At 70.2% G+C, this 53,404-nt stretch carries 45 protein-coding genes (1 of these 45 only partly in view); 31 read left to right on the forward strand and 14 right to left on the reverse strand.

Annotated elements, in window-relative coordinates; genetic code table 11:
• The 4 genes from shc to G6O68_RS25180 form a co-directional block, all read right to left on the reverse strand.
• A protein-coding gene (shc, locus tag G6O68_RS25165) for a squalene--hopene cyclase (protein ID WP_165251420.1) crosses the window boundary here: on the reverse strand, positions 1-148 show its start. Its footprint begins 1,877 nt before the window's first position; 148 of the gene's 2,025 nt are visible here — the first part of the coding sequence; it begins with the start codon at positions 146-148; its stop codon lies beyond the left edge, outside the window.
• Positions 149-397: 249 nt separating this feature from the next.
• Positions 398-1,666, reverse strand: coding sequence for a BON domain-containing protein (locus tag G6O68_RS25170; RefSeq protein WP_165251421.1), 1,269 nt, complete (start codon positions 1,664-1,666; stop codon positions 398-400).
• Positions 1,667-1,874: 208 nt separating this feature from the next.
• On the reverse strand, positions 1,875-4,211 hold the full coding sequence (locus G6O68_RS25175; RefSeq protein ID WP_165251422.1) for a TolC family protein: 2,337 nt from the start codon (positions 4,209-4,211) through the stop codon (positions 1,875-1,877).
• Positions 4,212-4,680: 469 nt separating this feature from the next.
• On the reverse strand, positions 4,681-5,040 hold the full coding sequence (locus G6O68_RS25180) for an Mpo1-like protein (protein ID WP_165251423.1): 360 nt from the start codon (positions 5,038-5,040) through the stop codon (positions 4,681-4,683).
• A gap of 158 nt (positions 5,041-5,198) precedes the next feature.
• Between G6O68_RS25180 and lpxK the strand changes: the two genes are divergently transcribed.
• The 9 genes from lpxK (at position 5,199) to G6O68_RS25225 (ending at position 15,770) form a co-directional block, all read left to right on the forward strand.
• Positions 5,199-6,272, forward strand: coding sequence for a tetraacyldisaccharide 4'-kinase (lpxK, locus tag G6O68_RS25185; RefSeq protein WP_165251424.1), 1,074 nt, complete (start codon positions 5,199-5,201; stop codon positions 6,270-6,272).
• Positions 6,273-6,350: 78 nt separating this feature from the next.
• The gene (waaF, locus tag G6O68_RS25190) at positions 6,351-7,448 is read left to right on the forward strand and encodes a lipopolysaccharide heptosyltransferase II (protein ID WP_165251425.1); all 1,098 of its coding nucleotides are present in this window, start codon (positions 6,351-6,353) and stop codon (positions 7,446-7,448) included.
• Positions 7,433-8,377 carry an NAD-dependent epimerase/dehydratase family protein gene (locus tag G6O68_RS25195; RefSeq protein ID WP_165251426.1) on the forward strand — a complete coding sequence of 315 codons (945 nt, stop codon included), beginning with the start codon at positions 7,433-7,435 and terminating at the stop codon, positions 8,375-8,377. The genes waaF and G6O68_RS25195 overlap by 16 nt, the downstream gene beginning before the upstream one ends.
• A 71-nt stretch (positions 8,378-8,448) precedes the next feature.
• Positions 8,449-10,044 carry a glycosyltransferase family 39 protein gene (locus tag G6O68_RS25200; RefSeq protein ID WP_165251427.1) on the forward strand — a complete coding sequence of 532 codons (1,596 nt, stop codon included), beginning with the start codon at positions 8,449-8,451 and terminating at the stop codon, positions 10,042-10,044.
• The gene (locus G6O68_RS25205; protein ID WP_165251428.1) at positions 10,041-10,901 is read left to right on the forward strand and encodes a lipopolysaccharide kinase InaA family protein; all 861 of its coding nucleotides are present in this window, start codon (positions 10,041-10,043) and stop codon (positions 10,899-10,901) included. The genes G6O68_RS25200 and G6O68_RS25205 overlap by 4 nt, the downstream gene beginning before the upstream one ends.
• A gap of 113 nt (positions 10,902-11,014) precedes the next feature.
• Positions 11,015-12,265, forward strand: coding sequence for a glycosyltransferase family 4 protein (locus G6O68_RS25210; RefSeq protein WP_165251429.1), 1,251 nt, complete (start codon positions 11,015-11,017; stop codon positions 12,263-12,265).
• Between the two features lie 58 nt (positions 12,266-12,323).
• On the forward strand, positions 12,324-13,079 hold the full coding sequence (locus G6O68_RS25215) for a sugar phosphate nucleotidyltransferase (RefSeq protein WP_165251430.1): 756 nt from the start codon (positions 12,324-12,326) through the stop codon (positions 13,077-13,079).
• A 14-nt stretch (positions 13,080-13,093) separates the two neighbouring features.
• Positions 13,094-14,872 (forward strand): glycerol-3-phosphate 1-O-acyltransferase PlsY, encoded by a 1,779-nt coding sequence (plsY, locus tag G6O68_RS25220; protein WP_165251431.1) that lies wholly within the window; start codon positions 13,094-13,096, stop codon positions 14,870-14,872.
• Between the two features lie 277 nt (positions 14,873-15,149).
• The gene (locus G6O68_RS25225; protein WP_165251432.1) at positions 15,150-15,770 is read left to right on the forward strand and encodes a hypothetical protein; all 621 of its coding nucleotides are present in this window, start codon (positions 15,150-15,152) and stop codon (positions 15,768-15,770) included.
• Positions 15,771-15,774: 4 nt separating this feature from the next.
• Here G6O68_RS25225 and G6O68_RS25230 read toward each other — a convergent pair whose 3' ends face one another.
• The 6 genes from G6O68_RS25230 to G6O68_RS25255 form a co-directional block, all read right to left on the reverse strand.
• A complete protein-coding gene (locus G6O68_RS25230; protein WP_165251433.1) occupies positions 15,775-17,736 on the reverse strand; it encodes a hypothetical protein in 1,962 nt (653 codons plus the stop codon).
• A 97-nt stretch (positions 17,737-17,833) separates the two neighbouring features.
• A complete protein-coding gene (locus G6O68_RS25235) occupies positions 17,834-18,535 on the reverse strand; it encodes a class I SAM-dependent methyltransferase (protein WP_165251434.1) in 702 nt (233 codons plus the stop codon).
• Positions 18,532-19,326 carry a glycosyltransferase gene (locus G6O68_RS25240; protein ID WP_165251435.1) on the reverse strand — a complete coding sequence of 265 codons (795 nt, stop codon included), beginning with the start codon at positions 19,324-19,326 and terminating at the stop codon, positions 18,532-18,534. The genes G6O68_RS25235 and G6O68_RS25240 overlap by 4 nt, the downstream gene beginning before the upstream one ends.
• Complete coding sequence (locus G6O68_RS25245; RefSeq protein WP_165251436.1) at positions 19,326-20,348, reverse strand: NAD-dependent epimerase/dehydratase family protein; 1,023 nt, start codon at positions 20,346-20,348, stop codon at positions 19,326-19,328. Before G6O68_RS25245 ends, G6O68_RS25240 begins: the two co-directional genes overlap by 1 nt.
• A 152-nt stretch (positions 20,349-20,500) precedes the next feature.
• Positions 20,501-21,715: a nucleotide sugar dehydrogenase gene (locus G6O68_RS25250; RefSeq protein WP_165251437.1), complete on the reverse strand. Its 1,215-nt coding sequence runs from the start codon at positions 21,713-21,715 to the stop codon at positions 20,501-20,503.
• A gap of 359 nt (positions 21,716-22,074) precedes the next feature.
• Complete coding sequence (locus G6O68_RS25255; RefSeq protein ID WP_165251438.1) at positions 22,075-23,106, reverse strand: hypothetical protein; 1,032 nt, start codon at positions 23,104-23,106, stop codon at positions 22,075-22,077.
• Positions 23,107-23,290: 184 nt separating this feature from the next.
• Here G6O68_RS25255 and G6O68_RS25260 point away from each other — a divergent pair, with 184 nt between their 5' ends.
• The 18 genes from G6O68_RS25260 to G6O68_RS25345 all read left to right on the forward strand — a co-directional run bounded on the left by G6O68_RS25260 (position 23,291) and on the right by G6O68_RS25345 (position 40,565).
• Complete coding sequence (locus tag G6O68_RS25260; RefSeq protein WP_165251439.1) at positions 23,291-24,076, forward strand: ankyrin repeat domain-containing protein; 786 nt, start codon at positions 23,291-23,293, stop codon at positions 24,074-24,076.
• A gap of 102 nt (positions 24,077-24,178) precedes the next feature.
• Positions 24,179-24,661 carry a cupin domain-containing protein gene (locus tag G6O68_RS25265; protein WP_165251440.1) on the forward strand — a complete coding sequence of 161 codons (483 nt, stop codon included), beginning with the start codon at positions 24,179-24,181 and terminating at the stop codon, positions 24,659-24,661.
• Positions 24,658-25,458, forward strand: a complete 801-nt coding sequence (locus G6O68_RS25270; RefSeq protein ID WP_206108206.1) for an MBL fold metallo-hydrolase — start codon at positions 24,658-24,660, stop codon at positions 25,456-25,458. The genes G6O68_RS25265 and G6O68_RS25270 overlap by 4 nt, the downstream gene beginning before the upstream one ends.
• Before the next feature lie 147 nt (positions 25,459-25,605).
• Positions 25,606-26,811, forward strand: coding sequence for an SGNH/GDSL hydrolase family protein (locus G6O68_RS25275; RefSeq protein WP_165251441.1), 1,206 nt, complete (start codon positions 25,606-25,608; stop codon positions 26,809-26,811).
• A complete protein-coding gene (locus G6O68_RS25280) occupies positions 26,808-30,299 on the forward strand; it encodes a PVC-type heme-binding CxxCH protein (protein WP_165251442.1) in 3,492 nt (1,163 codons plus the stop codon). Before G6O68_RS25275 ends, G6O68_RS25280 begins: the two co-directional genes overlap by 4 nt.
• Positions 30,300-30,344: 45 nt before the next feature.
• On the forward strand, positions 30,345-30,518 hold the full coding sequence (locus tag G6O68_RS25285; RefSeq protein WP_165251375.1) for a hypothetical protein: 174 nt from the start codon (positions 30,345-30,347) through the stop codon (positions 30,516-30,518).
• Positions 30,519-30,524: 6 nt separating this feature from the next.
• The gene (locus G6O68_RS25290; RefSeq protein ID WP_165251443.1) at positions 30,525-31,742 is read left to right on the forward strand and encodes a GspE/PulE family protein; all 1,218 of its coding nucleotides are present in this window, start codon (positions 30,525-30,527) and stop codon (positions 31,740-31,742) included.
• Positions 31,743-31,936: 194 nt separating this feature from the next.
• Complete coding sequence (locus G6O68_RS25295) at positions 31,937-32,980, forward strand: type II secretion system F family protein (RefSeq protein ID WP_165251444.1); 1,044 nt, start codon at positions 31,937-31,939, stop codon at positions 32,978-32,980.
• Positions 32,981-33,047: 67 nt separating this feature from the next.
• The gene (locus G6O68_RS25300; protein WP_165251445.1) at positions 33,048-34,256 is read left to right on the forward strand and encodes a type II secretion system F family protein; all 1,209 of its coding nucleotides are present in this window, start codon (positions 33,048-33,050) and stop codon (positions 34,254-34,256) included.
• Positions 34,257-34,292: 36 nt separating this feature from the next.
• Complete coding sequence (locus tag G6O68_RS25305) at positions 34,293-34,538, forward strand: hypothetical protein (protein WP_165251446.1); 246 nt, start codon at positions 34,293-34,295, stop codon at positions 34,536-34,538.
• Position 34,539: 1 nt separating this feature from the next.
• Complete coding sequence (locus G6O68_RS25310) at positions 34,540-35,787, forward strand: type II secretion system F family protein (RefSeq protein WP_165251447.1); 1,248 nt, start codon at positions 34,540-34,542, stop codon at positions 35,785-35,787.
• On the forward strand, positions 35,784-36,206 hold the full coding sequence (locus tag G6O68_RS25315; protein ID WP_165251448.1) for a type IV pilus modification PilV family protein: 423 nt from the start codon (positions 35,784-35,786) through the stop codon (positions 36,204-36,206). The genes G6O68_RS25310 and G6O68_RS25315 overlap by 4 nt, the downstream gene beginning before the upstream one ends.
• Positions 36,207-36,247: 41 nt before the next feature.
• Entirely contained in the window at positions 36,248-36,745 is a 498-nt protein-coding gene (locus G6O68_RS25320) for a hypothetical protein (protein WP_165251449.1), read from the forward strand.
• Entirely contained in the window at positions 36,742-37,158 is a 417-nt protein-coding gene (locus tag G6O68_RS25325) for a type IV pilus modification PilV family protein (RefSeq protein WP_165251450.1), read from the forward strand. Before G6O68_RS25320 ends, G6O68_RS25325 begins: the two co-directional genes overlap by 4 nt.
• A 22-nt stretch (positions 37,159-37,180) precedes the next feature.
• Entirely contained in the window at positions 37,181-38,125 is a 945-nt protein-coding gene (locus G6O68_RS25330) for a DUF1559 domain-containing protein (protein ID WP_165251451.1), read from the forward strand.
• Positions 38,126-38,153: 28 nt separating this feature from the next.
• Positions 38,154-39,113, forward strand: a complete 960-nt coding sequence (locus tag G6O68_RS25335; RefSeq protein ID WP_165251468.1) for a DUF1559 domain-containing protein — start codon at positions 38,154-38,156, stop codon at positions 39,111-39,113.
• On the forward strand, positions 39,097-40,008 hold the full coding sequence (locus G6O68_RS25340; protein ID WP_165251452.1) for a DUF1559 domain-containing protein: 912 nt from the start codon (positions 39,097-39,099) through the stop codon (positions 40,006-40,008). The genes G6O68_RS25335 and G6O68_RS25340 overlap by 17 nt, the downstream gene beginning before the upstream one ends.
• Positions 40,009-40,178: 170 nt before the next feature.
• Positions 40,179-40,565, forward strand: coding sequence for a nuclear transport factor 2 family protein (locus G6O68_RS25345; protein ID WP_165251453.1), 387 nt, complete (start codon positions 40,179-40,181; stop codon positions 40,563-40,565).
• A 56-nt stretch (positions 40,566-40,621) separates the two neighbouring features.
• Here the strand turns inward: G6O68_RS25345 and G6O68_RS25350 are convergent, their stop codons facing one another.
• Together G6O68_RS25350 and G6O68_RS25355 are read right to left on the reverse strand one after the other, a co-directional pair.
• Positions 40,622-44,665, reverse strand: a complete 4,044-nt coding sequence (locus G6O68_RS25350; protein WP_165251454.1) for a DUF6797 domain-containing protein — start codon at positions 44,663-44,665, stop codon at positions 40,622-40,624.
• A 124-nt stretch (positions 44,666-44,789) separates the two neighbouring features.
• A complete protein-coding gene (locus tag G6O68_RS25355) occupies positions 44,790-46,067 on the reverse strand; it encodes a hypothetical protein (protein WP_165251455.1) in 1,278 nt (425 codons plus the stop codon).
• A 306-nt stretch (positions 46,068-46,373) separates the two neighbouring features.
• Between G6O68_RS25355 and G6O68_RS25360 the strand changes: the two genes are divergently transcribed.
• Positions 46,374-47,750: an SGNH/GDSL hydrolase family protein gene (locus G6O68_RS25360; RefSeq protein ID WP_165251456.1), complete on the forward strand. Its 1,377-nt coding sequence runs from the start codon at positions 46,374-46,376 to the stop codon at positions 47,748-47,750.
• Between the two features lie 7 nt (positions 47,751-47,757).
• On the opposite strand, the gene G6O68_RS25365 is transcribed toward G6O68_RS25360, so the two are convergent.
• A complete protein-coding gene (locus tag G6O68_RS25365; protein WP_165251457.1) occupies positions 47,758-48,255 on the reverse strand; it encodes a DinB family protein in 498 nt (165 codons plus the stop codon).
• A gap of 338 nt (positions 48,256-48,593) precedes the next feature.
• Here G6O68_RS25365 and G6O68_RS25370 point away from each other — a divergent pair, with 338 nt between their 5' ends.
• Together G6O68_RS25370 and G6O68_RS25375 are read left to right on the forward strand one after the other, a co-directional pair.
• Positions 48,594-48,965 (forward strand): DUF3024 domain-containing protein, encoded by a 372-nt coding sequence (locus G6O68_RS25370; RefSeq protein WP_165251376.1) that lies wholly within the window; start codon positions 48,594-48,596, stop codon positions 48,963-48,965.
• Positions 48,966-49,102: 137 nt separating this feature from the next.
• The gene (locus tag G6O68_RS25375; RefSeq protein WP_165251458.1) at positions 49,103-49,264 is read left to right on the forward strand and encodes a hypothetical protein; all 162 of its coding nucleotides are present in this window, start codon (positions 49,103-49,105) and stop codon (positions 49,262-49,264) included.
• A 28-nt stretch (positions 49,265-49,292) separates the two neighbouring features.
• Here G6O68_RS25375 and G6O68_RS25380 read toward each other — a convergent pair whose 3' ends face one another.
• The gene (locus G6O68_RS25380) at positions 49,293-50,873 is read right to left on the reverse strand and encodes a glycerol-3-phosphate dehydrogenase/oxidase (RefSeq protein ID WP_165251459.1); all 1,581 of its coding nucleotides are present in this window, start codon (positions 50,871-50,873) and stop codon (positions 49,293-49,295) included.
• Positions 50,874-51,148: 275 nt separating this feature from the next.
• Between G6O68_RS25380 and G6O68_RS25385 the strand changes: the two genes are divergently transcribed.
• A complete protein-coding gene (locus tag G6O68_RS25385) occupies positions 51,149-52,657 on the forward strand; it encodes a hypothetical protein (protein ID WP_165251460.1) in 1,509 nt (502 codons plus the stop codon).
• Positions 52,658-53,404 lie beyond the last annotated feature (747 nt).

A 53,404-nucleotide genomic window follows, 5' to 3' on the forward strand; every position in this document is an offset into this window, starting at 1 on the left:
CCTTCTGGCGGGCGAGCAGCCAGTTCCGCGTCCGGTCGAGGGCGGCTTCGTGACCGCTGGCTGCGGGAGCCTCGCGACGCAGCGACGACCGGACGAAGGTATGGGCCGCATCGCCCTGAGAAGCGCCTCCCTCCTTGTTGGCGATCATGCGTTCTCGATCCTCTGGTTCTCGGCGTGTTAGGGTCGCGGCCTCTCGGGCAATCGACGATGAGTCCCGGCGCGCGGGCAGGCTTCGGAGAGGCCCTCCCGTGAGTGGGAGGTCATCCTAAGCGGCTCGCCGAGATTCGATCAAGATCAAACCCCCTCAAGATTTGCGACCTAATGACCGACGGTCGCGTCGAGGGGGCCGAGAGTTTGCCTAGCTTCTTCAGAGTCGCGCGGTGTGGGGGGAGGGGCCTCAATCGGCCGTGAAGGTGGACTCGATCCGGAAGTCGCGCAGCAGGGGGATCGACCGCAGCAGGGCTTCGAGCCGGGCCGGATCCTCGCCGAGGGACAGCGTCCCTCGGACCTGCACGAGGTCTCCCTGAACCCGGACCCGGTCGACGTGCGCGGAGTCGCCGACGTGGCGGCGGACCTGCCCCAGGAAGTAAGGCTCCAGGTCGTCCGGTCGTCCCTTCGTCCGCAGCGGGTTGGGGCGGTTCTCGTCGGGGAGCGGGAACTCCAGCTTGTCGACGACCTCGCGAACGCCCGGCGTCTGCTGCGCGGCCCGGTACGCCAGCATCGCCTCGTAGGCCGACGGCACCTTGCCCGAGATCGTCGCGACGTCCTCTCGCGCGGACACCTCGACGGCCTGGTCCTTGAGGGCGGGGCGACGGCCGAAAGCCTGTTCGATCCGTGCCTTGAGCCCCCCGCCGCCTTCGCGGGCCGCCGGTGCCGGGCGGGGAGTTTCGGCCGGGTCGACGGCCGGGGGGGGCGGCGGCGGGACGGGCCGCTGGAGCTCGATCGGCCGGCCGTCGACGGGCTGAGGGGGCGGCGGGGGCGATTCCCGGCTCGCGACCCTCAGGTCGCTGGCGACGCGGGTTACGCCGGGCACGCTCATGGCTTCCTGTTCGATCAGTCGCTTGTCTTCCTCGCTGGCGACGACGCCGCTGAGCGACACCTGGCCGTACTCATCGACGGTGAGCTGGAGCTGACCTCGGGCCGGGGCGGAGGCCCGGCGCAGTCTCGCGTCCGCGGTCGGGGCGGCAGAGGTCGCGTCGGGGCGACTCGCGGATCGCATCGGGAAGCTCAGGATGGGTGGCTCGAGGCCGAAGAACGGGTCGTCGAGTCGGCCGAACAGGGGTTCGGGATAGACGAAGTATGGGGAGGGGCCGACGGGGGCCGCCGCGACGGCGGACGCCGCCGAGTAGGTTTGCTCGATTGCGACGCGATGGGCCTCGTTCGTGTCGATCACCAGGTCGTCGTGCGGGACGAGGCCCAGGTCGATGACCGTCCGGATCGCCAGGTCGTGCACGGCCTTGGTGCCGACCTTCCCGGACAGGATGATCTCGCCCTGCCGGCCGACGTCGACCCGGATCGCGTAGGGGAGGGTGAGCGGGTTCGCCCGGAGCGCGTCGACCACGGATTGCTCGGGGGCGACGCGCGGTTGTTCGAGGGCGAAGTTCGGCCGTGGGGCCGGCGCGGCGGCCAGGGCCGCGAGGACGAGGAGTCGAAGGCGTCGGGACATGGGATGCTCGCCCCTTCCTTGTCGACGTGCTGAGCGCGGTGCGGGGGAGGTAAGCCCCTCGATTGGAGTCTATCGGCGGCCGTCGAGGGGCGACAAGGCGATCTCGATCGTTCCGGTGGAGGAGTCGTAACGAACGACGAAAGGCCGACGCCCGGGTTGGGCGTCGGCCTTTCGTGGAGTCGCACGGCTTCGAGTCTTCGGCCCGCCGTCAGGGCAGGGGCGGGAGGTCGACGGCCTCGGGAAGCTCGGGGAGTTCCTCGGCGGCCGGGGCCGGGGCCGGGGCCGGCTCCGGCGTCGGGCTGGCTGGGGGAGGCCCGGAGGCCGGGACTGCGGCGGGATCGGTCCGGGGGGCGTCGGCCGGCTGGGCCTCGGGGGCCGCGGTCGGCGTCTGCGAGAGGATCGGGGCCTCGCCCGCCGGGCGGTAGGGGGGGATCGGGGTCGGCGGCGGTCCGAGCGGGCCGATCGGGGCCGGCATCGCGGGGAGCGGGTCGCCTTCCTCGAGGTTCGGCGGCGGCTGGGGCGTCACCGGATCGGGCGAGGAGGGGCCGACGATCCGCTCGGGATACATCGGGCCGTCCGGCGCGATCGGGATCTGCTTGTGGCCTTCCTGGATGTCGCGGGCCTGGACGTAGGCCTTGCGGGGGTTGGGGCCTTCGGCGACCGCGATGTTGTTGTAGGCCAGGAGCGTCCCCTTGGCTTCTTCCAGGGCGATGATCGAGATGTTGTAGGTGGTCTTGTACTGCGCCTCCAGGGCCACGGCCTGGGCGTACTGGCTGACGGCGTCGAGGAAGCGGTCGATGGTGATCCGGCCTTCTTCGTAATAGGCCCGCTGGGCGGCGAGCCGTTCGGCCGCGGCGGCCCGAAGCCGCGAGGCGGTCTTGAACTGCTTGTAGTTGGCGTCCACTTCCAGGAAGAACCGGCTGAGCGAGTGGACCGTCTGGTGGATGACCTGCTGGAGGTAGGCCCGCTGCCGGAGCAGGGTGTACTGGGCCTGCCGGGTGCTGGCCAGCGGGGCCCGCATGCCGAGCGGCATCTGGAACGACCAGCCGACCTGCCAGGTCCGGAAGTTGTTGTAGAAGCCGGGGTTCCCCGCGACGCCCGCGGCCCGCTGCTGTGCGGCGACCACCGGTTCCAGGGCCTTGATCGTCGCCCCCGTCATGACCGCCTCGGCCGAGTCGAGCGAGTCGCCGAAGCCGTTGAACTGGTAGAGGACGTTCAGGCTGAGCTGGGGGAGGAGCTGGTTGCGGGTGATGAGGAGCTGGAGCTCGGCGATCCGCACCAGGAGCTGCTGCTGGACGATGTCGGGCTGGAAGGTCACCATCTGGGCGAGGCTCGAATCCCAGTCGGGCTCCAGGCGGGCCTCGGTCGGCGGCGTGACCGGGATGATCCGGCGGTTGTCGGCCGGGGGGAGGCCCAGGATGTTGCGGAGCTGCCGCTCGGTGGTGATCACGTCGGCCGTCTTGGTGACCAGGTCGAGGTTGAACTGCTCCAGCCGCTGCTGGGCCTCGGCGACGTCGGCCACGGTCCCCTTGCCGACGACCAGCTCGGCCTGCTCGCGGTTGACGATCTCGCGGGCCAGCTCGACGGCCTTCTCGGCCGACCAGAGCTGGACGTGCTGCTGGGCCAGGGCCCAGTACTGCTGCTCGATCGACCGGACCTGGGCCATGACGGCGGCCTTGAAGCTCCAGACGGCGGCGTCGGCGTTGAGCCGGGCCACGACGATCGGGGCGCGGTTGGCCTCCAGGCCCACCGGCGGGCCGGCCGGCTGCCCGGGCATCGGGGCGCTGCCCATCAACGGCTGGGTCAGCGAGAGCTGCAGGTTCGTCGTATACGCCGACGGCGTGACGAGGAACGTGCTGTTCTGATACAGCCAGTTGACGTTGTGGACGATGCCGAGCTGGGCGCCGGTGGCGGTCCGCTTCTGCAGGCCGACCTGGAAGTTGGCCGACTCCTGCACCGAGATGACCGGCGTCCGGGTCCCGGCGAGCTGGAACGTACCGCCCTGGATCGCGTTGTTGAACGGCTGGGAGCTCTTGCCCCAGGTCATGTTCGTGATGAACGCGGTGTCGAACGTGCTGAGCGCCTGGGCGATCTGGGTCTCCTGGACGGCCGGGTCGTAGACCGACGCCAGCGAGCCCGAACCCAGGGCGCTGGCGATGCCCGCCCCGGCCCCGGTGTTCAACGGCTGCGGCTCGAAGCCGCCGACCGGGATGCCCTGGGCACCGAAGGCGATGACCCGGACGACCTCGGAGTTGTCCAGGCCGATCCGGATCGCCTCCTGGAGCGTCATCGGCCAGATCTCGTCGGCCTCGGGGTCGTTGGTGGTCCGGGGCTTGGCGATCTTGGGGATCGGCAGCGGGGCGCCGCTCGACAGGAAATCGGCCTGCTTGACCTCCTTGTCCTCCAGCGCCATCTTCCCCATGTTGTCGTGGGGGACGGACTTGGACTGGTCGATGTAGGGAAGTCTCTGGCAACCGGAGGAGCCCACCCAGGCCGCCAGCACGGCCATATGAGTCCATCGGTTCCTGCGTAAGGTCAATCGCATGGCCAGCCGTCCTTGACTAAGATCGCCATGTGACGCGTCATCCGAGGCGTGGGATCACGCCGCGCCATCCCTGGCTTGGCTCACGGAGTCTACCGCCCACGACTCGACCGCCGCCGTCGCATTCGGGCCGACTCGGTCGCGACCCTGCTCCAACACCCACGAGGGCGGCCGGGACGAGGTGCGAGCGCCGACCCTTCGTGCCGTAAACAAGTTGTCGTCTTCCGTTCATCCGATGGTGCGATCCCGAGACCCCCCGAGAAGTGGACGGGGAATCGGGCTGTCGAATGGTATCGGACGTCCGTGTTCTGAGACTTGAAGCGATGAGGCGGATCTTACGGATTGTTCCGATTCCGCTCCAGGCGAAAAAACGAAGGACGGCGCGGACTCCGAGGATTCCCCGGCTTCCGCCCCCCCCGCAACGACTTAAAGGGACGAGAACGCTCAAGTCGTTCCCGAGTCCCCTCCGGAATCACCGAGGGCGTCGATCGCCGACGGGGACGTTCGACGCAACGCCCTGGGCGAAGGGGCCCGCCCCGGGAGGGTATTCCACATAGGGGAGGCCGAACAACCGCTTGAAGTAGATGACCTCGCCCGGGTCGGTCCCCTCCAGGTAATGTCCCGCGAATTGCAACGCGAAGCCCCCCAGGAACAGACCCAGGGCCAGGACGAAGATGGAGAAGGAGACGAGGTAGACGTAGACCGGGAACAGCAGCACGCCCAGGATCGTCAGCGGGATGCCGACCAGATGGAGGACGAAGCTTACGGCGCTGAGGTGCCGGTCGAGCCAGTGGACGACCAGGGGATGCGGCGGTTCGGGCGGGGCGATCATGGAGCGGCCTGGGGGTCCGGGGTTGCGGTCGCGGTGCGGGTTGACGCTCGTCCTCGCTTGCGGTTAGCCTCCTCATCCATCTTAGCGGCGGACGCGACGATCCGGCAGTCGGACGCCGAACCGCCGCGCGGGTTCGATCGGGAGAGGACGTCGCACGCGTGGGCCGCATCGATCCCGAAGGTTTCCTCAAGCTGGTGCGGGGCGAGACGCGGGGGCCGCTGGCGACGATCGGCCGCCTGGGCCTCGGGCTCGGGGCCGTCGGTTACGGGCTCGGCGTCGCGGCCCGGAATGCGGCCTTCGACCGAGGCTTCAAGACGATCCACCGCGCCCGCGTGCCCGTGATCTCGGTGGGGAACCTCACCCTCGGCGGGACCGGCAAGACGCCGATGGTCGAGTGGCTGGCCCGCTGGTATCGTGAGCGGGGCGTCCGCGTCTGCCTGATCAGCCGTGGTTACGGCCGGGCCGACGCGGTCAACGACGAGGCCCTCGTGCTGGAGGAGAACCTCCCGGACGTCCCCCATCTCCAGGACCCCGACCGCGCGCGGCTCGCCGAGGTAGCCGTCGACGAGTTGGAGACCGAGCTGATCCTCCTCGACGACGGCTTCCAGCACCGACGATTGGCCCGCGACCTCGACGTGGTGCTGCTCGACGCGATCGACCCGTTCGGCCTGGGCCGGCTGTTCCCTCGCGGCCTGCTCCGGGAGCCGCCGCGATCGCTCCGGCGGGCGGATGCGGTGGTGATCACTCGCGCGGACCTGATCTCGGCCGACCGTCTCTCCGCGATCCGATCGGCGGCGAGTCGACTCAACGGCGCTGCGCCGATCCTGGAGGCCCGCCACGCCCCTCGCGACCTGGTGGACGGCGAGGGGGACGCCTCGCCGCTCGACGGACTCGCCGGCCGGTCGGTCGCCGCCTTCTGCGGGATCGGCAACCCCGAGGGGTTCCGCCGGACCCTCGACTCGCTCGGCTGCCGGATCGTCGACCTGCGGCCGTTCCCGGACCATCACCCCTACTCCGCGGCCGACGTCGCCGACCTCGCCCGCTGGGCCGAGGCCGCGGGCGCGGATCTCGTCTTGACCACGCAGAAGGATTCGGTGAAGCTCCGCCTCTCGAATCTCGGGCCCGCGCCTCTCCGCGCGCTCCGGATCGGGCTCGAAATCCTGGGAGACTCCGCGCCGCTGGAAGTCCGGCTGGCCTCGCTGCTCCCGGAGGACCCGCCGATCCGGGAGTGAGGGACGCGAGGTTTCCGGAGATCGAGCACCCCGGCACGGATCGCCGGACGCAACCGCCAGGGAAGGGCCCGGCCTCGAATGAACCTCGTCGTCTTCTGCCCCAGCCTCATCGGCGACACCGTCATGGCCACGCCCACCTTCCGCGCCCTGCGGAAGGAGTTCCCCCGGGGCCGCCTGACCGCCGTCGTCAAGCCGAACGTCGCCCCCGTCCTTGACGGGCTCGACTGGTTCGACGAGATCCTCCCTTTCCATCCGCGATCGAAATCGCGCGAGCATCAGACGCCCGCCTTGCTCCGGCGGCTTCGGGCCGATCGACCCGACGTGGCCGTCCTCCTTCCCAACTCCATCCGAACCGCGTGGATCTCCTGGCGGGCCGGGATCCGGCGGCGGGTCGGCTACGACCGCTACGCCCGGGGATGGCTGCTGACCGACCGGCTGGCTCCGCCCCGCGACGCGAACGGCAAGCTGCTGCCGTGCCCGATCGTCGAATACTACCTCGGCCTGGCCCACGTTCTGGGTTGCCCCGGCGACGGCGTCCGCCTGGAGCTGGCGACCACGCCCGCCGACGAGGCCGCGGCCGACGAGGCGTGCGAGGCTCTCGGGGTGGACACCTCCGCCGGGCTCGTCTGCCTGAACACCGGCGGGGCCTTCGGACCGGCCAAGGCGTGGCCCGTGGAGTCGTTCGGAGTCCTGGCCCGCCGGCTCGCCGAGGAGGCGGGCGTCGCCGTGGTCGTGCTCTGCGGCCCTTCCGAGCGCGAGGAGTCGCGGCGGATCGCCCAGCTGGCCGCCCATCCCGGGGTCGTCAGCCTGGCCGATCGTCCCCTCAGCCTGGGTCTCTCCAAGGCCCTGGTGCGGCGGGCCGAGCTGCTGGTCACCACGGATTCCGGCCCCCGACACTTCGCCGCCGCGTTCGGGACGCCTGTCGTCACGCTTTTCGGGCCCACTCGTATCGAATGGACACGCACGAATCATCCCCACGCCCTACATTTATATCATCCGGTCCCTTGCGGACCGTGCCAGCGTCCCGTGTGCCCGCTGGGCCACCACCGCTGCATGAAGCTGCTGACGCCCGACCGCGTTTACGACGCAGCGCGGCGGATGCTGTCGGGCCGTCGTAGTCCGCGATCCACAACTTTGCAACAAGGGACGAAGGAGTCCTCATGGCGACCTGGCTGATCACAGGAGCGGGCGGATGGCTCGGGGGCTGCGTCCTGGACGCCCTGGCGCGGGCGTCGGACGCGGAAGACCGGATCGTGGTCATTGGGAGGAAGCGACCGGACGCCTTGTGCGGCGCGCTCTTCGTCGCGGCCGACCTGACCGACCCGGACGGGTTGACCCGGACCGTGCGCGACGTCTCCCCCGACTACGTGGTCCACGCCGCGGGCAAAACTCCCCCGGCCGCGGACGAGGAGATGTACGAGACCAACTTCTGGGGCACCGATCGGCTGCTGAACGCACTTCGGTCCTTGAACCGGACCGTCCGCGTGGTGGTCGCGGGCTCGGCCGCCGAGGTCGGCACCGTCGCCGCCGCCGACCTGCCGGTCGTCGAGGACCATCCTTGCCGGCCGATGACCGCGTACGGCCGCAGCAAGATGATGGCGACGGCCTCGGCCCTGGCCGGTCGCGGGCCGCTGGAGGTCGTCGTCGGCCGGGTCTTTAACCCGATCGGTCCGGGTATGCCCGAATCCCAGGCTTTCGGGCGGTTCGCCGCCCAGCTCGCCGCGCCCGACGTCGACCCGATCACGGTCCGTGCGGGGCGGCTGGACGCCCGCCGCGACTTCGTCGACGTCCGCGACGCCGCGCAGGCCCTCGTCGACCTGGCGCTCCGGGGCACGCCCCGCCGCGTCTACAACATCGGCTCGGGCCGCTCGCGCACGATCCAGGAGGGGCTGGACCTGCTGATCCGCCTGAGCGGCCGCGCGACCCGCGTCGCCTTCGACCCGGAGGCCGCCCGCCGCGCGGGGCCGGACGACTCCCGCGCCTGCATCGACCGCATCGTCGGCGAGACCGGATGGCGTCCGTCGACCTCGTTCGATCGGTCGATGATGGACCTCTGGGCCGCCGCCTCGGGCCTGGGCCGCGCGGCCCTGCCATTGACGGGCTGAAGGGTGCACCTATAATCGCCGCTGCGGCCGAGGATCGGCCCGCGAACGGCCCAGGGTCAAGGAGGATCGGGGTGTCGCACCGTCGCTGGTTCATCGCCATCCTGATCTTCTCCGCCGTCTTCAACGCCGCGGCGATCCTGCGGACCCTGGTCCCGGCCCAGGACGGCCTGAAGTTCCTGGCCGCCGCCCGTCGCTTCCAGTCCGACCCCTGGGTCGACGTCGTCCGCGGCACCGACCAGCATCCGCTCTACCCGGCCCTCATCGCCGCCGTCGAGCCGCTGACGGCGGCTATCCTGGGCCCCGGCCCGGACGCCTGGCGGATCGCGGCGCAGGGCGTCTCGGCGACGGCCTCGCTTCTCCTCCTCCTACCGCTTTTCGCGCTCGCCCGCGCGGTCTTCGACGGGCGCGTCGCCCTGATCGCCGTGTTCGTCTACGTCCTCCTGCCGGTCCCCGGCGAGGTCGGTCGCGACACCCTGAGCAACGCCCTGGGCCTGTTGGGGATGACCACGACCCTCCAGCTCGGGGCGTCGGCGATCCGCCGCGACTCGTGGCGTCTCGCCCTGGCCGCCGGCCTGGCGGGCGGGGTCGCGTACCTGGCGAGGCCCGAGGCGATCCTCGCGCCCATGTCCGTCGGCCTGGCCTTCATCGCCCAACTCGCGAAGGGACGCGGCTTGCGGGCGGTCGCCACGGCCCCGGCGCTACCGGCCCTCGGGCTGGCCGTCCTGGTCTGCGTCGGCTCGTACGCGCTGGCGAAGGGACAGGTCTCCGAGAAGCTCGCCCTGCGGCATGCCGCGTCCCTCGGATCCCAGGCGATCGCGCACCGCTCCTCGCCGCAGCCGCTCCCCCCGGGCCTCGATCGGGCCGGGCTCGACCTCTCCCCCAAGGAGGAATCGGACGAACGGGCCATCGGTGGGCCGCTCGACGTCCTCAAGTGGGTCGTCCGGCGCTGGTGGGACGAGATGTGCTGGGGGTTCGCGATCATGACGATCTGGGGCCTGGCGCGGCGACGCGCGGTCCAGGACGTCTGCGGTCGCCAAACCGACGCCGGTGGTCCCGAACGGCTGGTTTTGAGCGTGTTCGTCGCCGCCTACGTGCTCGTGCTGATGCGACACGGGTCGAGTCTAGGCTACCTGTCCAGTCGCCACATCCTCCCGCTGGTGGTGGCGTCGACGATCTGGGCCGGGGCGGGGGCTTTCATCTGCGTCCGCGGACTCGGGATCAAACTCGCGGCGCCGCCTCGGGCCTATCGGGCGGCCGTGGCGGTCGCCTCGGCGTTCATCGCGGTGCTCCTGGTCGGCTACCAGCTGCGCACGGGCCACGAGAGCCGGCGAGGCCACTGGGAGGCCGGCCGCTGGCTGCTCGCGAACGCCGGCACCGGCGAGCAGGTGCTCGACACCCGCGGCTGGGCGCGGTTCGTGGCCGACCGCCCGAAAGGTTACGACTACTGGCACGTCCGCCAGGCTCTCTCCGATCGGAGCCTCGCCTACGTAGTCGTGGGTCGCGACGAGTTGGAAGCGAAGAGCCCCCGAGCCGAGAGCCTCAACGCGCTTTTGGCGTTCGCGGCGACGCCGGTGCGGGATTTCCCGGTGGTCGTCGAGGGCCGCGACGTCGGCGCGCGGATCTACCGCATGAATCAACCGATCTCCTGGGAAGGCTTCACGCCATGAGCTTGCGCGCGTTCTGGGGACGCCTGATCCGGGGCTCGCGCTGGTCGTGGGTCAACGACCGCTACCGCGACTCGCTGCCCGCCGACCTCGACTCCTCGGTCATGGCGATCGTGAGCCGCGACCGGCTCCACGCCAAGCAGGGGCGGTCGACGGCCCGCGTCGTCTTCCACGGGGCCGAAGGCGCTGGCGATCGCCGAGTCTCGGTCTACCTCAAGCGACATTTCCGCCTCCCCTGGGCGGCGCGGCTGGCCGCCACCGTCGACCCCTCCGGGCGGCATTCGCCCGGCGCGGCCGAGTGGTCGCACCTGGAGAGGGCCCGGGCGCTCGGCGTGCCGGTCCCGGAAGTCGTCGCGGTCGGCGAGCGGATCGGGCCCTGGGGCGGCCTGCAGAGCTACCTGGCGGTCGCCGAGCTTCCCGGCCGGGAGCTGAACGAGATCCTGCCCGAGCTGGAGAGCTCGCTCGAACCGGAAACGTTCGAGGCGATGAAGCGGCGGATTGTCCGGGAGATGGCCCGGATCGCCGCGACGCTGCACCGCGCCCGGACGTTCCACAAGGACCTCTACCTCTGCCACTTCTTCCTGAACCTGGGGAAGGTCGCGAAGGATCCGCTCGACGTCGAGTTGACCCTGATCGACCTGCATCGGCTCCGCGAGCATCGGCTGATGGCCGACCGCTGGCGCTGGAAGGACCTGGGCCAGCTGCTGTTCTCGATCGAGGGGGTCGCCGGCGTCTCGCCTCGCGACGTGCTCCGGTTCTGGATGCATTACCGGAAAGCCGCCGGGATGCGGGGGCCGGAGTGGCAGGCCCGGATGATCCGGCTGAAGGCCGCGCGGTACGCGTCGCACAACAAAGGCTGAGTTGGAAACCACGGGGATTCCCCGGAAAAGCTCCAGTCGGGTCCGACCGGGACGCGAATATCAGACGAGGAAGGCTCGCGGGATGCGGGCCGAACGGCGCGGAGACGGTTCCCATGCGGCTGGCCCTGAACTTCCCGAGAGTCGATCCCACGAAAGGCGGGGCCGAGACCTACATCGTCGACCTCTGCCGCAGCCTCACGCGCTCGGGGCACCAGGTCGACCTGTACACGTCGAGCTGGGCCGAGGGAGCCTTGCCGGCCGAGGTCCGCTGCGTCCGGGTCCAGTCCGAGGGCCGCTCCCGCCGCGAGCAGGTCGCCGGCTTCGCCGCCGCGTCCGCCCGGCTGCTCAAGGACGCCGATTACGACTGCACCGTCGGATTTATCAACACCTATGAACACGACGTCATCATCCCCCAGGGGGGCGTCCACGGTGGCAGCCTGCGGGCCAACTCGCTCCGGTTCGCCAATCCGATCGCCCGGCGGCTGTACGTCCTGGGCAAGGTGCTGAATCCCAAGTTCTGGACCTATCGCGGCATCGAGAGGCTCCAGTATGCCCCCGGGCGCGGGGCGCGCGTGGTCGCGGTCAGCCGGATGGTCGCGCGGCACGTCCAGGAGTTCGTGGGCGTCCCGAAGTCGCGGATCCACGTCGTCCCCAACGCGATCGACCCCGACCGCGTGCTGGTCCCCCAGCCGGGTGCCGTCCGTTGCGCCTTCCGGGACCGGATCGGGCTGTCGCCGGGCGATCTCGTCGGCCTCTTCGTCGGCCACAATTACGCGCTCAAGGGCCTCGAACCGCTGATCCGCGGCCTCGCCGCCCGGAACAAGCCGGGCGCGAGGCCGATCCACCTGCTCGTCTGCGGCGGCGGCCGGCCGGGCTGGTATCGCCGCCTCGCGAATCGCCTTGGGGTCGGGGATTTCGTCCATTTTCTCGGCTTTCACGACGACGTCCGCGAGTGTTACTGGTCGAGCGACTTCTTCGTCTCGCCCAGCTACTACGACCCCTGCTCGCTCGTCGTGCTCGAAGCCCTCGCCTGCGGGCTGCCGGCGATCACGACCGCGTGCAATGGGGCGAGCGAATTGATGACCGACGGCCGCCAGGGTTACGTCCTGTCGGCTCCCGACGCCCGCGGCGAACTGGTCGCCGCGCTCGACGGCCTGGCGGACGACGCCCGCCGCCGCGCGATGTCGGCCGAGGCCGCGAAGCTCGGCCGCGAGTGGACGTTCGACCGGCACGTCGAGGCCCTGGTGAAGGTCTTCCGCGAGGTCGCCTCGGAGAAGGCCAGGGTCGCGTCGCACGCTAGGAGGCCCGCATCGGGGCCGCACGCTGCGAGATCCAGCAAGCGCAAGTCGGCGGGACGAGGTTGATCCTCGTCTTCGCCGGTCGGGAATCGATGGGACGAGACCCAGGGAAGGGGGACCGACGATGAAGGCCGTGATCCTGGCGGGGGGTAAGGGGACGCGACTCCGGCCCTACACCCACGTCCTGCCGAAGCCGTTGATGCCGCTGGGCGAGGACGACCCGATGCCGATCATCGAGGTGGTTCTGCGCCAGCTCGCGCGTTTCGGCTTCCGCGACGTGACGATCATCACCGGCTACTTGACCGAGCTGATCGAGACCTTCTGCGGCGACGGCCGCAAGTTCGGCGCGAAGATCGGCTACCGTCGCGAGGTCGCCCCGCTGGGCACCGCCGGCGGCCTGACCCTGATCAAGCGCCCCGAGGAGCCGGTGCTCGTCATCAACGGCGACATCCTCACCACGCTCGACTATGGCGCGATGTACGACTTCCACCGCGAGCGCGGGGCCTCGGCGACGATCGCGTCGTACCCCCGCGAGGTGAAGATCGACTTCGGCGTTCTCCAGTTCGGCGACGACCCGCACGTCCTGACGGGGTATCAGGAGAAGCCCGAGTACTCTTTCCAGGTCAGCATGGGCGTCTACATCCTGGAGCCGCACGCGTGGGACTACCTGGTTCCGGGCCAGGCGGTCACCATGCCCGAGCTGCTGGAGGCTATGCGTCACAGCGGTCGCGCCGTCCACTGCTACAAACAGAACTGCTACTGGCTCGACATCGGCCGTCACGACGACTACGCGACGGCGAACGAGATCTTCGACAATCGTCGCGCCGCGTTCCTGGGCCAGCCCGACAAGTCGGTCCTGAAGATCGGCCGCGACCAGTGATCGGAGCCCTCGCCTTGGACTGGACCTACCCGGCCGCCGCCCTCGCCGCCTACCTGATCGGGGCGATCCCGTTCGGCTACCTGATCTACCGCGGCCTCACCGGCGAGGACGTGCGCAAGGTCGGCTCGGGCAACATCGGGGCGACGAACGTCGGCCGATTGCTGGGCTTTCGCTTCTTCCTGCTCGTCTTCTTTCTGGACCTGCTGAAGGGGCTCCTGCCGACGGTCGGAGTGCCGCGGCTCTTGACCGCGCTGGGCTGGCCCTCGCCCTCGGACCTTCCGGTGGCGGCGGCCCTCGGGGCCATCCTCGGGCACAACTTCCCCGTCTTCCTGGGGTTCAAGGGGGGCAAGGGGGTCGCGACGAGCCTGGGCGCGTTGCTGGCGCTGGAGCCCGCGGCCTGCGGCGTGGCGTCGGCCGCGTTCTTCACGGTCTTCCTGATCACGCGGTATGTCTCGCTCTCGTCCATGACGGGCGGCCTGGCGTTCGCCGTCGCCTATTTCGGATGGACCGCCGACACCTGGAGTCGTGAGCACCGCGCCATGAGCGTCCTCGTCCTGGCCGTCGTCGTCCTGCTGATCGCGAGGCATCGCAAGAACGTCGGACGCCTGCTGGCCGGGACCGAGAACCGGGTGAGCTTCCGACGCCGCAAGCCGGAAGGGCCTGCGCCGTCCCAGCCGTCGGGCCGGATCTCACCGGCCGTCGTCGCGACGCTGGCCGTCGCCGCGACCCTTCTCTGCGGGGCCGGGGTCTTGATCGTCCAGCATTCGAAGGAGCCCGTCGAGGCCGTCGCCGGGCCCTGGCTTTTGCGCGAGACCCACCGCGAGGCCACCGGCCAGCAGCGTGCGACCCGCGTGGCCTTCGAAGAGGCCGGCGAACGGCTCGCCGTCCTCTGCCCTCGCTACAACCGAATCCTGACGTATCGGGTGGACCACGAGGCCAGGCTGTCCGCCCCGACGGTGATCCCCGTCGAGGGTCGGCCCGTCGCCATCGCCGTCTTCGGAGGGAACGTCGCGGTGCTCCAGCGCCCGGTCAACGACGCCAAGCACCTCGGCCCGGGATGGCTCGACGTCTTCACGCTCGACGGCGGACGCGTCGGCGTCCGGGCCGAGGCCGGCTATTACCCGGACGACCTCGCGGCCAGTCCCGACGGCGAGTTTCTGCTCGTGTTGGCCTCCGGCCGTGGCGAGGGGGACGCGACGAAGCACGCGCCTGAGTTGACGATCCACGAGACCTCGGCCATCCTCTCGGCCGTCCCCTCGATTCCCGTCGGCCGTCTCGCCTTCCAGGAAGGCGACGATCCGGACCGGCTCACGCTGTCGCGGGCCGGCGGCCGCGCCCTCGTGTCGCTCGCCCTGACGAGGGAGGCGGTCGCGATCGACCTTTCCGACCCTCGGAATCCGCGGCCGGCGGGCCGGATGGACCTCCGTTCGGTCGACCAGCCCTACGTCTCGCGGTCGGACGACGGCGACTGGATCGTGATCCCCGCCCGCGACGATCACCAGGCCGTCGCGACGTCGGCCAGGCCGACGACCGGGCCGACTTCGGACGAAGGGGAGCCGGAGGCCGCCGCCTATCTCGTCGTCTCGCGTCCGGAGGATTCGATGCTCGACCTGGTGCAGGTCGATCCCACCGCCTTGCTGGGGCGTTTCCCCGTACTCGGCCCGCTGAACCTCGGCGGGGCCGAGCCCTCGTCGCTGGCTTTCTGCGAGGCTCGCCGCCTGCTCGCGGCGACCACCAAGCCCGGCGCCGTGCATCTGATCCGACTTGAGTCGCGGATCGACGGGACGTTGTAACTGCCGACGCCCCGGGTCGCGGCCTCCGACTGACTTCCTCGCCGCCATGGGCTGCCGGCCTCTCTCGGCTTACGCCCGGGCCGGCCCCTGTGCGATGATCGCCGGGAACCCGCGCGGGCTTGATCTCGGCCGATTCGGGCGAAGAATGTCCCCGATCGGGACGAAGATCCTTCCGAATGGACGAGACTCACCGAGGATGCACCGCGATGAAGACGCACTGCACGTCAGCCTGGCAGGGCGACGACAAGGTCGGTGGGCCGGTCGATCGGAGCCGTCGATGATGAGCGCTTCGAGCCGGGCTCCGTGGTTCTGCCCCGGCTGTCGGAGGTCGGGGGAAGAGCCGCCCCGGGCGAATCTCTGCACTCACTGCGGCGACCCGGTGGCTCCGCAGGGGTACTGCCCGGTCTGCGAGAACTTCCAGCCGCAAAGCCCCGGAGACCTCTGCCCGAAGCACGAGGTCCCGCTGGACGACGCCTCGCCGGGGCCGGTCGCGGCGGAGGTGAGCGGCCCCTGGGTCGTGGTGGCCCGTTACTCGGACGCCTTGGCGTGCCAGCCGCCGCGCATCCGACTGGAGGCCGAGGGTATCCCGACGACCCTCGACGGCGAGCGCATGGGGGGCAAGGCCATGTATCACGTCGCCACCGGCGGCGTGAAGTTGAGCGTCCCGGCCAGCCTGGAGACGGAGGCCCGCGTCATCCTCTCGCAGACCTGGTCCCAGGACGCGGCCGATTTGGGCATCGACGTGGAGGACTGGGACGAGCTGGACGTGGATCTCGGCTGTCATCCCTCGCAATCGGGGATCCAGCCCACGCCGCTCATCGTCCTGGGACTTCTGATGCTCGCCCTGTTTCTCGGGGCGGGGCTCCTCGCGATCGTCCGCCAACTCGTCGCCGAATGATCCTTCAGCGAGCCACGCTGGGCTGGCCCGCGGTCGCCACGGCCGCCGGCTCGGCCTTGGGGCGACCTGACCTCAGAGCCGTGATGCGGAACTCGGGCTTGAGCAGTCCGCTCGGGTCGTGGAACGAGACCGAGACGACCTCGTCGGCGGCCCCCTGCTGGAACAGCCGGACGACGCCATCCACGTCGCGCGGGAGGCTGCTCACCAGGAACCCACCGGCCGCGTTCCGCCAGACCAGCCGGTGATTGGCCGGCTCGCCTTTGCTGTAGTGCACTCGGATCAGGGGAGGGTCGACCTTGTAGAAGATGGCCTGCAGCTTGCCCAGGAGCGAGAGCTCGAATTTGGCCTTGAGGAACACGTGGCCCCCCTCCGCGGCCGGCGGCTCATACGACTTCACGAAGCCTAGTGACGTCGACTCCAGACGCTCGGCCCCCCGCCAGCGGGGCTGCACCCGGCGCTGGAGGAGCAGCATATCGCCGTCCCGGTCCACGCAGTCGTACCAGCGGAGCATCTCGATCCAGGTCCGCGAGTCCACGGCGCAGGGATGCTGGGAGTCGATGGCGTAATGGGTATACAGGATGAATTTCGGAGCCCGCTGGCCCCGATAATGGTCCGCCCCCATCTGGTCGAGTCGGGGGGTGTAAGCGCAGTAAGACTGGAAGACCGGTCGGGGGCTCCACTCCAAGTCGTTGGTCCAGATGTAGGAGGTTTCCCAGGGGTATACGTCGACCGATTCGTCGCCGATCCTCCGGCGCATCGAGGCCGGGAGAGCTTTCTCCCGCTTGAGTCGGGCGTCGAAGTCACGCATCGACGAGCGCGTCTCGTCGAGCTTGCAGAGGCCGATCCAGTTGGACGCCCCTCGCAGCGCGACCTTCTGGACCGAGGTCGGCGAGTACCAGAAGCCTGACGCCAGGACGGTCGCCACCACGAGCGTGGCGACCACGCGAGTCCGCAAGGTCCGGCTCGCGGCCGGCAACACCAGGGCCGTCAGGCTGACCATCACCGGCCAGACCAACTGGAAGTGGGAGAGCGCCTGCCGGACCACGGCACCTTTGTAGAGGATGAACATGGGGGCGACCATGATCACGAAGGCCGGTGTCAGGGTCGATCGCCGCGCCAGGCTGATGACGAGGCCGACGACCGTGAGGCCGAGCATGATCGCGGCCACGACGCCGCCAGGGTTGCCGGGCTCATCGGCGGTCATCTGGGTCGAGTAGGCGGAGGCCAGTTCCCCGGACGCCTGGAGGAACGGCCACAAGGTCGAAAGCGGGCCGCCGTAGGCCAGGAAGAAGCCGATCATCGACCCGAAGTAGACCGTCGCCAGCAGCATCAGCCGCGCGAACACCCGACGGCTCGGGTCGCGGGCGAGACGCATAAGAGACCACATCCCCAGTGCGGCCGTGCAGGCCACGCCGAGGTTGAACTTCGTCAAGATCGCCGCGCCCGCCAGGAAGGCCGCCGGGATCGCCCAGGTCGGCCTCCGGTCCAGCTCGGCCAGGAGGAGGAAGCCGACGACCGGCAGGATCACCGCGCCGTAGAGGCTGAGATTGAACTCGCCGTCGAGAGCGATGCCACTGATCGCCATCGTCGCTGCGAAGACCAGCGGGGTGGCGTAGCCCTTGACCCGGAACAGGAGGATCCCGACCGACGTCCACCAGAACAAGTTCAGGCCCAGGCGGATCGCCACGGAGTGCAGGTCGAGGTCGCCTAACTCCTTGGGGCACAGGGCGAAACCCAGCGGCCCGTAGGTGAAGATGAAGTCGCGACCGTGCGCCAGGCCTCGGTCGGCCGAGAGGTGCAGGCCGGTGATCCAGGAGGGGTCGAGGCCGACGCCCATCTGCGAGACCCACTGGGGGATCGTCAGCATCACGAAACCGACGAGGAGCAGCACCCGCCAGACGACCGCTCCGACCGCGAGCGACTCCGGGCGGACCGGCTCGGCCATCGAAACCTGCGCCGCGGTCATTCCAACCTCCGGGGTCTGAGGCCGGCGACTCCTCGCCGGCGACGGGGCGGCCGGCGTCCTGCCGCGCCGCCGGGCTGGGCTCGTCGTTCCGGCGCCGTCAGGCGGGCCGGCGGGCGACGAGGAAGAACTGGGCGCCGAAGAACCGCCAGGCCCAGGGCAGCTTCAGGTAGAGCCGGACCAGCCACGGGGCCGTCGGCAGCTTGCCGCGGAACGAGAAGGGGAGGGTGCGGGCGAGTTCGACCTCGACCTCGAAGCCCGACAGCTCCAGGGCCTCGGCGACTGCCTTCTCGGTCAGCGCCAGGTGGTGGTCGAAGTAGTCGTAATAGTCCGCCGCACAGGCGCGGAAGTTGGGGCCGAGGATCATCACCCGGCCGCCCGGCTTCAGGGCCCCGCGCACCGCGTCGAAGACCGCCAGGACCTGCTCGCGGGTCCGACAGTGCTCGAGGAAGTTGCTCATGAAGGCCGCGTCGAAGTGCGAGGCCGGGACGACCTCGCCGAGGCGCTCGGCCGCGATCTCGTGCACGGTCACGTTCGGGGCCGCGTGGTTGCGGGTCTCCGGGTTCAGGTCCACGGCCACGCGCTCGCCGGCCGCGACGTTGTTGATGAACTCGCAGTAACCCGCGGCGACTTCCAGCACGCTCCCGCCGGCGGGGATGTAGCGGTTGAACCACGACTCGCAGAGGACCCGCCAGACCGCCGTGCGCCGCCCCAGCACCTGCTTGCCGAACCGGTTGCGGTAGATCTGCTCGACCAGGTTCTCCAGCGGCGCTTCCGCCTCGATTCCGATCGTTCGCGTCATCGTGCTCCTCGCGGCGCCCGTCGGGGCGAAAGGGCGTATGCGTACCAGTAGAGATACCTGGGCAGCCACTTCATGAGCCGGAAGCGGGACTCGCCGGCGGTGCGATCCCGCCAGGTGGTCGGGGTCTGGGCGATGGGCTCGCCCCGGCGGAAGGCCTTGGCGGTCAGCTCCAGCGCCAGCTCGAAGCCGCCGGTGCTCTCGACGCCCATCTCGCGCACCAGCGCGGCGTCGTAGAGCCGGAAGTTGTTGGTGGCGTCGTGGGTGGGGAAGCGGGCGACGTAACGCAGCGAGAGGCCGGCGAGGCGGCTGAGGGTCCGCTTCAACCACGGCCCCCCCTCCTGGCTCCCGCCCTTCATATACCGGCTCGGGCAGACGATCCGATTCCCCTGGCGGTACAGCTCCAGCATCCTCGGCACGATCCGGAGGTCGTCCGAGAGGTCGGCCATGACCACGAGCGCGGGCCCCTCGCCGACCTCGTCGAACCCGGTCTTGATCGCGCCCACGACCCCGCGGCCGTGGCGGTTCTTCACCAGCCGCAGCCAGGGGCGGGACTCGGCGAAGGCGGCCGCCACGGGGACCGTCGTGTCCTCGTCGAAGTCGTAGACGACGTGGAGCGTGAACGGACCGGGGACGTCGCGCTCGATCTCGGCCATCAGCTTGGGGAAGTTCTCCCCCTCGTTGTAGACCGGCACGACCAGGGCCAGGGGCCTTTCGTCGCGGATCACGTCGCGGGCCCCGGCCGCGGCGACGCGGCGGGCGGTCCGTCGGGCTCCCGTCGTCTGCGTGCTCATCAGATGACTCCGGCGGCGAGCTGCTTGTCGACCCAGGGGATGACCTCGTCCAGGATCTCGTCGAGCGGCGTGTCGGCCGAGAAGCCGATCAGGTCGCGGGCCTTCTCGACGGCCGGGATCCGGCACTGCACGTCGTACTGGAAGGGCTTGTCCGAGACGACGTTGAAGGTCTTCCACTCGCCGTGGATCTTCTTCCAGATGAGCTCGGCCAGCTCCATGACGGTCGTCGAGGCCGCGGTGGAGAGGTTGAAGTCCTCGTTCATCGCGCCGGGGTGTTCGACGCAGAGGCGGATGCCGCGGGCCAGGTCGCCGCCGTAGGTGTAGTGGCGGACCTGGGTGCCGTCGCCAAGGATGTGCAGCGGGTCCTGGCCCTTGAGGACCTTCTGGACCAGGTCGGGGACGACGTGGCTCATCGCCAGCTTGACGTTGCCCGAGAGGATCTCGACGTCGCACTTCGCGCGACGCTCGCCGATTCCCACGCAGTTGAACGGACGGGCGATCGTGAACGGCAGGCCGTACTGCTCGTAGGCCCCCTGTGCGAAGTACTCGACGGCCAGCTTCTGGAAGCCGTAGGTCGAGGCCGGCGGCGGGCAGGTGCGGTGGTCGCCCTCGAGGCTGGGGAACCGCACCGCGTTCTCGAAGACCATCGACGACGAGATCACGGTGATCTTCTTGAGCTTGGCGTGCTGATACGCCCAGATGGCCGCGTCGAACGTGGAGGCGGTGATCCGCTCGTTCTCGGCCAGGAGGTCGTAGGCGAACGTGTGGAAGTAGCTGATCCCGCCGATCATGGCCGCGCCGGCGATGACGTGGTCGCAGTCGGCGAGCAGCTCCTTCATCAGCCCGACGTCCTTGGCGTCGCCGCGGACGAGCGTGTAGTTGGGGTTGTCCTGGCTCGTCTGCTCCAGGTCGCCGTACTTCGAGAAGTTGTCGACGCCGACGACCTGATGGCCGTTCGCGAGCAATTCCTCGACGAGATAGCCGCCGATGAAGCCGGCAGCCCCTGTCACCATGATCTTCATGCAACGGTCCCTCTCGGGCCTGGCGCCGGGCGCGAGGCCGAACTCGATACGGGGAATGACGGAGCCCGACCGGCGGGTCGGCTCGGTCCGGAGGCCGGGGCCCATGCGGGTCGCGGCTTGGGGGGCGGCTTCGCTCCCCCCTTGCGGATTCGTCAGGCGGCGGTCGCCGTCCGGGGCGAGACGTCCTGGGCCGACGTCCGGCTCAGGAAGTTGAACACGTCGATCACCGGCTTGCGGACGTTCAGCCCGCGGTACTCGTCGTGGCAGGCCCCCAGGAACAACACGTCGGCCTCGTCGAGGGCGACGTCGAGCGGGACGAACGAGGGGTCCTGGATGTAGGGGTCGGTGCAGAGTACCTTCCGGCTCTCGAACGTCAAGACCTTCCGGAGCTTGTAGGCGAGCGAGTCGCGGGGGTCGTCGTTGTTCCCCTTGAACGCCATCCCCAGGATCGCCACCGTCGCCGTCGACAGGTCGTACTGGGCCTTGGCGGACTCGACGAGGAAGTTGGGCAGCCCCTCGTTGATCATCATCGCCGCCTGGCCGAGCACGAAGTCGTTGTGGTTGAACGCGGCGAGCTGCATCGTGTCCTTGAGCAGGCAAGGCCCCCCCGCGAACCCGGCCCCGGGGAACCCGGACATGCGCGGGTAGTCGGTCGTCATCGCCATGCGGACGCGGTCGAAGTCGGCGCCGAACTTCTCGGCGATGACGTAGAACTGGTTCGCGATCGCGAAGTTGATGTAGCGGTAGCTGTTGCAGAAGAGCTTGCAGAGCTCGGCCTCGATCGGCGGGATCTCGATCTGCCGGGCGCCCAGCAGGGCGAACAGGGCCGAGGCCCGCCGCGTCGCCGACGGCGTAACGCCGCCGATGATCTGCGGGAGGCTGCCGGTCTCCTCCAGCGCGAAGCCCTGGGCGATCCGCTCGGGGCAGTGGGCCACGTCGATCCGCAGCCCGCGCTCGCGGATCCGGCGGTCGAGCCGGGCGGTGACGCCGGGGAAGACCGTGCTCCGCAGGATCAGGAGCTGGCCGTCGTGCATCCGATCGAGGATCGTCCCCATCGAGCGGTCGAACACCCGGATCTCCGGGCTCAGGAACTCGTCGACCGGGGTGCCGATCGTGACGATGACCGACTCGCTCTCGCCGACGGCGTCGGGGTCCATCGTCACGCTCAGGCGGCCGGCGGCCAGGACCTCCGCGAGCGATTCGTCCGCACCGCGCTCCAGGAACGGCATCCGCCCTTCGGCGACGCTCCGGACCCGGGACTCGGCGTTGTCGAGCAGGGTGACCCGCGCGCCGGCCGCCGACAGGGCGATCCCCAGCGGCAGGCCGATGTGACCGCAGCCCCCGACGATGCAGACGGAGTGTTTCATCTCGAAAATCCCTTCTCGGAGATCGGTTGCGACGCGTCGAGATCCGGCGGGCCCTCGCCGCGACGATCCCGACGCGGACCAGTCGCGTCGGACCGTCGGGCCCGCGTCTCGGAGGCGTCCTGGAGCTCGCGTCCTTGCCAGCTCGGCTTCGTTCGGCCCGGCGGAGCGTCGACCATCGATTTTCGACGGCCCGGTCGGCCCGGCCTCTCAGCGAATCGGCCCGGTTCGCAGGGACTCCCCATCGACCGTGCATCTACGCTCGGTCGCGGTTGGGGGTGTCATACCTTTATTCGATCGGTCCATCAAGCCCGAGGCTTGACCCTAATCGTTGCAATCCGCGGGACCGCGTGGATTCTGGATCAACGTCGCCGAGGTCCACGGAAGGCGGCCGGGTCCCAACTCGAAGGGGAAGCGACCCGTTGGAAGACCCGGAAGCCCGAACCGAAGACGACGAAGATCATGAACAGGAGGATCATCGGCATCAGCGCCGGCAGGACGGCGAGCGCCAGGCCCAGGACCCAGAGCGCCACCCAGCCCTTGACGACCAGCTTCAGGATGTCGAACACCCGGATCTTGGACCCGATCTCCTGCAGCCGCCCCGCCGCGACCACCAGGTCGTCGAGGATCGTCCGCGTCGGGGCCGAAGGGTCGTATCCGGGACGGGGGCGTCGGGGCGTGGCGGGCTCCTGGAGATCGGCCAGCGCGTCGCGCGAGCCCTCGATCATCTCCGCCGCGCCGATGGGGTCGGCGGTGAGCATCCTCTCCGCATCCTCCAACTCGCGATCGACCAGTCTAAGCTCCCGGGAGTAAAGGTCCGCCTCGCCTCCCGAGGGCCCGCCCCGGCCGACCCGCCTCGCGACCGCCGCCGCCTCGCGACGCGCGTCCTTGAGCGATTTGGCGGCGACCTCGTGGGCCAGGTTCAGCCGGTCGAGGCTCGATTTGCACGCGCTCGAATCGTGCAGCAGTTCCTCAAGCCTCTCCGCCGAGAGCAGCTCGCGCGCCTCCTCGCTCGGCCGGACGCTGAACGTCGAGGTCGACTTCAGCCGCGCCTCGGCGCGATTCCAGACCTCCATCACGGCCAGCCATCGCTCCCAGAGCCGGTCCAGGTCGGCGGCCACCCGGTCGTAGAGGTCCCGGGTCGCTCCGGCCATCGGCTCGACGAAGTCGGGGTCGGTGCTCGGCAGGGTCTTGTGGCGGGTGCGCAGCGCGTCGATCTGATCCATCAGGCCGACGGCCTGCTCGCGGAAGCTCTTGAACTGCTCCTCGGCTGTCGCCTGGATCTGGCGGTTCCGCCGATACAAGGCTATCAGCGCCGCCACGCCCAGCCCCCCGAACAGGAGGATCAGGATCACCGGCAGGCGGATCTCGGGCAGGACGGACATGGACCCCATCGACGGCTCCCCTTCGAATGACCTTCAACCCGCCCCGGCCCGGGGCGTCGGAATCACTTCGTCGCCTCGCGACTCGGCTTGAACGGAATCGCCCTCGACCCCGCGAGATTCACCCGACGTGCGAAAACCGTTCCAAATCGCTACGCTGGGATGCGATGGGCGACTTTCGACCCCCGGACTGAGGATGAGAATGAAGATCACCTGCCGGATCCGAGGAGCGGTCTGGGACCCGGAGACCGACCGCGCCGCGGCGATCCCGGCCGGGCTGGACCGCTGGACCTTCGACGGATTCCCTCTCGACGCCTACCTCGACGAGTCGCTCGCCGACCTCGGCCTCGTCGACGGCTCGATCCGGGCCGAGGCCCGCGAAGGGGCCGCGGCGATCGTTTTCGAGTTCCACGCGCCGGGGCCGCTCGACGACGACGCGATGACCGCCCTCGCCGAGTTCGCGGCGGAGCAGATGTCGGAAGGGATCGGCGAGGACGGCTTCGAGCTCGAGCTGGACGGTCGCGCCTGGCTGCTCGTCCCGGTCGAAGGCCCGGTCGAGGTCGAGCAAGAAGACGACGGCCGCCACGTCCCGCCCCCCTCGGCGGTCGCGATCGCCGCGCGCGACGGCGACCTGGACGGGCTGCGACTCGCCGTCTCCCGAGATGGAGCCGACCTCGACGCCACCCACCAGGGCTTCACGGGGCTGCACCTGGCGATCATCTACGGCCAGCCCGAAGCCGCCCTCCTGCTGCTGGCCGAGGGGGCGGACCCCGGCAAGCCCGACCCTTCGGGCGACGCGCCGCTGGACTCGTGCGCCCTGTCCGACTCGCTCGACGACGAGGACTCGGCGAGGGTGGCCGAGGCCCTGATCGCCGCCGGCGCCGACCCGAACCGCGTCGGCTCGACCGGGGGCTCGCCGAGGGTCATCGCCGAGCTTCGCGGCAAGCCGAAGCTCGCCGCAGTGCTAATCGACCACGCCTGACCGGCGGCCGGACCTCGCGATTCCCCCGCCGCCGCTCGCAGTTTACCATGGGGCGTCCCCGTCGACCGCGATGCGAAGACGCCCACGACCCGGAGCCTCCCGATGACGCGACCCCCCTCGTCCCCCCGCAAGGCGAACCTCTTCCTCGGCCTCCTAGCGCTTGCCCTCGCCTTCGGATGGGCATGGCGGGAATCGGTTCACGCCCGCGAGGGCAAGCCGATCACCCCGTCGAAGACCGTCAACCTGGACGAGGTGAAGATGTCGGTCTACGAGCACGAGGGCCAGCCCGTCGGACACGTCGGCCTCTATGTGGAAGGCGAGACCCAGGCCAGCGCCAGCCTGGTCGCCGGGCGGTTCATCATCGATCCGGGCAAGTCGCCCCACCCGCCGCACGTCCACTCCGACGAGGAGATCCTCATCGTCGAGTCGGGCCATGGCGAGATCTTCTGCGGGGGCAAGACGACGAAGGTCGGCCCCGGATCGGTGATGTTCTCCGCCCCCGACGTGCCGCACAACATCACCAACACGGAGGACGTGCCCCTCGTTTTCTATTTCATGAAATGGACCCCGAAGTCGGCGAAATGACCTCGGTCCCGGATTCGGAGGACGCCATGCTGAACGTCCACCACCTCAACTGCGGGACCCTCCACGCGCCGCCGAGCCCCAGGGCGAGCTGCCATTGCCTGCTGCTGGAGCACGAGACTGGGCTGGTCCTGGTCGACTCGGGGATCGGGGTGCAGGACTGCCGGCGGCCCGAGGCCCGGATCGGCCGCGAGGTGATCGACGCCGCCGGCTTCCACTTCGACGAGACCGACACGGCCGTCGGCCGGCTGCGGGCCCTGGGCTTCCGCGCAGACGACGTCCGCCACGTCGTGCTGACCCACGCCGACCCCGATCACGCCGGCGGCCTGGCCGATTTCCCGGACGCCGAGGTCCACGTCTCCGCCGAGGAGCACGCCAACATCCTCGGCGGCAACCCCCGCTACGCCCCGGCGCAGTTCGACCACGCGCCGCGATGGAAGCTCCACGGGCCCGCCGCGAACCCCTGGTTCGGTCTGGAGGCGCGCCGGCTGGGGCTCGGCTTCGCGACCGAGGTGCTGCTCGTGCCGCTGTTCGGGCATACGCTCGGCCATTGCGGAGTGGCGGTCGGCCTGGGCGACCGCTGGCTGCTCCACGTCGGCGACGCCTACTACCTACGGGCCGAGCTGGCCGACGACGGCCATCCCGTGTCGACCCTGGCCGCGATGCGGGCCGACGACGACGTGCAGCGTCGCGCGAGCCTCCAGTCGCTCCGTCGCCTGGCCCAGGAACACCCGGGCCGGATCGAGATGCTCGGCTATCACGATTTCGGCGAGTTCCCGCCGGGGGCCGCGATCGACTGACCCGCCCGCCGTTCGTGGGGGCTCGACCGGGGGGCGGCGGGGCGTTAGATTGCTTTGATGCCCCCTGATGGAACCCCGACCGCCGAGCGTCCCGGCCGACCGCCCCGGGCGGACGCTCGCCCTCCCCGTGATCGTCGGAGCGCGACCGTGCCAGCAGCCCGCCCCTCGCCCGCCCGGACCCTGGTCGCCGGGCTCCTCCTCGTTTTCACGGCCTCCACGGCCGTCGCCGAGCCCCCGCCCCCCTGGGACTTCCAGGACGGCGACCGCGTCGTCCTCGTCGGCGACACGTTCATCGAGCGCGAGCAGCGATACGCCTATCTGGAAACCGTCCTGACGATCGCCAACCCGGACAAGGACCTGACGTTTCGCAACCTCGGCTGGAGCGGGGACACCGTGCGAGGCCTCTCCCGCGCCGGGTTCGACCCGCCGGAGGCCGGTTTCCGCGAGCTGGTGAAGCAGGTGACCGACGCGAAGCCGACCGTGCTCGTCGTCGGCTACGGCATGGCCGACTCGTTCGACGGCGAGGCCGGGCTCTCTCGGTTCGTCGAGGGCTACAACGCTTTCCTCGACGCCGTCGCACCGACCAAGGCCCGGCTGGTCCTGCTCTCGCCGCTCCCCCACGAGCCGATGCCGGCCCCGCTGCCCGACCCCGCGTCCCACAACCGCGACCTGGCGCTGTACGCCGACGCCGTCCGCAAGATCGCCGAGGTACGCGACGCGGCGTTCATCGACCTCTTCGGCGAGGTCACGAAGGCGAGGCAGGCCCGTCAGGCGAAGGGCCCTTCCTCCGAGACGGATACTGACAATGGGATCCATCCGACGGCCCTCGGCTTCTGGAGGCTGGCGAACCTGCCGACGGTCCTCCCGATGAAGCTCGCCAAGCTTGAGGCGGGTGAAGTGCAGAAGACCGAGCGCGGGCTATCGGTGACCACGAAGGGGCCGCTCCCGCCGCCGCTCGAACCGGTCCCCGGTCGCCAGGCTTCCTCCTGGAACATGGGCCACGCCGGCCTAGAGCCTGGCCGCTACACCCTGAAGGTGGACGGCCGACCCCTCGCCACCCACACCGCCGAGGAATGGGCCGCGGCCCCGCTCGTCGAGGGCGATCCCCAGTTGGAGCAGGTCGAGAAGCTCCGGCAGGCGATCATCGCCAAGAACCTGCTGTTCTTCTACCGCTGGCGGCCCCAGAACATCACCTACCTGTTCGGCTTCCGCAAGCACGAGCAGGGGCAGAACGCCGTCGAGATCCCGCAGTTCGACCCGCTCGTCGACGCCAAGGAAAAAGAGATCGCCGAGCTTCGCAAGCCCGTCCCGCACACCTACGAGCTGGTCCGAGAGAACGAGGCGTCCCGATGAGCATCCGATCCCGGCGCGGGAGCGCCTCCCTGTGGCATCTCGGGGCGACGGCCTTGGCGGCCCTCTCGCTCTCCCTCACCCCCGCCGCTCGCGCGCAGAACGCGGTCGGCCCGCCGCCGGACCCCGACCCCGAGATCGAGCGCCGGTCGTTCATCGTGGCCGACGGGTTCGAGGTCAACCTGTTCGCCGCCGACCCGCTGATCGCCAAGCCGATCCAGATGAACTTCGACGCCGCCGGCCGGCTCTGGATCGCCAGCTCCGAGGTCTATCCGCAGATCAAGCCGGGCCAGGAGGCGAACGACAAGATCCTCGTGCTGGAGGACAAGGACGGCGACGGCCGGGCCGAGTCGACGACCGTGTTCGCCGACGGGCTGCTGATCCCCACCGGCCTGGAGCCGGGCGACGGCGGCGTGTACGTCGCCAACAGCACCGAGCTGCTCCACCTCAAGGACGCGGACGACGACGGCAAGGCCGACTCCACCCGCGTCGTGCTCTCGGGCTTCGGCACCGAGGACACGCACCACCTGCTGCACACGCTGCGGTGGGGCCACGACGGGATGCTCTATTTCAATCAGTCCATCTACATCCACAGCCACCTGGAGACGCCCCACGGCGTTCGCCGGCTCAACGGCGGCGGCATCTGGCGGTTCCGTCCCGAGACGATGGAGCTGGACGTCTTCATCCGAGGGCTGGTCAACACCTGGGGCCACCAGATCGACGCCTGGGGCCAGTCGTTCGCCACCGACGGCGCCGGCGGCGAGGGGATCAACTACTGCCTGCCCGGCGCCTATTACGTCACCGCGGTCGACGCCGTCCGGCTCCTCAAGGGCCTGAACCCCGGCAGCCCCAAGTACTGCGGACTGGAGGTCGCCAGCGGCCGCCACCTGCCGGACTCCTGGCAGGGGAGCCTGTTGACCAACGACTTCCGCGGCAACCGCGTCTGCCGGTTCGTCATCAGCGACGACGGGGCCGGCTTCGCCTCCCGCGAACAGTCGGAGCTGATCAAGACGACCCACGTCTCGTTCCGGCCGATCGACGTCCTCATGGGCCCCGACGGCGCGATCTACATCGCCGACTGGTACAACCCGATCATCCAGCACGGCGAGGTCGACTTCCGCGACCCTCGCCGCGACCACACCCGCGGCCGCATCTGGCGCGTGACCGCCAAGAACCGGCCGCTCGTCGAGCGACCGCAGCTCGTCGGCGCGGAGGTCCCGCAACTGCTCGAAGCCCTCAAGGCCCCCGAGGAGTACACCCGCCGCCAGGCCAAGCGCGTACTCAAGGAACGCGGCGCCGACGCCGTGGTCCCGGCGCTCGCCGCCTGGGTCGCCGCGCTCGACCCGGCCGATCCCGAGTTCGAGCGGAACCGCCTCGAAGGGCTCTGGACCTACCAGGCGCTCGACGTCCCCGACCCGATGCTGCTCGACCAGGCGCTCGCCTCGAAGGACTTCCGCGTCCGCTCGGCCGCCGCGCGGATCGTGCCGTTCTGGAAGGGGCGCGTTTCCGACGCCGACGCCCTCCTGGCCCCGCTCGTGACCGACGAGAATCCCCGCGTTCGGTTGGAGTCCGTCCGTTCGCTGGCCCGCATGCCGAGCGAGAAGGCGGCGTCGCTCGCCTTCCAGGCGCTCGAAAAGCCGATCGACGGCTTCCTCGATTACGCCCTCTGGCTGGCCGCTCGCGACCTCGCTTCGGCCTGGCTCCCCGGCGTCCAGGCCGGCCGGTTCAACTTCGACGGCCACGCGGGACGACTGGTCTACGCGCTCCAGGCGCTCGGCTCGCCCGAAGTGCTCCAGCCCTTGCTGAGCCTCTACAAGCAAGGGAAGGTCCCCCACGAGCAGGACGCCGCCGCGCTGAACCTGATCGCGGCCGTGGGCGGCCCCGCCGAGCTTGGCCTGCTCCTGGACCTGATCCAGAACAAGGACGCCATGCCCGCCGTGCGGCAGGCGGCCCTGCTGAACGCCCTGGTCCGCGCCGGCCGCGAACGCAAGATCGTCCCCGCCGGCGATCTCGCCCGCATCGCGCCGTTGCTGTCGCAGCCCGACGAGGCCCTTCGATCGGCGGCGGTCGCGGCGGTTGGCGCCTGGAAAGTCGCCGGGCTCCGGCCGAAGCTCGCCGAGCTGGCCGTCGCACCCGACGCCTCGGCGTCCCTGCGGCTGGAGGCGATGCGCGGCCTGCTCGCCCTCGGCGACCAGGAGTCCGCCCAGCTCGTCGCCAGACTCGCCGAGCCGGGCGGCGACCCGACCGGCCGGACCCTGGCCCTGGCCTGCCTCGCGTCCCACGATCCCGCCGCCGCGGCCGACCGCGCCGCGGCCTGGATGGCCGAGCTGGATCCTGCCCGCCTGGGCGAGGCGCAGGCCGTGCTCAACGGCTTCCTCGAACGTCGCGACGGCCCGGCCGCGCTCGCGCAGGCGCTGGTCCCGGTCAAGCTCGACGCCGACCTCGCCAAGCTCGCCGTCCGCGACATCCGCGCCAGCGGCCGATCGGCCCAGGAGTTGATCGACGCCCTCGCCAAGTCCGGCTCGCTCAACGACGCCAATCGCACCTACTCGGCCGAGGAGAAGGCCGCCATCCTCGCCGCGCTGCCCCAGGGAGACGCCGCACGGGGCGAGGCGATCTTCCGGCGCGAGTCCATGACCTGCCTCAAATGCCACGCCGTCGCCGGCGCCGGCGGCCAGGTCGGACCCAGCCTGGAGAGCATCGGCGCGAGCGCCCCGATCGACTACCTGCTCGACTCGCTCCTGGAGCCGAACAAGGCCGTCAAGGAGAACTTCCACGCGACGGTCGTGGCCACCGACGAGGGCCGGATCGTCACCGGAATCCGCGTCCGGCAGTCCGACACGGAACTGGTCCTCCGCGACGCCGACGACCAGGAGATCTCGATCCCCCTGGATTCGATCGAGGAGCAGAAGATCGCCGGCTCCATCATGCCGGCCGGGCTCGTCGACCCGCTCACGCGCGACGAACTGGTCGACCTCGTCGCCTTCCTCTCGAAGCTCGGCAAGATCGGCGACTACGCCGTCAGCCAGGAGCGTGTCGCGCGTCGTTGGCGGGTCCTCGCGAGCACGAAGGAGGCCGCCACGGCCCTGATCCGGACGAGTGTCGAGGCCCTCATCCAGAACGAGCAGTCGTTCGGATGGAAGCCGCTCTACGCCACCGTCGGCGGACGGCTGGTCCCCGCGGAGCTGCCGGTGAATCCCCGGGTGAACGCCGCGCCGCCGATCACTCTGGTCCGTACCGACGTCGAGGTCTCCACCCCCGGCGCCGTGCGATTGAAGTTCGACTCGGCGCGAGACCTCGCGTTCTGGGTCGACGGACGCCGCATCGAGCCCGCCGCCGCCGCGCCCGACGCCCTGACGCTCGAACTCGACCGGGGCGTTCACGCTGTCTTCATCGCCTTCGAACCCGGTCGCCGACCGGACGGCCTGCGCTGCGTCCTGGAAGACGTCGAAGGCTCCCCCGCGAAGGCCCGCCCCGTGCTGGGCAAGTAACGACTCTGCGCGCGGGTCTTCGGCTTGATTCGAAGGGATCGTCCCATGCCCGATCAGTCGCCCCAACGACCTGCGCCGGACCCGCCGCCCGAGAAGGCGAGCGCCTGTCGCCCCGCGTGCCCGGCCTGCGGCGGGCGGTTGATCGAGCGTCGGGCCAAGCTCGTCTGCTCGCGCTGCCACACGATCTGCGAGACCTGCTGCGAGGGGGGGCGGGGGTGACCTGACATGCCCGACGCCCCCCTCGCCGAAAGCCTGAAGGCACTCGACCCGGGATCCCCCCAGTACGCCACGTCGGTCGTCGACGCCGTGCTGGCCGGGGCCGAACGGGTCGGGGCGAGCGACATCCACATCCGGCCGCTCGCCGACGGCCTCGACGTCCGCTGGCGGGTCGACGGCGTGCTCCAACCCGTCGCCGTCCTGGCGAAGCGGGGGGCGCCGAACGTCGTCGCCCGGCTCAAGGTCCTGGGCGAGCTGCTCACCTACAAGACCGACGCCCCCCAGGAAGGCCGGATCCGCCGGGTGCCCGGCCTGGTCGAGATGCGGCTCTCCACGTTCCCCACGCTCCACGGCGAGAAGGCCGTCGTCCGGCTGTTCGGCGGGCCGGGACGCTTCCTCGTCCCCGACGACCTCGGACTCCCCGAGGAGATCCGCGCCGCGCTCTCCCGTCTCCTCGACGAGACCTCCGGTGCGATCGTCCTGGCCGGGCCCGCCGGCAGCGGCAAGACCACCACGATCTACGCCTGCCTGCGCGAGCTGGCCCGCCGGACCGACGGCCGTCGCAGCCTGGCGAGCCTGGAGGACCCGATCGAGTCGGCCCTGGACGGAGTGTCGCAGTCGCAGGTCGACGTCGCCGCCGGCCTGACGCTCGAAGCCGGCCTCCGCGCGCTCCTGAGGCAGGACCCCGAGGTGCTGGCCGTGGGGGAGATCCGCGACCGCGCGACCGCCGAGACCACGCTCCAGGCCGCCCTGACGGGCCACCTCACCCTCACCACGTTCCACGCCGGAAGCGCCTGCGAGGTCGTCGGCCGTTTGCTGGACATGGGCCTCGAGCCCTATGCGATCCGCAGCGGCCTCCGCGCCGTGATCGCCCTCCGGCTGGTCCGGAAGCTCTGCCCCGCCTGCTCGGTCGAGTCGTCCGACCCGGCCGAACTGCTGGGCCTCCCCGTGCGCTCGGCCCGGCTGGCCCGGGGCTGCCCCGCTTGCGGCGGCTCGGGCTACCTCGGCCGCCTCGTGCTGGCCGAGATGCTGCCCCCGCTCGACGACGACCTCGGTCGCGCCGTGCTCGACCGGGCCGACGTCCGCCGCCTCGAAGCCCTGGCCTTCGAGGCCGGCATGACGAGCCGATGGGCGCGCGCCCGAGATACGGTCGAAGAAGGCCGCACCTCCCCCGCCGAGATCCGCCGCGTCCTCGGCATGGACGGGCGTTTCCCCGCCGCCCCCTGAGACGCCCCCTCGCTCGTCGGACAAACGTCCGAATTCCGCCGGGCCGGCGCTTGACGGCCTGTGACAGATGTGATAGACCTGGTTCTGTCACAAATGTCCGAGGACGCCTGGCGGCCGAGGACGGCGACGAATCGCGGGGGTGGCGGATGGCGAGCGCCGATTCGGAGAACGGAGGATCCCGAGGTGGACGGCCGGTGACGGTCGCCGAGCTGGTCGCCCTCAACGAGGAGATCGCGGCGCTGGTGCGCGCGGGATCGCCGCTGGAGGCCGGACTGGGGCGGACGAGCGGCGAGCTGCCCGGTCGCCTGCGGGGCGTCGCGGCGGCCCTGGCCGACCGGATGAAGCGCGGCCAGAGCCTGGTGGAGGCGCTCGACGCCGAGGGCGCGGCGATCCCCCCCTTGTACCGGGCCGTCGTCGAGGCCGGCGCGCGGACCGGGGACGTGTCGGCGGCGCTGGGCGGGATGTCGCGATACCTGCGGGGGTTCGCCGAGGCTCGTGACGCCGTCGGCCTGGCCCTGTGGTATCCGCTCGTGGTCGCCAGCCTGGCGTACGCCCTGTTCCTCGGCGTGGTCGTGGTGCTGGCCCCGCGATTCGGCGAGGCCTTCGCGTCGCTCGGCCTGCCGACGACCCGGGCGCTGGCGTTGGTGGAGTCGATCGGGCGGACGGCCTGGATCTGGTGGCCGATCTGGCCGATCGTGCTGGCGGCGGTCGCGGCGGCGTGGTTCCGGTCGGGCCGGGCCTCGCGGCTGGACGCCTCGTCGTGGACGTTCCTCGGCCTCTTCCCCTGGATGCGGTCCCTGGTGCGGGATTACCAGTCGGCGGGCTTCGCCGAGCTGCTGGCGTTGCTGCTGGAGAATCGCGTCGCCTATCCGAAGGCGGTCGCTCTGGCCGCGGAGGCCACCGGGAACGCCGCGTTGATCGCCGAGGCCCGGACGCTCGCCGCCGCGCTGGAGAGCGGGAGTTCGGCCGAACGCGCGATCGCGGGCGGGGTGTTCCGCTCGTTCGCGCCGATGCTCCGCTGGGTCCTGGCCCATGGGCACTCGGAAGGCTCCCTGGTTCACTCGCTGCGCAACCTCGCCCCGATGTATCGCTCGCGTGCGACGTACAAGGCGGACAAGCTCCGCGTGCTCCTGCCGTCCATCCTCATCCTCGTCGTGGGAATGACCGCGACCTTGCTCTACGCCTTCACGCTCTTCCTGCCGCTCTCCGGGATGATGAACGAGCTGGCGGGGCCCTGACCCGATCGACCGCCGTCGCAACGTGCGAGGCCGCCCCGACCTAAACCGAAGCCGAAGCGAGCTAGCCATGACGGAACCGCGAGACGAACGAGGACCCGGCGGGAGCCTCTCCCCGGGCGAGGCCGCTCGGCTCTCGGAGCACGTCGCCGGGGTCGCCCGATCCGGGCTTCCGCTCGGCCCCGGCCTGCGCGCCCTGGCCGAGGAGTCCTCGGCGGGCGAATTCCGGCGGTCGCTGCTCGGACTGGCCGACGCCATCGAGCGCGGCGTCCCGCTGGAGGAGGCGATCGAGGGCGAGGCCGGTTCGATCCCGCCCCACTTTCGGGGCCTCATCCGGGCGGGGCTCCGTTCGGGCGACCTGGGCGAGGTGCTCGGTCGATTCTCCGCCATCGCGTCGATCGGCGCCGAGCTGAAGCGGTCGTTCTGGATCAGCCTGGCGTATCCGCTGTTGGCGATCGGTCTGGCCCTGGTGCTGTTCGTGCTCGTGGACGCCCTGGTCGTATCGAAGTTCGAGGATACCTTCAGGGATTTCGGCCTGTCGCTGCCGTTGGTGACCGTGTTCCTGTTGAAGCTGTCCCACGCCGTGCGAGTCGGTTGGCCTGCCCTACTGACCCTGGTGCTGGTCCTCTTCGCCGCCTGGCTGGGCCTCGGCCTGGCGTCGTCTCGGGCGAGGCGCAACAGCCTGTTCGCTCGCATCCCGATCGTCGGCTCGCTCTGGCGTTATACGGCGTGGACCGAGTTCTGCCACCTGCTGGCGGTGCTCCTGGAATCCCGCCTGCCGCTCCCGGAGGCGCTCCGCCTGACCGGGGCCGGGGTCGAGGACGCCGACGTCGACCTCGCCTGCCGGGCCATGGCCAGGCAGGTGGAGCAGGGGGCTTCGCTTTCCGCCGCGATGGCGGGGGGGGCGCCCACGACGAGCCCCGCGGGCCCGTTCGACCACCTCGTCCCTGGGACCTCCCCGCCGGCGAAGTTCGAGGACGGCCCCCCCCCGGCGACACTGGGCGACTTTGTCGAGGCCAGGGCCGGCGAGCGGGCGATCCGGCGGGCGATGCCCTCGGGGCTCCCTCGACTCCTGCGATGGGCCGAGGACCGGGCCGCGACCGCCGAGGTCCTCCGCATGGCCGGCGAGACCTACCAGGCCCGCTCTCGCGCCGAGGCGGCGTTCAGCGGGGCGGTCCTCGCCTTCCTGGCGATGATGGGCGTCTTCCTGGGGATCGCCGTGATGGTCATCGGGCTGTTCCTGCCGCTGATCTCCATGCTGTCGTGGCTCTCGGGCTGACCCCGCCGCACCGGACGACGAATGAGGAGCCGACGCGTGAGAACCTTGATGAAGCTGGCGGGACGGCGGGTGTGCGACGATTCCGTCGCCCTCCGGTGGGGCCAGGGGGCGTGCTTCGCCGCCGGGGCCGCGATCTGCCCGGTCGCGATCGCGGGACTCGCGCGGATGGGGCCGTCGCGGGTCGAGATGCTCCTCGGCTGCCTGGCGGCCTCGGCCGTGAGCATCGGGCTCGTCGCGATGGGAATGCTCCTCGGCGTCATGGCCGAGCTTCGGAGGCGTTGACATGGGCCAGCAACAGCCAGGCGGTTCGCCGGAAGGCGGAAGCATCCCGCCCGGGGCGTACCCGGCGAACATCGAGGAAGTCGAGCCCTGGCGGCTGCGACATCTGCTGATCGTGGTCTTCGCCGTGGCGGCGTTCTTCGGGGCGTATGCATCCATCGGCGGCTGGGCCGTCGTGCTGCTCATCGTCCTCCTCATGGCGGCGATCCTCGGCGCGGTGGTCGTCGGCGTGCGCGGTCGGGCCGGTCAGCGTTATTCGCTGCTCTGGATGCTCGCCATAGCCGCCGACCACGGCATGCCGCTGACGACCACGGTGGAGGCGTTCTCGAGCCAGTACCGCGGCCGGTTCCGCCGCCGGGTCTCGCGGCTGGCCGCCCACCTGGGGCGGGGCGAGCGGCTCTCCGACGCCATGAGTTCGGTGAGGCGTCTCATCCCGGCCGACCTGGCGATGCTCGTCCGGATGGGCGAGGAAGGCGACCGACTCGGCCCCACCTTGCGGCGGGCCGCCTTGATGCAGGCGGATCGGTCGCGGAGCGGGGCCACGCTGGCGTCGCAGGCGGGGTACATCCTCGGGGTTTTTTATGTCGTCCAGATGATCACCTTTTTCCTCCTCTTTTACATCGTGCCGAAGTTCGAGGCGATCTTCAACGACTTCGGGGTGTCGCTCCCCCCCTCGACGAGGATGCTCATCAATGGTGGGCACTTCCTGACCTCGACCCTGCTCGTGCCGGTCTGGCTCCCGTTGCTCACGCTGATCCTGATGATCGTGCTGCCGATGGCCCTCGCGGGCGGGTTGGGGATCCAGCCGCCGCTGATCGGGCGTCTCTTCCCGAGGCGGCACGCGGCCATGATCCTCCGATCGCTGGCGATCACCGCCGAGGCGAACCGGCCCATCGAGGCGGGCTTGAAGACGCTGGCCCGCTACTACCCGGTCCGATGGGTGCGGAACCGACTGGCGACGGTCGCCGTCGAGGTCACGCGGGGCGGCGACTGGCGCGACGCCCTGCTGCGCTCGGGGCTCGTCCGGCCCATCGACCACGAGGTGCTGACCTCGGCGACCGCCGTCGGCAACCTCCCCTGGGCGATGAACGACCTGGCCGACGCGATCGATCGCCGCCGAAATCTGCGACTCGCCCTTTTGACGCAGGCGCTCTGGCCGATCGTGATCCTGTCGGTCGGGGCGCTCGTGCTGTTCCTGGCGATCGGGTTCTTCACCCCCTTGATCGAGCTGATCGGGAGGCTTTCGGGATGATCGCGCAACGTAGGCGTCCGCGTCGCGGTTCGCTGCTGATCGAGGCGGCGATGGCGGCCCTGATGTTGATGATCGCCATGACCGTGATCACGAAGGTGGTCGCCGCCGTCGCCGCCGAGCGGCGGACCTGGGACCGGCGCCAGGCGGCGTCGGCCGAGGCCGCCAACCTCATCGAACGCCTTTCGGCCCGGAGCTACGACTCGCTCGTCCCCGGTCCCGTCCAGGACCTGGCCCCGCCGTCGCCGGCCGCGTCGGCGCTGCCGGGCGTCGAGAGGACGGCCGAGGTGACGGACGAAGCCGAAGGCGGCGCGGCCGCCCGTCGCGTCGCCGTCCAGATCCGCTGGCGAAATCGGGCGGGCGACTGGGACGCCCCCGTCCGGCTGACCACCTGGGTCCATCGCCGGAAGGAGGGGTCATGAGCGGCCCGACGAATCGACGCCGAACGGACCCACGACGGGGCGTGACCCTTGTGGAACTGATGGTCTTCCTGACGGCCGTCGCCGTGATGCTGGGGCTGGGGGTGATGATCCTCGGCCTGGCGATGCGGCTGGAGACGGACGGACGGGCCGCGTTCGAGCGCTCCGAGGCGCTGGGGCGGCTCTCGCGGCGCTTCCGCGCCGATGTGCATGAGTCGCGTAGCCTGGCCCTCGACGGGACCGTCCTCCGCCTGGAGCCCGGTCCCGGCCGGGCGGTCGAGTACCGCGTCGACGAGCGCGGCGCTGTAACGCGGGTCGTACTCGACGCCGACAAGGAGTCGGCTCGAGAGCCCTATCGGATCCCGCAATCGGTCGGGGCCCGGCTGGAGCTTCGCGAGATCGAAGGGCGACGCTTCGCCGCCCTCAAGGTCGACATCCAGGCCCGGAAGGACCGCATCGACCCGATCCGCGCCGTCGAGATCCTGGCCCTGGCGGGGAAGACCGCCCCGGCGGGGTTGCAGCCCGAAGGAGCGAAGCCGTGAAGATCCCTTCCAGACGCTCACGCCGTCGCGGGCTGACCTCGGTGGCCGTCCTGGTCCTCCTGTTCGTCATCGCCCTGATCGCGACCGAACTGGTCCGGCTGGGAGTCGCGTATCGCGACCGGACCCGCACGCAGGAGCGGGCCGTGCAGGCCGACCTGCTGGCCGAAGCGGGTGTGGATCGCGCCCTGGCCCGTCTCTCCGCCGAGCCCGACTACCGGGGCGAGCGCTGGGAGATCCCCGCCGGGGCCCTGGGCGCGGCGACCGGAGACGACCCGGCGGCGTTGGTGACGATCCGAGTGGAGTCGGACCCGAACGGCGGCGCGCCGACGGTCCGCGTCCAGGCCGACTACCCTCCCGACCCGCCGCGACGCGCCCGATCGAGCCGCGAGGTCACGCTTCCCGACACGCCATGAAGTTTTATCGAGGAGTCCCGACATGATCTCGCCTTCGACCGTCCGGTCCCGTGCCCTCCGCCGCGCGCGGCGGGGGTTCACGCTGATCGAGCTGCTGGTGGTCATCGCCATCATCGCCGTGCTGGTCGCGCTCCTGCTCCCGGCCGTGCAGTCGGCCCGCGAGGCGGCCCGGCGCGTGACCTGCGTCAACAACCTGATGCAGATCGGCGTGGCCCTGCACAACTACGAGGGCTCGTTCGAGCTGCTCCCCCCCGGAGTCGTCGATGTGGGGAAGGGGCCGATCCTGGACCGGCCGAACGGCTACGGCTACGGCTGGCTCGCCCGGCTGACGCCCTACATGGAGCTGAAAAACGTCTACAACCACTTCAACTTCAACATCGGCCTTTATGATCAGTCGAACGTCACGACCCGGCACAACCTGATCCGCACGTTCCTCTGCCCGTCGGACGACGCGACCAAGCAGCGCAACGCCCAGGGCCTGCCGGCGACGAGCTACGCCGGGGTGCACCACGACGTCGAGGCGCCCATCGCCGCCGACAACCGGGGCGTCTTCTTCCTCAACAGCGTGATCCGCTACGAGGAGATCCCGGACGGCACGAGCATGACCATCTTCGTCGGCGAGAAGCTCAATGACGGCTCCGACCTGGGCTGGGCGTCCGGCACGCGGGCGAGCCTCCGCAACGCGGGAGCGACGCCCAACAGCGCTCGTTCCGGCACGAGGCCGCAGGTCTGGACCGAGGATGGGCCGGTCGACGCGACCCAACTGCCGCAGCCGGGCGACCCGGCCGCCGATCCCGAGAAGGCGGCCCGTTACGTCGGCGGGTTCGGGAGCCGGCATCCCGGCGGGGCCAACTTCGCGTTCGGCGACGGTTCGGTGCGGTTCATCAAGGATTCGATCCAGCCCGAGACCTTCCGCCTGCTCGCCAATCGGGCCGACGGCGAGATGATCAACGCCGACTCGTATTGATCCCCGCGCCGGGGAGGGGAGAGGTCTCATGGAACGCCCGCGCGGGTTCACTCTCGTCGAGCTGATCGTCGTGCTGGGGATCATCGTCGTGATCCTGGCCCTGTTGCTCCCCGCCCTTGTGGGGTCGAACGAGGCCGCGCGACGGATCCAGTGCATCAACAACCTGAAGCAGATCCAACTGGCGCTCCAGAGCTACCAGGCGACGTTCGACGTGCTCCCGCCGGGCGTCGTCGATGGCGAGCGGCCGTTCTCGGAGACCGCCGCGAAATACCGGATGAGCTGGGCGGCGTCGCTGCTCCCCTTCGCCGAGCAGCAGGGCATCTACGTCACGCTGAACTTCAGCGCGGGCGCGACCGATCCGGTCAACTCGACGGCGCGGCTGGCCACGATCTCCATGTTCCGCTGCCCGGACGCCGAGCCGAGGGACACCTGGGCGTCGTTGACCTGGAGGAACGTTATGGGCGCTCCGGCGGTCGCTTCGGCGCCGGAGATCGGCCGGTCGAGCTACGCGGCGGTGCATCACGAAGTTGAGAAGGCGATCGACGTCGACGACCACGGCGTCTTCTATCTCAACAGCCGGACTCGCGCGGCGGACGTCTTCGACGGGCTCTCCCAGACCCTTTTCATCGGCGAGGTCTCGGCGCCGACGTCCGGCGGCTGGCTCGCGGGCGGGCGAAGCTCGCTCCGCAACACGGGGGCCGCGATCAACGCGGTCGAGGCCGCGATGCTGGGCGACGCGGCGAAGTCCGAGGAATGGCTGGCCTCCGCGAAGACCCCGCTCTCGGTGGAGACCCTCGCAGCCGGCGGTCGGATCGCCCTGCCCCCAGGATACGTCGGCGGGTTCAGCAGCAACCACCGGGGCGACGGAGCGGTCTTCGCGTTCGGCGATGGCTCGGTGCGGTTCCTGAGGGCCTCGATCGACCCGGTCGTCTATCGCGCGCTGGGCCATCGTTCGGATGGGGAGGAGATCGATGACGATGCGTACTGAGGCGCCGGGGCGCCGGCCCGCCGGCTTCACATTGGTCGAGCTGATGATCGTCGTGGGGGTCATCAGCGTCCTGATCTCCCTGCTACTGCCGGCCGTGCAGTCGGCCCGCGAGGTCGCGCGGCGGAGCCAGTGCACGAACAACCTGATGCAGCTCGGCGTGGCGCTGGAGAACTACGCCTCGTCGCACCGCGTCTACCCGCCCGGCGTGGTCGACTTCGAGGGGCCGGTGACGAACGACCCGGAGGGCTACCGATTCGGCTGGGCCGCGCGGATCCTGCCGTTTATCGAGCAGCGGAACGTCTACCACAACCTCAATTTCCAGCTCGGCGCGTTCGCCGACGGCAACGCCTCGGCCGTGGCGATCCGCATCAACACGTTCATCTGCCCCTCGAATCCGAACTCCCAGGCGATGAACTACGCGGGGTGTCACCACGACGTGGAGAAGCCGATCGACTCCGACGATCACGGCGTCTTCTTCCTCAACAGCCGCGTCGCCCGCGAGGACCTGGTCGACGGCCCGGCGTTCACGATCCTGCTGGGCGAGACGACGATGTCCTCGGTCTTCGGGACCTGGGCGATGGGGACGTCGGCCACGCTCCGGAACGCCGGCTGGGGCGTCAACGGCGAGTCCCCGTACGATATCGCGTTCGCCCAGAATCGGTCGCGCTCCGGGGTCGGCGACGCCTTCGATCCAGTAATGCTCCAGGCCATGATCGAGGCCGGTGAATTCGACTCGGACCTGGTCGGCGGGTTCGCCAGCCGGCATCCCGGCGGCGCCAACTTCCTGATGGGGGACGGCACGGTGCGCTACATCAAGTCGCGCGTCGACCGGGTCGTCCTCCGCGCCCTCGCCCATCGCTCCGACGGCGCTCTCGTCGACGGCGACGCCTATTGAGGATCTGGATGTGCTACACGTTGATACGTATGCGAGATATTGCTCTTCGGGGAGGGAGGGGCCGTGCGGCGATTGGTAGAGAGATCGGGCCGCTGCGCACTTTGCGGCTGATCCGGGGGGGTGGTAGCCTCAACGGCCTACTCACACCACGTTGATCAGAGGACGTTCGGATGAGCGATCGGCTCGACGAGAATAAGCAGACCGTCCTGAAGTTCTATGACCTGATGTTCAACCAGTGCCGGCCGGCGGAGGCCGTCGAGCGATACGTCGGGGCGACCTACATCCAGCACAACCCCGCGGTGGCCGACGGCAAAGACGCCTTCATCGCGTACTTTACCCGCATGGCACGGGAGTATCCCGGCAAGCGAGTCCGGTTCGTGCGGGCCATCGCCGAGGGGGCCTACGTCGTGCTCCACTGCCATCAGGTCTGGCCGGGCGGCCCCGACTGGGCGGGCATCGACATTTTCCGCTTGGACGAGGGCGGAAAGATCGTGGAGCACTGGGACGTGCTGCAGACGATTCCCGAGCAGGCGGCCAACGAGAACTCCATGTTCTGAACGACCCGCCCCCAGCCGCAACCGCCTCAACGGTCGCCAGCTTGTCGAGTCCGGCTTCACTCCACGGTCATCACGCCGTTCATGACCATCCAGTGGCCGGGGAAGCTGCAGAGGTATGGGTATCGCCCCGGGGCGTCGGGGGCCTTGAAGTAGATGACGGCCTCCTTGGCCGGTTCGACGATGTCGACGAAGGCGAGGACGTCGTCGGACTTCGGGATGTAGTTCCTCGCGGCGGCGTCGGGTTCGGCGATGATCTTGTTGACGAGGTCGCCGACCGAGGCGAGCGTGCCGGGGCGGAGAAGGACCCAGTTGTGGGGGACCACGTCGGGGTTGGCGAAGGTCAGCCGGATCGTCTCGCCGGCCTTCACCTTGAACGCGGGGACCGTGTAGCTCAGATTCTTGCCCGCCGCGATCTCGACCGCACGGGCCTTGGGGAGCTTGGCGGCCCAGGGATTGGGGGCCTTCTTGAACTTCAGGGCGGCCATGTCGGCGAGCATCGGATGTGCCGCGATCGTCTTCGGCTCGGGCCGATAGCCCTCGAAGTCGGTGAACGGCGGGGCGAGCTTGTGCACGGTCGCGAACAGCTCCTGGGGCGGGCCGGCGTCCACGTCCAGCCGGAGGTGGAGGGTGTTCACCGGCTGAATGTCGGGGATCTCCAGGAACAGCGTGCGGCCGTCGCCGACGACGTGGGCCGCGCGGATCGGCAGGACGTCGTGGCCGGGGGTCCCCGGGTGTCGGCTGGAATATTCGAGCGAGCCGTAGCCGCCGCTGTAGCGGTAGTTCCAGGCCTGGGCGAAGCACGCGCCTGGCTGGGCGACGACCGCCGGGTCGACCGGGAGGTTGAACGTCAACACCACGCCGTTCTCGACGGCGCGGATCGACTTCGGAGTCTGCACCGGGTCGCCGGTGTAGCGGAGCCTCTGGAAGCAGCCGTCGAGCGCCGAGTAGGTCCCCCAGCCGGCCTGGCCGCAGACGTACAACTGGCCGTCGCGCGGGCTGAATCGGCCGCGGTGGATGCCCGAGAGGTAGTCGCCGGGGATCGGCACGATCGCCCCTTGAGGCTGGCCGTCGACCTCGTCGCGGAGGACGAAGAAGGCCGCCGCGGCTCCGTACGAGAGGTGGACGAGATTCCCCCGGAACGGCGTCCAGCGGTCGCTGACCTCGACCTGCGCGGCGCTGGAGTTGTCGATCCCGCGTGGCAGGTAGACCAGGGGGAGGGCGGGGGGCTGGTCCTCCTTCGGGCCGGGGTAGCCGTAATGGCCGCCGGGCTTGATTTCGCAGATCTGCGAGGTGGGGACCCATTCGCCCTCGGACTGCGGCACGGTGAGGACGCCGGCCTTCGTGAGGCCCAGCCCGTCCGGGTTGCGGAAGCCGGTGGCGAGCACCTCCGGGGGGCCGCCGTCGGCCGGGACGCGGAGCACGCCCTGGGGGCCGGACGCCGTGTAGAAGTCGCCGGCCGCGTCGCGCTCCAGGCCGCACACGAAGTCGTGGCCGGCGGGGGAGGTCGTGTAGGCGTTGTTCACGCAGCGGTGGAAGTCGGCCTCGCCGTCGCCGTCGAGATCCTGAAGCTCGGTGATCTGATCGCGGCCGACGACGTAGACCTTGTCGTCGGCGACCACCACGCCTTGCGGCTGGTGCAGGCCCGAGGCGAACCGCCGCCAGGCCACGTTCGCCAGGTCGTCGTTCAGGCCCTCGACCCGCCAGACGTCCCCCTCCATCGTGGCGAGCATCGCCGAGCCGTCGGACAGGAAGCCGAGCCCGCCGAAGAACATGAGGGCCTTCCACGGGTTCTCGAACGGCGGCTCGATCGTGTCGATCGCGAACGGCCGGGTCGTCCCGAGCTTGCCGTGCGTCACCAGGACCTGGGGCCACTGGGCCGCGCCGCCTCGGGTCAGGTCGCGGAGCGGGTGCGAGGCGGCCGGGCCGGCCTCGCGGACGAAGCGGCCGGCGTCGTCCACCCAGGGGGCGTCGAGCCACTCTTCGCCGTCGATCGTGTAGGCGAAGATCACCCGCTTGCCGTGTCGGTAGTACCCCTTGTAGACGAACGGCTTGTCGGGCGCGGCGCCTTCGGGCTTCGGCAGGGGCTGGCCGACCTGGATCAGTCCCTCCATGAAGCCGTGGCGGACGCTGGAGAAGCGGACGAAGCCGTCGGTCCAGAGGGCGTCGTAGGTGAGCGTCTGGGGGTTGAAGCAGGCGGAAAGCTCGCCGGTTTCGCCCAGCCGCAGGCAGACGGCCTTGGGGACGGAGATCCCCTCGGCGCGGAAGACGCCGCCCAGGACCGAGCCCAGATCGGACTCGTTCCAGCGGCCGTCGGCCCAGGTCGACTCGTTCTGGTTGCCCCAGTGACCCTGCTTGCCGCCGTCGAGGCCGGGGTACATCGGCAGGAGCGAGGGCGGGTTCGGCTGGCGGCGGAAGAAGTCCGCCTCCTTCGCGTAGAAGTCGAAGGTCCGGTTCCGATTCACGTGGTCGCCGGCGCTGGTGTAGAACTCGGGTCGGAGCGGCTTCTGGTCGAACGCGAACTCGGCCGGAGCATGACCGTGGGCGGGGGGCGTGAGCACGGGCGTCGCGGTCCCTTCGGCGCCCAGCGTCAGCAAGAACCGGAAGAGGTCGCTGCGCTCGCGGGGCGACATGGTGGAGGCCAAGCCCTCGGGCATCAGGGTGCCCAGGGGCTTGGCCTCCTCGATCGAGTCCTTCGCGACCTGCACGACCTCGCCGAAAGCGGCGTCGCGGACCTTGATCGCGGTCGGCGTCTCCTCGACCTTGTAGCCCTGGAGGAGCCGGCCGTCGTCGAGGGCGAAGGCGAACGCCTCATACCCTTCCTTGACCTTCAGGCGTGGCCAGAGGACCGACGCGGCGATCTCCTCGGGCGAGGTGGTCCGCACCAGCGTGGTCAGATCGGGGCCGATCGCGCCTCCCTGCTCGCCGACCTTGTGGCAGGAGAAGCAAGCGAATCGGACGTCCGTGAAGACCGCCGCGCCCCGGGCGGCGTCGCCTTCCGCACGCGCGGAGTCCAGCACGGCGGCGACCTCCAGCGCCTGGGCGGGCGAGAGTCCCGCCGCGGCGGCGGCCGGCGCTGGCTCGGGTCGGGGCGGGACCGGCGTCCGGGGGGTGGGCTTCGGACCGGGCGCCGCGCCGTCGAGTTGCGGGACGAGCCAGTCCAGGCCGTCGAGGTTGTCGCGGAGCCGCTCCTCGGCGTCATCCTGGGTGTGGCCGAGGATGCCGATCCGGCCCTTGTAACCGCTCTCGCGGATGATGCGGAGCGTCTCCAGGTCGCGTTCGCCCTGGCCGAGCGGCAGGATCTTGCGGCCGATGCGGTCGCCGCCGGGGTCCATGCCGTTGATGTTCAGGGCCATCAGGTAGGGCATCATCGTCTGGAGCAAGGGCTTGAGCCGGTCCAGATGGTCGTGGCCGTGGTGCAGGTTGTAGACGAGGCCGACGTTGCCCACGCCCTCCTTCTTCAATCCTTCGATGATCGCGATCTGGTTCTCCGGCTCGCCGAACCAGCCGCCGTGATTGTAGAGCGCGACGGTGCAGCCGATGGCGTCGGCGGCCTCGGCCAGCGGCTTGATCCGCCTCACGCCCTCGGCCACGCGACGATCCTGCTCGGTCCCCTCCGCCTTGTCGGGGCCGAAGTCGGTCAGCACCCAGAGCTGGGACTTGAGGTGATGCCGCTTGAGCAGGTCCAAGATGCGCCGGGAGTCGTCGTTCAGCTCGGCCGGTCCCCAGAAGGCGGTCAGCTCGACGCCGTGGCGCTGGAGGGCCGCGACCTCTTCGTCGAAGGTCGGGACGTGCTCAGCCCGCCAGTCGTAGGCGAAATGCTTGAAGCCCAGGCGTTCGAGCATCGCCGCCCGTTCCTCGGGCCCACGCAGCTTGGAGTCGAACGGGACGATGCACCAGGCCGTGAGGTTGTCGCCTGCGAACAGGCCGGCGCCCGGCTCGGGCTTCGCTTCCTGGACCGCCGGCTTCGCCTCGTCCTGCGCCCCCGCCTGCTGAAGGACCTGAGCCCGGATGAGATCGGCGGTGAGGAGGCTCACGATCCCGAGGAGCAGGATCCAGGCGATCGTCCGCGAGCGAGGCCGAGGGGAGGGGCGCTTCGGCATGAGTGGACCCTTGGTGACCGGGCGGGGAGGTCGGGGGATTCGGCGCGACGGCGGCGACGCGCCTGCACCTCCTCAGGTTATCGCCCCGGCGACCTCGCGGCAATCGGTCGGGCCCCTGCCGGCGTCAGCGCGATTCGCGCCAGTATTCCGGCAGGTCGGCCTTGGTGGCGAGCAGGATCTCCAGGATCGCGCGGCGCTCGTCGGGGGTGCGGCGTGCGAAGGCCGGGGACTGGTCCTGGCCGGTCAGGACTTCCCACAGGCGGCGGTAGGTCCGCTCCTTGACCGGGGCGGGGAGGTCGTCGAACGCCTTCGAATAGATCAGGTAGCTGCACGGGAACTGGAACAGCCGGGTCGACAGGTCGAAATCGCGGAGGGAACGCCCCGAATCGTCGCGAGGGCCGCGCGCGGCGAACTCGGCGGCGAACCCCGACGAGCCCTCGACGCGATCGGTCAGTTCGGCTTCGTCGACGAACAGCATGTATTTCACGATCTGCTCGGCCGGTCCTTCGAACCGACGGGCGGTGCTCTCGGAGATCGTCCCCTCGGGCTCGCCGAAGGCCTTGTTGATCTCTCTGGCGTATTGCAGGGCGAGCTTGGCCTGGTAGTTCGCCGAGGCGATCAGGTTGTGCATCTTGACCTGATGCTCCAGCACCATGAGCGCGACGACGTCGCTGTGGGGCGACAGGTACGGCTTGACGTTCAGCCGCTTCGAGAGGTCCAGCAGGCTCTCGGCGGCGCGGGCGCCGACCGATTCGGCGCCGTCTTCCAGCCTCGTCAGGATGTTCCCCATGTGAGCCTGGGAGCCGGTCGACCCGGTGACGTACCAGCCCCCCCAGCGTTCCTTGAGGGGGCTCTCGTGGGTGGTGGTGTAGCTCCCCGCGCTGAAGACGGGGCGGCCGTTGGGCTCGGTCGGGATCGAGCGGACGAGGTGCCCCGGCACGTCCTGGGTCTTGCCCGAGACGTGGCACTGGAGGCAGTCGTGCGTCCGACGCTCGATCTCGGGCGTTCCGTCCTCGGCCTGTTCGAGCAGGTAGAAGACACCGCCCAGCTCGGGGTCGACGGCCGAGAACTCCAGGGCGTCGCCGCCTTGCACGAAGCCGACGTACACCTCGTCGTTGAAGTAGAGCGCGCGCGGCGTCCGGGGCGAGATCCGCGAGCCCTGGAAACTCGTCTTGGAGAAGACGAGCACCTGCGAAGAGACCGGGACGTCGAGCGCCTGGAGCACGGCGCGCAGGTAGCCCTGGGGCCCTTCCTTCGCCAGCAGGACCTGCTTCGAGTCGACGAGCTTCTTGAGCCCGGCGACGGGGTCTTGAGCCTCGGCCGTCATGTAGTTGATCGGCTCGCGCTCGTAGGGCAGGTCGGCCTTCGCGACGGAGTGGAAGGCCACCAGGGCGGCCGCCATGCATCCTTGCGCCACGACCCGGCGCGCCAGAGCACATGGGGCCGATCCCTGGCGGTGGCTTCGTCGGCCGTCCTCGGCAAGGGGCGGGACCGAGGACGGAGGGATGTCAATGATCCATCTTGAATCCTTCATCACACCGTCAAATTAGCACATCCCGACCCACGAGCGAAAGGACGTCGCGCCCTCATTCCCACTTTGTGCACCTAGGCGGTTCGCGTTGACAGGAATCCTCGCCGAGAGCTTAATCCGCGTTCGCCCGCGTGAGTGACGCCGCGGGAGCGACCCAGGGAGGGGGGCGACGCCGCGATGAGCCGACGGAAACGTGCGCTGAGGTTGATGGTTTACGCGGCCTGGACGGGCCTGCTCGTCCTGGCGCTCCGGTTCGGCGCGACCGCGTTCGACACCAATCCCGAGCATCTCGTCGGCCTGCTGGGCCTGGCCTATCTCGCCGCCTGGGGGCCGTTCTTCGTCTTCTCGCCGCACGGCCCGGCCGGGACCCTCGGGAGGTTCGCCCTCTGCACGGGGACGCTCGGGCTGACCCTCGGCGCGCTGGAGGCCCCCTCGAGCCTGCGGCTGGTGGATTACCGCGTGGTCTTCACCGCCCCCACGCCGCCCTGGCAGCGATCGGGGAACAGGCCGGATCCGGACCTGATCTACGTCCGACGCCCCCACCAGAAGACTAGGTTCCGCTACGACGGCGCCGAGCTGTACGGCCTCCGCGGCGCGAAGCCCTGGCGACGCTACAACTGCGAGCTGGTGACCGACGCCAACGGATTCCGCAACCCGTCCGACGTCGAGCAAGCCGACGTGGTCGTCGTCGGCGACTCGTTCATCGAGGGGCTGCACGTCGAGGCCGAAGAGTTGATGACGGCCCGGCTCGCCAAACTCCTCGGCCGGAGCGTCGTCAACCTCGGCCGCACCGGATACGGGCCCCAGCAAGAATGGAACGTCCTCCGGCGGTTCGGAGTCCCTCTGCGGCCCTCGGTCTGCGTCTGGGCCTTCTACGAGGGGAACGACCTTCAGGACCTTCACGAGTACGACGCGAACCAGAAGAACCTGCGCTACATCCTGGACGAGCGTCGGGCGGAGAGCGGCTACGGCCGAAGCTTCGTCCGCAACAGCCTCGGGTTCGCGATCCGGAACTGGCTCCGCCCGGAGCCGACCAGGCCCGCCGAGGCCCACGCCGGCCTCTTCCGCGATGGCGAAGGGGGCCGGACGCCGATCTACTTCGGGACGGGCATTCAGCACGGAACGGGGGGGCCGGAGTTCCCGCGCGGGAAGTCGGACGAGCTGAAGCGGGTGCGGGGCATCCTGGCCGATGCCCGGGCCCTGTGCCGCGAGAACGGCGTCGAGCTGGTCGTCGCGTTCGTCCCCGCCAAGCTGCGGGTGTATCGCGACTTCTGCGCGTTCGCACCCGACTCCCCCTGCGTCACCTGGCCGTCGGACGACCTGCCGGAAGACTTCCGTCGCCTGGTCGAGGGGCTCGGGCCGGACGTGGGGTTCGTGGACCTCACCGGCCCCTTCCGGGCCTCGGCCGAGGCCGGCGGCCTGGCCTATCTCCCCGACGACACCCACTGGTCCGAGGAGGGCCACCGCCTGGCGGCCGAGGCGCTCGCCCCGGTGCTGGAGCGTCGCCTCGACCGTCGCGAGGGCGATGCAGGGGCCGCGCTGACGCGTCGTTGAGCCGCGGTTAGGCGAGCGAGGCGGACGCGACGACGAACGTCTTGGTCATCATCTTGCGAAGCAGCATGATCTCCCCGGTGTGCCGCGCCTCGTCCTGCAAGGCGATGAGGAGGGTGCGTCGGGCCGAACGCTCGGGCTTGCCCGGATCGGCCGTGTCGAGCTGCTCGGGCGTCAGCGCCGCGTAGAGCTCGCGAAGCCGCCGATGCTGCTCGGAAAGGGCCGAGACGACCACCGCCAGCGGCGGCCATTCCTCAAGGCGGATGTGCGCCGGGTTGCTCTCCCAGCTGAACATCTTGAGCCAGTTCGCTGGCATCTGGGCGGGCGAGCCCAGGGCCCGCGAGGCCAGGAATTCGGCCACCACGAAGGCGTGGCCGGCGTGCCACAGGCACGAGTTCTGGAGGTTCGGCGGCGCCCATCTTGCGTGGACGTCGTCCAGATCCTTGAGCACGTCGAGCGTCTTCGTACGGACGTCGTCCCAAAGAGTCAGCAGCGTCTGGTCGGACATGGATCTTTCGCGTCGCCCGGATCGTCCCGGGCCACGGCTCCTGCATGGGGTGGATTGGGTCGACGCCCGCACCCAAGCGGGCCGGATCGACCCAGCAGACACCCTCTAGGGTCGGCCGGAACGCCGAGGATCGCAAGCCCCCTTCGATCTCCGACCCGGCTCGGGGGGTTCCCAGGACGAGGATCGCCGCGAATAATCTGAACAAATGTCGCGTAGGATCGGCGGATTTTCCTTGCGTCCCGGGCGTGTCGGTCGGGATGATTTTAGGGATCGAACGCCGGCGCAGGACGCGTGGACCATCTCGAACGCGGGGGGCCGGTTCGCACCGGATCTCGGACATGAAATCGAGCAAGAGCGGCGGCCGTAAGTCCTCGGTCCGCGGGAAGATCGGCGGAGCGGGGGCCGCGGTCGCGGAGGCGAACCCGGTGATCCTCGATTTCGTCCAGAGCCGCATCGCGGCCTTCAACGGGACCAACGGCGGCGGCGTGGGCGTCCGCAAGGACCGCCACGGATACTCCCTGTTCCGGGAGGACTGCGGCGAGCCCGTGGCCCGCTTGCGGCCCCAGACCGACGGACGGTTCGCGGTGCTTTACTGGAGCGTCTTCAGCGAGCGATGGCGATCCGTCGGCGACTTCGGCGACGTCATCCTCGGCCTCGACGACGCCCTCGAATACATCGCCAAGGACCCGATGAACTGCTTCTTCCGCTGAGCCCCGGATCAACGCGCGACGACCCCGCGTCCGACAGGAGGGAGGTCTTGGCCCCGGCGTTTTCGGCCGCTCGCTACCAGTCGGGCGATGAGATCCGGGCTGGCGACCGCGTCCTTTGGGCAGGTTCGCCGGGCAGGGTGCTTATCGTCCTGGGTTCGCCGGAGCCTCCCGAGGAGTGGTCCGGCTTCGCGGCCTGGCTGCGAGAAACCTATGTCTCCGGCTTCCTGGTAGACACGGAGGCCGCCGGCCTGGTGTTCGGAGACGAGGGCGACGAGGACCTGATCCTGGTCGGTCGGTGAGCGGCCCGGCCGATCAGGGACGAGCCGGTCACGAGGGCAGGTAGGTCCGGGCCAGGGCCACGAACTCGGCGACTTGGCGGTCGCGCCAGCCCTGGTCCATAGCCAGCTCCTCGGCCATGATCGCGGCGACTCGGGGCGCGGCGTCGATGCAGGCACGGGCGTCCAGGAAGAGGGCGCGGGTCCGGCGGGCCAGCACGTCCTCGATGGTCCTGGCGGCCTCGTGCCGGACGCCCCAGATCACCTCGGCCTCGATGTAGGGGAGGCGCTCGTGGAGCTTCCGCCCGGCCTCGGGCGTGGCGGCCGCGAGCGCCCGCAGCTCGTCCAGCTCCGAGCCGTAGAGCGAAAGCGTCTCCTCGCGGTCCGTGGGCCGCTCGGTCCAGCCGTGGAGGTGGAGACCCTCGGTGCTGCACGCCTTGCGCGGCAGGCCGCCGACCTCGGCCGCGTAGTCCACCACGTCGCGTCCCATGACGCGATAGGTGGTCCACTTGCCGCCGGTGATGCTGATCAGGCCCGAGTCCGAGACGACCACCGCGTGCTCGCGCGAGAGCTTCTTGGTCTGGCCCCCCCGCCCGGCCTCGGCGTTGATCAGGGGCCGGAGGCCGGCGAACTGGCTCCGCACATCCTTGGGGCCGGGGGCCTTGCTCAAGTAGCGGCCGGCGTGCTCCAGCAGGAAAGCCAGCTCCTGCGCCAGCGGCCGGGGCTCGCGAGGCGTCTCGGAGAGCGGCACGTCGGTCGTGCCGATCAGCGTGCGGTCGTGCCAGGGGATCGCGAACAGCACACGGCCGTCGTCGGTCTTAGGGATCATCACGGCCGCATCGCCGGGGAGGAACGACCGGTCCAGCACGATGTGCGCGCCTTGACTCGGCGCCAGGATCGGCGAGGCGTCGGGCTGGTCCAGCCGCCGCACCGCGTCGACGTAGACCCCCGTGGCGTTCACGACCGCCTTCGCGCGGATCTCGAAGGCTTCGCCCGTCTCCTCGTCCCGCGCCCTCACGCCGATCGTCCGTCCCAGCTCCTTGATCAGCCCCACGACCGCGACGTGGTTGAGCGCCGAGGCCCCCAGATCGGTCGCCGTCCGCGCCAGGGCGACGGCCAGCCGGGCGTCGTCGAACTGGCCGTCGGTGTAGAGGATGCCCCCACGCAGGCCCGCCGCGTGCAAGGTCGGCGTCCTTTCGAGCACCTGCTTGCGCGAGAGCCATCGCGAGCCCCCCAGCGAGAGACTCCCCGACAGCCGGTCGTACATCCACAGGCCGATCCCGTAGAACGGCAGCTGCCAGTAGCGATACGCCGGGACGATGAAGTCCCGCGAGTGGACGAGGTGGGGGGCGTTGCGGGCGAGCAGCCCCCGCTCGCGGAGCGCCTCGCGGACCAGCGGCAGGTTCCCCTGGGCCAGGTAGCGGACGCCGCCGTGGACGAGCTTGGTGCTCCGGCTGGAGGTGCCGTGGGCGAAATCGAGGGCCTCCAGCACGAGCGTCCGGTAGCCCCGGGCGGCGGCGTCGACCGCCGCGCCCAGGCCGGTCGCCCCACCGCCGATGATCACGACGTCCCAGTTCCCCCCGGCGCGGACGCGGTCCAGGTTCTCCCCGCGCGACAACGTATTCGGAGTCATGGCGATCTCAGGCGTGTTCCGGGGGCGTCGGTGGTCGCTCCGACCGCGCGACGTCGCCCGCGATCGCTCGATTGTCCGATCCGGCCCGCCGTTCCGCCAGTCGCCTCGCCCCGGATCGCGTCGGAACTCCTTTCCCAAAATCCTCAAGTTCCGGCGCGGAAAGGCCGGGAGCCGCGATTGACCGACCCGGACGACGGTCGTATGATCCGCCCGCTTTGACCGAACTCGGTCGGGATGCGCTTCAAGGATCGACAAGACGAAACGGAGGTCGTCGCATGGGCATCGCACTAGGATGGGTGGCCGCGGCCCTGGCCGCCGCGGGCGCGGGATCGCCGCCGGATGAGGCCAAGCCGGAGATCACCTACCGCTTCCGCACGGTCGCGGTGCGGGGCCTCGCCTGGCGAGAGGCCGGCCTCAAGCCGGTCGTCCAGCACAACGCCGTGAGCGTCTGGACCTCGGCCGACGACTTTCTCGACCGCCTCCCGGGCGAGGCCCGGGCCGTCGCCGCCGGGACCGTCGAGGCCAAGGGCTTCGCCCAGGCCCCGGTCCACGTCACGACCCGGAAGAGCCACGACTTCGTCACGCAGGTCATCTGGAAGGGCAAGGGGAAGGCCCCGAAGCCCGTCACCGAGAGCGTCCGCGAGGGCCTCGTCGCCACTGTCGTCGGCCGCAAGATCGACCAGGGCGTGCTCGCCCAACTCGTCATCGACGACGTGGACGTCCGCAGCGTCCACACGCTCGGCTCCCCCGCCGCCAAGGCCGCCCACGCCTCGACCGCCGCCTGCCCGACCCACGACCACGCCGACAAGCCGGCCGGCGTCACGGTGACCATCACCGCCTCGATGGACTCCGAGAAAGGCGTGGATGCTGATGTGAACTGGGCCGATCGGAACCCCAGCAAGGCGTCCGCGATCCTCGCCCTCTGCAAGGCTCAGGATGAGGGCAAGTCGCCGTGCTGCGAGGCCGGCGCGAAGGCCGCCGCCAAGACCGACGACGCCGCCTCCCGCGCCAGCTGGGCTCCGGCCGAGACGCCCATCCAAATCCCCGAGGTCGGCCGCGCAGCCGCCGCCGGCGAATGGCTGATCCCCGACGGCGAAGTCCTCATCGTCGCCTTCGGCCCGCACACCGTGGCCGACGCCGACGGCAAGGCCGTCGTCCGCGAACACCTGGCCGTGATCTCGGCCGAGGTGGCCGACGAGCCCGAAACCACGCCGCCGCCCCCCGCCGCCGGGATCGTGCCCGCCCTCCCCGCGACGGCCGACCAGCCGGAGGCCCCGCGCACCGCGGCGGCCCTCCCCGAGCTGCCCAGCCGCACGCTCCCTCAAGGCGTGAACGCCGACGGCACCCCGGCCCCGCTGCCGACCCTCCCCGAAGACGACGAGCCCGCCGCCGCCGCCGGCGACGAATCGGCCGAACCCTTCGCCACCCCCCAATCCCGCCGCAAGGCCGGGAGACCCGCCGAGACTCCGGCCCCCCCCGCCGAGTCCCCGAAGCCCGAGGCCGAGGCCGTGCCGGAGCCCGCCGCGCCGGCGAAGACCGATATCAAAGCGATCAAGTCCTCGTTCAAGCTCCCGTCGCTCAAGAACCTTCAGGCGCTGGAGCCCCTGAACAACCTGGTCGGTTCGGGCGTCTTCCCGATCCCTTTCCAGGGCGCGCAGTTCCTCGTCCCCCTCAAGGCCCTGGGGGTGAAGCTGCCGTTCAATCAGAAGCTCGAGTTCGAACTGATCGGCCGCATCGTCAACGACGCCGAGGCCAACGACGCCCACTTCGTCGTCGGCAACTGATCCCGGCCCCGGCTCCTGCTGGATCCGCCCCGCGATAGGCCGTCGAAGCCCGCCCCACCCGGGAGGCTTCGGCGGCCTTTGTCGTTCGTAGGGCTTGACCCTCGAAGAATGTTCGAGCCCGTCGTCTGGCGATCGTCTGCGAGGGCCCCCCGACCGCCGGTGAACCCGTCGTGACCGACGGATGTCGAGAGCTGTCGTTCCGGGTTGGAGCGGTTTCCCGTCGAGTGTGTGCTTTATCGGCGGGCCTGGTAGCCGCGTATGGCGGTACCGGCCGATGACGTCGTTCTCACGGACCGCCCGCAGGGCGTCGATCGTGAGAGCATGCGCTCGATCGGGTTCGGCTCGGGGCGGAACGGCGGCAGGGACCGCGGCCCGGCCCCGGCCGCGGCGATCAGCAGGGCCGCCTCGACCGTCTTGTGGCAGTTGGATCGTCCTTCATCGCCACGTCCCCGGGCCTCAGCGTCGGTGCCAGGTGCCTCGCGACGTAGGTCTCGAACGCGGCCGAGGCTTGGTCGGCGAATCTTCATGGGAAGCCCGCTTCCGCGGGACATCGGCCGGAATCCAGGCCTAGTCCGTGCTCGATCGGTGGGACTGAGCCCGATCCTCAGCAAGCCAGCAGATGGTGAGGCCCAAGTGCGTCCGCTGGGCGTCTACCGAACATCCCTGACGTGTCGCTCGGTCCAGGTCTTTTGAGCCTCGAAGGTGGAGGACTCGCCGGCCTGGCTTGATGACACCTAGTGCTAGTTT

Source organism: Paludisphaera soli (assembly GCF_011064595.1).
In the GTDB taxonomy this organism is placed as follows: Bacteria; Planctomycetota; Planctomycetia; order Isosphaerales; family Isosphaeraceae; genus Paludisphaera; species Paludisphaera soli.

Excerpts from the sequence above, each read along its gene's own strand:
- G6O68_RS25365 (WP_165251457.1), bottom strand. The coding sequence starts at position 48,255 with ATGTCCGACCAGACGCTGCTGACTCTTTGGGACGACGTCCGTACGAAG.
- G6O68_RS25205 (WP_165251428.1), top strand. The coding sequence starts at position 10,041 with ATGAGCTTGCGCGCGTTCTGGGGACGCCTGATCCGGGGCTCGCGCTGG.
- G6O68_RS25265 (WP_165251440.1), top strand. The coding sequence starts at position 24,179 with ATGACGCGACCCCCCTCGTCCCCCCGCAAGGCGAACCTCTTCCTCGGC.
- G6O68_RS25180 (WP_165251423.1), bottom strand. The coding sequence starts at position 5,040 with ATGATCGCCCCGCCCGAACCGCCGCATCCCCTGGTCGTCCACTGGCTC.
- G6O68_RS25350 (WP_165251454.1), bottom strand. The coding sequence starts at position 44,665 with ATGCCGAAGCGCCCCTCCCCTCGGCCTCGCTCGCGGACGATCGCCTGG.
- G6O68_RS25330 (WP_165251451.1), top strand. The coding sequence starts at position 37,181 with ATGATCTCGCCTTCGACCGTCCGGTCCCGTGCCCTCCGCCGCGCGCGG.
- G6O68_RS25370 (WP_165251376.1), top strand. The coding sequence starts at position 48,594 with ATGAAATCGAGCAAGAGCGGCGGCCGTAAGTCCTCGGTCCGCGGGAAG.
- G6O68_RS25360 (WP_165251456.1), top strand. The coding sequence starts at position 46,374 with ATGAGCCGACGGAAACGTGCGCTGAGGTTGATGGTTTACGCGGCCTGG.
- G6O68_RS25240 (WP_165251435.1), bottom strand. The coding sequence starts at position 19,326 with ATGAGCACGCAGACGACGGGAGCCCGACGGACCGCCCGCCGCGTCGCC.
- G6O68_RS25285 (WP_165251375.1), top strand. The coding sequence starts at position 30,345 with ATGCCCGATCAGTCGCCCCAACGACCTGCGCCGGACCCGCCGCCCGAG.
- G6O68_RS25315 (WP_165251448.1), top strand. The coding sequence starts at position 35,784 with ATGATCGCGCAACGTAGGCGTCCGCGTCGCGGTTCGCTGCTGATCGAG.
- G6O68_RS25280 (WP_165251442.1), top strand. The coding sequence starts at position 26,808 with ATGAGCATCCGATCCCGGCGCGGGAGCGCCTCCCTGTGGCATCTCGGG.
- G6O68_RS25230 (WP_165251433.1), bottom strand. The coding sequence starts at position 17,736 with ATGACCGCGGCGCAGGTTTCGATGGCCGAGCCGGTCCGCCCGGAGTCG.
- G6O68_RS25245 (WP_165251436.1), bottom strand. The coding sequence starts at position 20,348 with ATGAAGATCATGGTGACAGGGGCTGCCGGCTTCATCGGCGGCTATCTC.
- G6O68_RS25310 (WP_165251447.1), top strand. The coding sequence starts at position 34,540 with ATGGGCCAGCAACAGCCAGGCGGTTCGCCGGAAGGCGGAAGCATCCCG.
- G6O68_RS25225 (WP_165251432.1), top strand. The coding sequence starts at position 15,150 with ATGATGAGCGCTTCGAGCCGGGCTCCGTGGTTCTGCCCCGGCTGTCGG.
- G6O68_RS25210 (WP_165251429.1), top strand. The coding sequence starts at position 11,015 with ATGCGGCTGGCCCTGAACTTCCCGAGAGTCGATCCCACGAAAGGCGGG.
- G6O68_RS25340 (WP_165251452.1), top strand. The coding sequence starts at position 39,097 with ATGACGATGCGTACTGAGGCGCCGGGGCGCCGGCCCGCCGGCTTCACA.
- G6O68_RS25215 (WP_165251430.1), top strand. The coding sequence starts at position 12,324 with ATGAAGGCCGTGATCCTGGCGGGGGGTAAGGGGACGCGACTCCGGCCC.
- G6O68_RS25345 (WP_165251453.1), top strand. The coding sequence starts at position 40,179 with ATGAGCGATCGGCTCGACGAGAATAAGCAGACCGTCCTGAAGTTCTAT.
- G6O68_RS25385 (WP_165251460.1), top strand. The coding sequence starts at position 51,149 with ATGGGCATCGCACTAGGATGGGTGGCCGCGGCCCTGGCCGCCGCGGGC.
- G6O68_RS25175 (WP_165251422.1), bottom strand. The coding sequence starts at position 4,211 with ATGCGATTGACCTTACGCAGGAACCGATGGACTCATATGGCCGTGCTG.
- G6O68_RS25335 (WP_165251468.1), top strand. The coding sequence starts at position 38,154 with ATGGAACGCCCGCGCGGGTTCACTCTCGTCGAGCTGATCGTCGTGCTG.
- G6O68_RS25235 (WP_165251434.1), bottom strand. The coding sequence starts at position 18,535 with ATGACGCGAACGATCGGAATCGAGGCGGAAGCGCCGCTGGAGAACCTG.
- G6O68_RS25250 (WP_165251437.1), bottom strand. The coding sequence starts at position 21,715 with ATGAAACACTCCGTCTGCATCGTCGGGGGCTGCGGTCACATCGGCCTG.
- G6O68_RS25255 (WP_165251438.1), bottom strand. The coding sequence starts at position 23,106 with ATGGGGTCCATGTCCGTCCTGCCCGAGATCCGCCTGCCGGTGATCCTG.
- G6O68_RS25380 (WP_165251459.1), bottom strand. The coding sequence starts at position 50,873 with ATGACTCCGAATACGTTGTCGCGCGGGGAGAACCTGGACCGCGTCCGC.
- G6O68_RS25170 (WP_165251421.1), bottom strand. The coding sequence starts at position 1,666 with ATGTCCCGACGCCTTCGACTCCTCGTCCTCGCGGCCCTGGCCGCCGCG.
- G6O68_RS25355 (WP_165251455.1), bottom strand. The coding sequence starts at position 46,067 with ATGGCGGCCGCCCTGGTGGCCTTCCACTCCGTCGCGAAGGCCGACCTG.
- G6O68_RS25300 (WP_165251445.1), top strand. The coding sequence starts at position 33,048 with ATGACGGAACCGCGAGACGAACGAGGACCCGGCGGGAGCCTCTCCCCG.
- waaF (WP_165251425.1), top strand. The coding sequence starts at position 6,351 with ATGAACCTCGTCGTCTTCTGCCCCAGCCTCATCGGCGACACCGTCATG.
- G6O68_RS25195 (WP_165251426.1), top strand. The coding sequence starts at position 7,433 with ATGGCGACCTGGCTGATCACAGGAGCGGGCGGATGGCTCGGGGGCTGC.
- G6O68_RS25290 (WP_165251443.1), top strand. The coding sequence starts at position 30,525 with ATGCCCGACGCCCCCCTCGCCGAAAGCCTGAAGGCACTCGACCCGGGA.
- G6O68_RS25260 (WP_165251439.1), top strand. The coding sequence starts at position 23,291 with ATGAGAATGAAGATCACCTGCCGGATCCGAGGAGCGGTCTGGGACCCG.
- G6O68_RS25270 (WP_206108206.1), top strand. The coding sequence starts at position 24,658 with ATGACCTCGGTCCCGGATTCGGAGGACGCCATGCTGAACGTCCACCAC.